Below are 47,487 nucleotides of genomic sequence, written 5' to 3'. Positions count from 1 at the left end.
TGAGCATATGGACTTCGATATTGTCAGCCATAACGGGGGCCACCATCATCAGGCTAAGGGCCGCTGCGGCGAAGGAAATAGCACATTTACGCATTCTGTTGATCTCCAAAGCTGGCTTGGGCAGTTTCGGAAAGATGCCATTCACCAGTGCGAAGAAAATTTAGAATGCCTTTCGGTCGCGCTCTTTGATTGGGATCAAACAGATTTCAATAGTGGAGAGAAAAGATCAGAAATCGCTGGTCGCTATGTGTTTCAGCCGCTTGAGATCGCGCACAATAAGCGATTTTCTACCGCCTTCAACCAAGCCTTTGCCTTGCCACTGGCTAATAATGCGTGAGACCGTGTGCAAAGTGGTGCCTGTCAGCTCCGCAATATCTTGCCTTGAGACAGGAAAATCAATTCGGATACCGCTATCTTCTTTCACACCCGCTTCATCAGCAAGCCGGATGATCGCATGAGCCACACGTTGTTCGACTTCCTGCGTAGAAATTTCGCGAATACGCGAATGAGCCGCATCCAGACGACTGCCGATCATTTGCATTGTTTTGACGGCCAGTGTTGGATGGCGTGCCATGAACTCGCTCATCAGGTCCATTGGCCATGCAAGAACTCTGCTATCGACCAAAGCAAACGGAGTTCCGGGGTAGTCCTTGCGACCCAGAGCAAGCGCAAATCCAAACAGATCGCCGGGGTTGACCACGCGCACAATCAGCTGTTGTCCGTCAGCTGTCACCTGCGTCACTTTCAGACGTCCATGGACCAGGATGTAAAAAAGTTTGGCCTCTTCGCCCTGCTGAAAAACAGTATGCCCTTGTGGAACTGTTCTATGGGTCGATTGGTCGAGAAGCTTTTCAAAAGCGGGCGCATCCATGCCTGAAAAGACGGGCATTTCGCGCACCAGTATTTTCAAGGGTGTGTCGGTGGCCATTTCCTACTCCGGTCACCCGCAAATTTATGCGAATAGCAAACATTGGGGCAGGGAACTGGCTATCAGACACAACGCATGAATGAAATAGCGTTATGCCCCCTTTTGCATATTCAATGCAGATAAGGGGGCATTGGATGACTTAATATTTGGCTTTTAGGCCAACAAAAAACCCGCGTCCGTCACCGGGAAGGAACGCTGCCTGATCGGCCCTTGCCTGATCAACAATGAGAGTTGAGCTTGCGTATTTTTCGTCAAAGACATTGGCGACTTCGCCGAAGAACAGTAGATTTTCACTGATTTTCAACTCCGTGCGCAGATCAACCACGGCATAGGGATCAGAATAAAGCGTATTCATGTTATCGACAGGCGTTTTCTCTGGCACCCATTGAACAGCCCCCTGCAAAGTCCAGCGTTCGTTCACTTCATAATTGAGTACGGTGTTGATGATCTGGCGCGGCGCACCGGCAAGCTGGTTGTCACCGCGAAGTGGATCATCATGGAAGCGGAAGTCCTGATAGGTATAAGCAATGCGTCCCGTTATATGGTCTGTAATCCGTGCTGCAAGTCCAAGCTCGATACCAAAATGCCGTGTATCATCAGCATTGATCGCGCCAAGTGACGCGCCGGTAACATCGCGTAAGCTCAGCAGTTCATTATTGACCCATGAATAATAAGTTGTCACATCCCAAGCAAACTGACCCATTTCGGAGCGCCAGCCCGCTTCAATGGTTGTTGCGCTCTGCGCATCAAGGTCGGGTATGCGGAAAGCATCGGCAACCGCAAAAGGCGCTCCGGGTGTTGGTCGTCCGGCACTGCTGTTAGGTGTGCCATTGATGGTTGCCAGAAGATCGTCATGTGTGGGCGGTTCAAAGCTACGGCTGACGGCTGCAAAGAACGTGTTGATATCGTCCGGCTTGTAGCTCACGCCAAGGCTTGGGCTCCAGCCCTGATAATTGCGGTCGTAGCTGTTATTGTTCGCTGGCACTGCGCCGTTAGGCAAACGCACCGTAGGATTAGCCGGGTTGTAGGCAATGGTTGGCCGCGTCGAAAGGCTGTAAGTGTCGTCGTTCTTGCGCGTTGCATTGGCGTAGGAAAGCGCAGGCGAGACAGTGATTGTGTCGTTAACGGGCACGTTGAACCCTGCATGAAGCGAAAGTGTGCTGGCATCGAGATCGTTTTCACCGAACTGCGCGCCCTGCGTACCGGACTGATTGAGGTAATAATTACGGTCTGCCGAACCGATGGAATATTGTGCTGTCGTCTCAAAGAGGGGCAAGGGTGCTGCATCGTCGAGGGTATAGGCATAACGCACGACGCCGGTGAAATCGCCACCTTTGGTTTCACGGGTCCCTGCGGAAATCGGGAAGCGGAATGTGTCGTCCGTGTAGGTGTAACCCATGGCGACATCAAAGAGATGAGAGTCCAATTCCGCTGTGGTGCGAGAACCGATCAGGAGTTGTTTTGCATCGCGGCGTGGCCTGTCACGCAGAACATTGGGACCGGGATTAATTGCGCCGCCCGGCGTAATCGTCGGGCCTGTATGTACCTGACGGGGATCGGATTCGAGCTGGCTTTTGGTGAGTGGCCCCGACACATCAAAGCCCAGATCGGTATAGCCCCAGAAGAAACGGGTTTTGATGTTGTCCGTGACCTCGAAGCCAACATTGCCGCCTACGCTCACGCGTTCGGATTCGTTATAATCGCGGAAACCGTCGCGGCGTGTGTAGTCTGCCTGAAACAGCCCATCCATCGTGCCGGTCTGGAAGCTTGCTTTGCCAGAAACGCCAACCTGTCCGAATGAACCGCCGCTGACTGTTCCCTGTACTCCCTGATATTGCGCGCCTGTCGGTGATGCAAAATTAAGCGCTCCACCCAGTACGGTCGCGCCGAGCCGATTGGCCATATAGCCGCGATAGACTTCTATCGTTTCTGCAAGGCTGGGATTTGCAAATCCGACCGCGTAGGAGCCGTCAGCGCGATTGAGCGGTAATCCGTCCTGAAGCATCAGAATGCCACGCTCGACCGGGTTTTGTTGCAGGCCAGAACCACGGATCTGAATGCGGGGTTGGTCGTTGCCGCCAAAGAAGTTTTGCACAACCACACCAGGAACAGAACGCAATACACGCGATACGGTCTCGTTTGCGGTCACGACCCGATCACTCTGTTCGACAAGTGCCACACCGCCCGGCATCGCATCGAAGCGCTTTTTTAGCGCCGCATTGTCGTCGGCACCAATGACGATCGGATCGAGCACAATCGTTGATCCGGGCAATGCTGATTGTGCCAGAGCAAAGCCGCACGCGCTGATCAATATCAATCCGGTCGATGTCAGAAGTTGCAGCATTCGCTTTTGATGAAAGACCTCTGGCTTAGGCGCTCTCTGTTTGATGAGCATGCATATTCCCCTGCAATTGCGAGCGCCCCGCGCTCAGAGTGACAGACGGTAAATAAACATGAGGGAAATTCTCTTCTTTGATCTAAATCAAAGAGGGGCGCTAACCACAACTATAATAGTGGGAAAGATCTGAACCCCATTGGAGTGGACAATGAGTGAAACGCTGAGAGCTGTGGTGGCCGCGCCCTTGAACAGACGTGCTTTGCTTGCTGGCCTTGCCGCCATTCCGACAGGCTTACTGGCATCTCAACTAATGGGCGGCTTAGGCTCAGCACGCGCTGACACACTCGAGGAGCTGGTGATCTATGGGCCGCCCGCCGGGCCGTCGATCATTCTGGCTGAGGCGCTGGCATCAGGTGAACTCAATGGCCTTGCTAACAAGATCAGTTTCAAAGTCTGGCGCAGCCCTGATGAAATGCGCGCAGGTCTGACCTCTGGCACAATGTTGGCGGTTGTTCTGTCGGTTCAGGTCGCGGCAAATCTCTATAATCGCGGTATGAAGCTCAAGCTTCTCAACACGATGACCGATGGCCTGATTTACATTGTTTCAGACGATACAGAGCTTAACTCAATTCCTGCCCTTAAGGGCAAGCGGCTGGCTGTGCCATTCAGAAATGACATGCCTGACCTTGTTTTCAAGCGCTTGCTTGCTCATTACGGATTAGCGCCTGAGAAAGATATTCCCCTTGAGAATACGTCGTCGCCGATTGAGGCGATGCAGATGCTTCTGACAGGCAAGGTCGATGCAGTTCTTGCGCCTGAGCCAGCAATTTCTGCTGCTATAATGCTAGGCGAAGCCGCGGGCAAAGATATCAGCCGCACCATCGACGTGCAAAAACTCTGGGGAGAGGTGACGGGGAAGGCTCCTACTCTACCGCAAGCAGGATTGGTGTTGACAGATAAGCTCCTGATAGAACATCCAGATTTGGCTGATCGTTTGCAGAGCGCTCTTGAAGCCGCTTCGCAGCGCGTGAATGCTGATGCTGCCAAGGCTGCCAGCATTGCAGCGCAATCGCTCGATTTTCCCGAACCGGTTCTTGCCGCATCCATCGCAACGTCGCGTCTTATGGCAACGCGTGCCAGCAAGGCACGGCCCGCAATTGAAACGATGCTTGAAACGCTTGCATCAAATGATCCTGCGATTATCGCCGGAAAATTGCCGGATGACGGGTTCTATCTTTAATTGGAAACACAATGACAAGCTGGGCTGAAAGGGTAGGGAGGACAGGACGCTTTCTCTGGTCCGCATGGTCGGGCCTCGCAGCTTTGATGTTGTTGGCAGCACTTTGGCAGTTCGGACATGAGACCTATGGCGATTTTATCCTGCCATCGCCCTTAGCGACGTTTCACGCTGCAATCGCATTGCTGGGCGATCATAATGCATGGGAACTCACGTTCCTCACGACACGCCGCGCGCTGAAAGGTTTTGCTTTTGCAGCTGCTTTTGGTGCAGGTCTTGGTCTCATGGCGGGTTATTTTCCGGCAGTTCTGCGTTTGGCTAGACCGCTTGTCACAGTATTGCTTGGGGTTCCGCCCATCGCATGGATCGTGCTTGCAATGATCTGGTTTGGTTCAACAGATGGTACTGTTGCTATGACCATTCTCGTATCGTCATCGCCACTGATTTTCGTATCTGTGGCCGAAGGCATCATGACCCGTGATCGTGAGCTTGATGATATGGCGTGCGCCTTTGGTGCAAGTGGCTTAAAGCGTCTGACGACACTTAGTCTGCGCCATGTTTCGGCCTATCTGTTTCCTGCGCTCGCGGTATCGCTCGGCTCGGCCTTCAAAGTGGCGGTCATGGCAGAACTACTGGCCAATGTCGGCGGCATTGGCGGTGAACTGGCGCGCAGTCGTGCCAATCTCGATATTGCCGGTTCGCTTGCCTGGGTGCTGATCGCGGTAACCGCGCTGATCGTGATCGAATACGGGCTGATCCATCCAGTGCGTGCAGAATTCGAACGCTGGCGTGTTGCAGCCCAACCATGGGGCGTTAAGCGTTGAGTTGGTTGTCATGACAGTGCTGGAACTTGATCGTATCGGACATGCTTATTTCGGGCGCACGGTGCTCGATCATATCAGTCTCGATGTAGAAGCGGCTGAAATAGTCGCGCTGGTGGGGCCGTCAGGCTGCGGTAAAAGCACACTGATCCATATCGCCGCTGGCATTGTCGATCAGCGCCGTGGGCGCATCAGCCGCAATTACAGCCAGCATGGCATGATTTTCCAGGAGCCGCGGTTGCTGCCTTGGGCAACTGCGAATGATAATATTGGCTATCCTCTGCGCATTGCAGGCATGAAGCGTCGGGACCGTGATGAGGCTGTGAAACGTGCAGCAAATCGTGTTGCTTTCGAGTTAGCTGATCTTGATAAATATCCGTCTGAACTTTCGGGCGGAATGCAGCAGCGTGTCGCCATTGCGCGTGCGCTGGTCATTGAACCGGACTTCCTGTTCTGCGACGAACCCTTTACCGCGCTCGATGTCGCTCTCAAACGCCGGATGCAAGACATCATCATTGATGCCGGGCGAACAACGCGCTTCGGTTCAATATTCGTCACTCATGATCTCATGGAAGCGGCCCGTATCGCGCATCGCATTGTTGTGCTCAACAGTGATGGCAACGGTATTACGGGCGAACGTAGGCTACCGCTGTTGCCGGGCCAACGCTCTGATGAAGACGTGTTTGTGTTTGTGCAGGATTTTCTCAAATACGATCCAATTTTCCGTCATATTGATGATGTCGATGAGCGGAGACGACCATGACTGCCATCACGGAGCGGCCCGCACAGCCATTATTGGCTATATTGACGGATGAAGGCTTTCGGCTTTTCTTCCCGCTCGCAGCACTTTATGCAGCTATCTGGCCTTTTCAGTGGGTGCTGGTTTTTGGTCTCGATCTACCGCTTGTGCGCTCCACGCCGCCTGCGCTTTGGCATGCGCATGAAATGATTTTCGGTTCCTTTGGTGCGGCACTTCTCGGCTTTATCACCACGGCAGTGCCTGAATGGACCGACACGAAGCGCCTTCAGGGCAGACCGCTTTTGGTACTCGCAACACTATGGTTGACCGGCCGCCTGGTCGGTTTTCTGGGTGCCGACAGCCTTGGACTTATTGGCGCATTAGCCGACCTTGCATGGCTTGGCTTTCTTATTGCCTACATGCTCAAACTCACGTCTGTGCGACGAACAGACCGGCTACTGGTATTCGTCGGCTGGATTGTGGCGCTGACACTCTGCGAGGCGCTGGTGCGATATGGTTTCTTTGTTGAGAATATTGAGCTTGCAAGCCAGATGCTGCGCATCGCGGGACTGGTGTTTCTCGGGCTTCTTGGCATTGCACTGGCGCGTATTACGGTGCCGATTACCAATCTGGTGCTGGACCCATCACGAAGCACGGCGCCTTTTCGTCCGCATCCCGGCAGACTCAATCTGGCGCCGGGGCTGATCGTTATTGCAGTTGTGGTCGATATGTTTGGCTTCTCGCCTGAGACATGTGGCTATGTGATGATTGCGGCGGGTGCCGCTTTTATGGACCGCGTGGGCGAAGCCTATATCGGCAAAGAGGCTTTGCGCGCTGAAATCATAGCGCTTGCTGGTTCTTCAGCCTTGGCGGGTATCGGATTATTATTAAGCGGTGCGGCCAAACTCGGCGCACCTATTCCCGAGCTTGCAGGTGTGCACGTGGCGCTGATGGGTGGTCTGGGACTTGGTGTTCTCGCAGTCTTCTGTATCGCGGGTCTGCTGCACACGCATCAGACGCTTGGTCTACCGCGCGTCGCAAAATTTGCGATTTTCCTTCTTGTTGCAGCCGTTATTTGCCGTATTTTGCCCGATACGGGTTTTTTACCGGAGCTGCCGGGCTCGCCTTATGCGCTGGCGGCAGTTTTATGGGCATCGGCATTTTTGCTGTGGCTCAAAAGCTATTGGCCCGCGATACGGGTGTTGCAGAGTGGTGATAATCAGTTTGGCTGAGAGGATGTGGCGACTATAGTTTTGCATCCCGGTGCTGTGACATGGTTTGAAGTAGGCCCGTGTCGAGCCCACTAAGTTTTTGACAGGACCAGAAGGCGGGCTCTCCATGATTACTCATCATTTGTTGAATATTTGAAAATATGCGGTCCAGTGTTGTCGTGTTTGATTAATGTCAAAGACGGCGAACCAATTCGATATTCAAACTTGACGCATGAGAAATGCTTCTGTTTTGCCGCCGAATTATGTCTGCTTGCAAAGCTTCATGCGTGAGCTGGAAAAGCGCGGCGATCTGGTTTGTATCAAGCGTCCGGTTTCGTTGGTTCACGAGATAACGGAAATCCATAAACGCGTGCTGCACGCGGACGGCCCGGCGCTGCTTTTCGAAAAACCGGTCGATGCTAATGGTTATGTTCAAGCGATACCACTGCTGGCCAATCTGTTCGGCGCCGAGCGGCGGATTGCCTGGGGGCTTGGCCGGGAAGTCGAAGAACTGCCAGCGCTGGCTGAGATGCTCGCAGAATTGCGTGCGCCAAAGCCACCGCGTTCGGCAAAAGAAATTTGGAGTAAACTTCCGCTTGCCCGTGCAGCGCTCGCGATGCGTCCACGCCGGATAAGCCGTGCACCGGTTCATGAAACGGTTCTTCTGGACGATGAAATTGATCTTGGTAAGCTGCCGATCCAATGGTGCTGGCCGGGTGAGCCTGCGCCGCTTGTGACATGGCCGCTGGTAATCACATGTGCGCCCGACGATCCGTCAGACGTGAACGTCGGAATTTACCGGATGCAGAAATTAGGACCAGACCGCATGATTATGCGTTGGCTCGCGCATCGCGGTGGAGCGCGTCACCATCGCATGTGGCAGCAGCGTGGGCTTGATATGCCCGTCGCTGTTGCCATCGGTGTTGACCCTGCGAGCATATTAGCGGCCGTCATGCCGCTGCCCGAAGGTATGAGCGAACTCGCGTTCTCAGGCCTCCTGTCACGCCGCAGACCTGTTATCACCGACGCATGCACAGTTCCGCTGAGTGTGCCTGCTCATGCAGAAATTATTCTCGAAGGCCATGTGTCAGCATCACATACGGCACCTGAAGGGCCGTATGGCGATCATACCGGCTATTATAACAGTGTCGAAGAATTCCCCGTAATGCAGCTCAGCGCGATCACTATGCGTAAAAAGCCTGTCTATTTATCGACCTATACGGGACGACCGCCAGATGAACCGTCGAAGCTTGGCGAAGTAATGAACCAGCTTTTTGTGCCGGTTGTGCATGCGCAGTTTCCGGAAATCGTTGACCTTTGGTTGCCTCCCGCTGCTTGCTCTTATCGTGCTATGGTGGTTTCGATCGACAAACGGTATCCGGGGCAGGCGCGGCGCGTGATGATGGGGCTATGGTCGATGCTTCCACAGTTCAGCTATACCAAACTTATCATCGCAGTTGATCCCGACATTAATGTGCGCAACCGGGATGATGTGCTGTGGGCTTTGTCTACAAGGTTCGATGCAAGCCGCGATCTCGTCACGCTTGATAATACGCCAGTCGATTATCTCGATTTTGCATCGCCGCGCTCTGGTCTCGGGGGCAAATTGGGGCTTGATGCCACTAATAAGATCGGGCCGGAAACCGATCGGGAATGGGGCGAGGTGCTGACCATGAACGACAGCACAATCGCGCGGGTCGATGCTATATGGGATGAACTTGGTCTAAGCGGAGTACCAAGAACATGAAGCGGATTGTTATCGGTGTCTCCGGTGCATCAGGCTCTATTATCCCTGTCAAAATCCTCGAAAAGCTGGCAAAGCTAGAAGATGTAGAAGCACATCTCGTCGTCTCGGAGGCCGCCGAACGAACCTTGCGCTACGAGCTTGGCCCCAATGGCTATTCAATGCTGCATCAGCTTGCAGACAAAACCTATTCCATTGAAGATGTGGGTGCGACAATCGCCAGTGGTTCGGTGCCAACCGCAGGCATGATTGTGGCGCCGTGTTCGATGCGCACACTTGCATCTATTGCACATGGCTTCAGCGACAGCTTGTTAACGCGCGCTGCTGATGTGCATCTCAAAGAACGGCGCCGCCTGGTTTTGCTAACCCGCGAAACGCCATTGCATCTGGTTCATTTGCGCAACATGTGCACGGTTACAGAAATGGGCGCAATCGTGATGCCGCCGGTTCCGGCTTTTTATCTAAATCCTCAAAGTGTGGAAGAAATCGTGGATCATATTGCAGCGCGTGCCATTGATCTTGTCGGCGCAGGCATTCCACAGGCGCAAAGCTGGAACCCAGATAGTTTTGCGAGCGGATACGCCATTTCTGATTAAGTGGAGCTCTTGCCTTCACTAGAGTCAAACTCATCTATATGATCGGTAAATAACATGCTGTTTTTGCAGGTTAGAAAACATGCTTCCTCAACGGGCGTTTCGAAGCACTTTCAGCGTAAACGCGTCCAAATTTAAGCCGTGCTCCCTTCAAAATAAACGTTAGCAACCCACGAAGCTATCCTCTACTTGCTCTGCAACAAAGAACACGGCGCATAGATCACTATTCATCAGCGTAAACGGCTGCCTTCCCCCAAAAAGGCGACCAGCTAGGTTGAAGTGAATATGTTGACTACGGACTCCAAAGTTTTCGATTATGTGATCCGACAATCTCAGAGCGTCGGGCAGTTGGCTTGCAGAACGTTCTTCAATCGCTCTTTAAATTTTCTTTGTGCAGTTTTGATTGCGCTGACCGCGCTAAGTATTTTTACGTCTCCTTCAAATTCTGCCGACCTGCAAAAATATATTCCCGCTTTGGACGTCACGCAGGTCTTCCCCGGCGCAAACAATGTTGGCCAACCTGTTGGTGAACCACCGATTGCGCCTGTGACGAAGGGCGGGGAACTGCTCGGCTATGTATATCTCAATTCCGATTTCACCAGTTCGATCGGATATTCCGGTAAGCCGATCCGTATCCTTGTTGGAATAGATACCAAAGGTGTCATTCGAGGCATCAAACTGGTGGACCACAAAGAGCCAATAGTCCTCATTGGCATTCCTGAAGCCAAGGTTGTCGCAGCACTTAATTCCCTTGTGAATAGCGATCTGGCTGCGGTCTCAGCAGGTCAGGCGAAACCGCCACAGGTCGAGATTGTCAGCGGTGCAACCGTCACGGTTCTTGTGATGGGTGACAGTATTGTGCGCTCGGCGGTGGGTCTTATTCGCAGCGGTCGTTTGGGAAATACACCTGTGTTTGCCGCAAGCGCTGATGCTCCGCGCGCGATCAATATGGAACTGCGCGAGCCGCAGGATTGGCAGACGCTTATCGGTGATGGATCGGTTCGCAGCCTTAAACTCAATGTTGGCGAGGTCAGCCAAGCCTTTCGCGACGCTCAGCATGAACAGGCCGCAAATAACGTAGAGACTTCCAACCCTGAAGATAACTTTATCGAACTTTATGCCGCTCCTGTTTCCGTGCCCGGCATTGGGATTAGTCTGCTTGGTAAAGACGGTTATGAACGGCTGGAAAAACAACTTAAACCCGGTGAACAGGCAATTCTGGTTGCCGGTGACGGCGCTTATTCCTTTAAGGGATCAGGCTATGTACGCGGCGGGATTTTTGATCGCATCGAGCTTTTGCAGGACGGACAGGGCGTTCGCTTTCGCGATAAAAATCATACGCGCCTCGGTGACATTGAGGCCGATGGCGCGCCGCAATTGCGCGAAATTGCGCTCTTCCGCGTGCCATCTGGTTTCGCCTTCGATGTAACAAAGCCATGGGATTTGCAGCTTCTCGTGCAGCGTGGATTTGGTGCGCGTGACAAGGCTAATCTGAGCTATGATTTGGGCTATAGCCTGCCAGAACGCCATCTGCTCGTAAAGCAGGTTCCCGCACCCGTGCAGCCAGCATCTGCTTCCGAGGCACCACGTCAACCGCAGCCGGTGGGAGAAGCAACGGCATCCGACATTTTCGGCGACAATAACCCGCTTTGGGTAAAAATGTGGGAGATGAACCGCGTCAATGTAGTGATTGCGGGGCTCGCAATCTTCATTCTCGTCGGCATTTTCTTTTTCCAGAATTCTCTTGTCGCGCGTCCGCGCATTTTTGTCTGGGTCAGACGCAGCTATCTGCTTTTCATTCTGCTCTGGCTTGGATTTTACAACAATGCGCAATTGTCGGTGGTCAATGTTGTGACCTTTACCAATTCGCTGATTACCGGCTTTAACTGGGAATTTTTCCTCACGTCGCCGTTGATCTTCATTCTGTGGGCATCAGTGGCTGCGGGACTGTTATTCTGGGGCCGCGGACCATTTTGTGGCTGGCTCTGCCCGTTCGGTGCCTTGCAGGAGCTCAGTAACAATGTCGCGCAATGGCTAAAAATACCACAGGTCAAACTGCCATGGGGACTGCATGAGCGCCTATGGCCCGTCAAATACATCATATTTCTGGGGCTGTTTGGACTGTCACTCTACTCGGTGGCACTGGCAGAGGTCTTCGCTGAAGTCGAGCCGTTCAAAACCTCCATCATTCTCAAGTTCTCACGCGAATGGCCGTTTGTGATCTATGCACTAACGCTGCTTTCAGCTGGCCTTTTCATTGAACGCTTTTACTGCCGCTACATGTGCCCACTCGGAGCTGCCCTTGCGATCCCCGGACGCATCCGCATGTTTGAATGGCTCAAACGCTGGCCCGAATGCGGCTCGCCCTGCCAGCGCTGTGCCAAGGAATGCCCGGTCGAAGCCATTCATCCCGAAGGCAAAATCAATGTGAATGAGTGCATCTACTGCATGCATTGTCAGGAGCTTTATCAGGACGACCAGCGCTGCCCACATATGATTCAGGTGCGCGTGAAACGGGAAAAATTCGCAGCACGCAACGCACCGCTGTCTGCAGCTTCTGAACGCGGCGGCGGTCCTGCCAAGCCCGTGATTTCCATCAAAGGTCAACCGTTGGATGCCCAAATGGGCTCCGGTTCGCCAACGTAATTTCTTAAGGAGAGAAATATGACTGAAGAAATCTCAAAATCCCGTTTCAACAGGCGGCAATTGCTGGGTACATCAGCATTCGTAGCAGCCGCAGGCGCGAGTGGCATCGGTGGTGCTCTTCTTGCCGGAACAAGCACACCAGCACTTGCAGCTGGCAGCGGACACGCAGCCCGCGTTGAGGTCAAGCCCGGTGAGCTTGACGAATATTACGTCTTCTTCTCCAGCGGCCAGACGGGCGAAGTGCGTATCATCGGGCTGCCTTCGATGCGCGAACTGATGCGTATCCCGGTCTTCAATCGTGACAGTGCGACGGGCTGGGGACAGACCAATGAAAGTCTGAAGATCATCCGTGACGGTATGTTGCCGGAAGACCGCGAATTCATGAAGGACCGCGGCGGCGTGTTCCAGAATGGCGATTTGCATCACCCGCATCTGTCCTTCACTGATGGCACTTATGATGGCCGTTATCTCTATGCCAATGACAAAGCCAACACGCGCGTCTGTCGCATTCGTCTGGATGTGATGAAATGCGATAAGATTATCCAGTTGCCAAACCAGCATACGGTTCATGGCTTGCGTGTGCAAAAATACCCGCGCACAGGTTATGTGTTCTGTAACGGTGAAGACCGTGTGCCAATTCCAAACAACGGGACCAATCTCACAGATACCAAACAATATCATGCGATTTTCACCGCCGTTGATGGTGATACGATGAAGGTTGCGTGGCAGGTGATGGTTGACGGCAATCTTGACAATGTCGATTGCGATTATCAGGGCAAATATGCTTTCGCGACCTGCTATAACTCAGAAGAGGGCGTTACGCTTGCCGAGATGATGAGCAGCGAGCAGGATTGGCTTGTTGTCTTTGACTTGAAGCGCATTGAAGACGCTGTCGCAAAGGGCGAATTCAAGGAAATGAATGGCGTGCCCGTTGTGGACGGTCGGCATGGCTCCCGCTTTACCCGTTACATCCCGGTACCAAACAGCCCGCATGGTATCAATACGGCTCCTGACGGCATTCATATTGTCGCCAATGGCAAATTGTCGCCAACCGTTACAGTGTTCGACGTCAGAAAGTTCGATGATCTCTTCAACGACAAAATCGAGCCTCGCGCTGCGGTTGTCGCAGAACCTGAACTTGGCCTTGGGCCATTGCATACCGCATATGATGGCAAGGGCAATGCCTATACAACGCTGTTCATCGACAGCCAGATCTGCAAGTGGAACATCGAAGATGCAAAGCGCGCCTTTACCGGCGAGAAGGTCGATCCGATCCGCCAGAAGCTCGATGTTCATTATCAGCCCGGCCACAACCACACATCAATGGGACAGACGAAGGATGCCGATGGCCAATGGCTGATTTCGCTCAATAAATTCTCGAAAGATCGCTATCTCAATGTCGGCCCACTCAAGCCCGAAAACGATCAGCTGATCGATATTTCCGGTGAAACCATGGAGATTGTCCATGATGGTCCAAGCTTCGCAGAACCGCATGATGCAACGATTGTTCATCGCTCCAAGATCAACCCAGTCAACCTCTGGAGCCGAGAGGATCCATTTTTTGCCGATGCGGTTAAACAGGCGGAGGCCGACGGCGTCGATTTGATGATCGATTCCGAAGTGATCCGGGATGGCAACAAGGTTCGTGTTTACATGACCTCTGCCGCTCCAGCTTTCGGGCTGGAGGAATTCACCGTCCAGCAGGGCGATGAAGTCACCGTCTACATCACCAACATCGATGAAATCGACGATCTGACACACGGCTTTTCCATCATCAATTACGGCATCAACATGGAAGTGGCACCACAGGCCACCGCCTCCGTTACCTTCGTGGCCAATAAGCCGGGTGTCTGGTGGTACTACTGCTCGTGGTTCTGCCATGCCATGCACATGGAAATGAAGGGCCGTATGCTCGTCGAACCGAAGAAGAGCTAAACACCATGACGATCCCCCGTTTGCCGCTTTCTTTATGTATGACAACCATCCTGTCACTTGGGTTTTGTTCTACCGTCATGGCGGCAAAAGTCGATGTGGCCGCAGGAGAAAGTGTGCAGGCGGCCATCAATAAGGCTGAGCCGGGCGATGTCGTCCGGCTTGGCAAAGGCACCCACAAAGGTGCTGTCGTGATCGATCAGCATATCGAGCTAATCGGCGAGCCGGGTGCTGTCATAGACGGACAAGGCACAGGAAATGCGATCCTTGTGAATGCGCCGGATGTTGTTGTGCGCGGCATTGAGGTGCGCGGTTCGGGCCGCAATATGTCAGAGCTGAATTCCGGCATTTTCGTTGCCCGTACTGCAACGGGCGCGCGCGTTGAAAACAATCGTCTGATCGACAATCTTTACGGCATATATCTGCATGGAGCCGCCAACTCCATCGCTCAGGATAATGAAGTCATTGGGCAACGCGGCGTGCGCATGAGCCAGACCGGAAGCGGTATTTCCATCTGGAATGCACCGGGCGCAAAGATTATCGGCAATACGATCCGTTATGGCCGGGACGGTATTTACACAAATGCCAGCAAGAACAATGTCTTCCAGAATAATCTCATGGAAGACGTGCGCTTTGCCGTGCATTACATGTACACCGACCGCAGCGAAGTCATCGGCAACATCTCGCGCAATAATTCGGTTGGTTTTGCCATCATGTACACCAATCGCCTCAAGGTGATGAATAACATCTCTGACGGTGATCGTGATCATGGGTTGCTGCTCAACTATGCCAATAGTTCGGCGGTTTCCGGCAATCAGGTGATTGGGCGGATGCAGGCTATTGATCGTTGGCTTGATGCCGGCGTGCAGAAAGCCGAGCACGGTCTTCCTAACGAAGACCAGCAAGTAGCGCGAGCAGGCGAAACCATGCGCCTTGGACCGGAAAAATGCGTGTTCATCTATAACGCAAACAAAAACAAATTCACCGACAACAGTTTTGAAAATTGCAGCATCGGCATTCACTTCACTGCCGGTTCTGAAGGCAATACCATGACTGGCAATGCCTTCATCAACAACCGTAATCAGGTCAAATATGTAGGCACACGCAATCTCGACTGGTCACATGAAGGGCGTGGCAATTATTGGAGCGACAATCCCGCATTTGATCTCAATGGCGACGGCATTGCCGATAATCCTTATCGCCCGAATGATCTGATCGACCAGGTATTATGGACCTCACCTCAGGCCAAGATTCTGATCAACAGCCCTGCTGTGCAAACTATTCGCTGGGCACAGACACAGTTTCCTGCGCTCCTGCCGGGCGGTGTTGTGGATAACCATCCCCTTATGAAGCCACCCTTTATCGAAGCCAATAGTGACGGAAGGAAACCACAATGACAGAGACCGTCATTCTTGATCGTGTCACGAAAACCTATGGCAATTTCGACGCCATAAGCAATGCGAGTTTCCAGCTCAGTGCGGGCGAGACTATCGCACTGGTTGGCCATAACGGCGCTGGCAAAACCACAATGATCAAACTGATGCTTGGTCTTATTCGCCCGACAAAAGGCAGCATCCGGGTTTTGGGTGACGATCCCGCAGCCGGAGCTTTTGCGGCTCGCTTGAAGCTTGGCTATCTCCCCGAACATGTCTCCTTCAATATGGCGCTGACGGGCGCCGAGACACTCAAATTTTACGCAAGGCTCAAAAATGTAACAGGAAGCCAGATTTCCGGATTGCTTGATCGCGTAGGTCTGGCGGATGCATCCAAACGACGGGTCGCGACGTATTCCAAGGGGATGCGTCAGCGATTGGGATTGGCTCAGGCACTTTTAGGCCAACCATCGGTGCTGCTGCTTGATGAACCAACAACCGGACTAGACCCGGCATTACGCCAGAGCTTTTACGACATTCTCGAATATTTGCGGCAGGAAGGCACAACGATCCTGATGTCATCGCATGCGCTCACCGAACTCGAAAGCAAAGTCGGGCGTGTGATCATTGCCAATAAGGGCAATATCATCGCCGATGGATCGATCGAAGCATTGCGCAGGATCTCGCAGCTCCCTCTGCGTATCCGGGTGCAGGCAGAGGATACACCACAGCTTCCCGACAGATGCAGACAAATTGAACTCAAGTGGCATCAACTCAATAGAGGGGTTTTTGAAGCCGAAGCACCTGCAGAAGGCAAGATGGAGCTTGTTCGACATATTATCGCAAACAATAACGATCTGACAGAACTCGATGTGGTCCCGCCCACACTTGATGAGCTTTATGCGCATTTTCTGAATGCAGGTGATGCGTCGGCAAAGGAGGCGGCAGAATGAACAACATCGCCATCATCGCATACAAGGAAATACAGGAAGGGCTTCGCAATCGCTGGGTATTGGCGACCACGCTTCTTTTGGCAGCTTTGGCACTCAGCATGACATTTCTGGGCAGCGCACCAACAGGAAGCTCCGTCGGTGCGAGCCAGATGGATGTGGTTATTGTCAGCCTATCCAGTCTGACGATCTTTCTCATTCCGCTTATTGCATTGCTCATTTCACATGATGCGATCGTAGGTGAGATGGAGCGGGGAACGATGCTGCTTTTGCTAAGTTATCCTTTGAGCCGTGCGCAGGTGGTTCTGGGTAAGTTCTGCGGGCAACTCGCCATTCTCGCCTTCGCGACTTTCTTTGGTTATGGCATTGCTGCACTTGCTTTGTTTGCTGGCGGCTCGGCAACCAATGCCGAAAGCTGGCTAGCTTTTGCAACCCTCATCGGATCATCAATACTGCTCGGTGCCGTTTTCATCGCTATTGGTTTTCTGGCAAGTACACTTGTACGCGAGCGCAGCACCGCAGCCGGTATTGCCATTGGCGTCTGGCTTTTCTTTGTGCTGATCTACGATGCAGCTTTGCTCGCACTTCTGGTTTTCGATCAGGGAAAGATGATTGGAACGGGCATCCTCAACACGCTTCTCGTCATTAATCCGGCTGACTCTTATCGTCTGCTGAATTTTGGTTCAGGTCAGGCCGGTGCACTGACAGGCATGGGCGGTGTGGCCGGCAATGCAACGCTTGGACCGCTCATTATGACGTTGACACTCGGATTGTGGACCGTGCTGCCACTCGTATTTTCAATGCTGATTTTCTCAAGGAAAGAGCTATGAAAAAGTCTCTGCTTCTGATCCCCGCCGCATTTTTCATGGTCCTTGCGGGTTGCTCGCAAGAGAAAACGGCAGAAATTATACCGCCCTTCGCCCTAACGGATTCAGCCATGGGTCGCTATTGTGGCATGAATGTTCTTGAGCATCCCGGGCCAAAAGGTCAGATCATTCTTTCACCAGCCAACGAGCCAGTGTGGTTTTCGTCCGCGCGTGACACCATTGCCTTCACCATGCTGCCAGAAGAACCCAAAAGCATCGGCGCGATTTATGTTTCCGACATGGCCAAAGCTCCAAACTGGGAAGAACCCGGCGCGGAAAACTGGGTGAATGCGCGTGAAGCTTTCTATGTCATTGAAAGTAAAGCCGTGGGCGGCATGGGCGCACACGAAGCGGTTCCATTTTCAACACAGGAGGCTGCGGATAAATTCGTCGTAGAACAAGGTGGTCGGATCGTCCGCTTCGCTGAAATGCCTCAAGCCTATGTGCTGGGCGATCAGACGGCTCTCAATATAGACGCTGATACAACTCATGCGCATTGAAGGGAGTTGGCCATGACTATTACGCGTCGTCATCTGCTCGTCGGTGGGATTGCTGTCACGGCGCTCCGCGCTCTTCCGTGTTTGGCTCTAGCTTCTACTTCGATGACCCCAGTGACATGGCAGGGGCAGGCATTGGGTGCACCTGCAAAAATCATGGTCTATCATCCAGACCGCAATACGGCAGAACGGTTGGTTCGCGCCAGCGCTTACGAGGCTGCGCGCCTTGAGGATATTTTCAGTCTCTATCGACCTGACAGTGAGCTTTCACGTCTTAATCGCGCTGGTGCGCTGGCATCGCCTTCGCCAGAACTTATCGAACTTCTCAAAATTTGCCGTGAGTGTTGGCAACAAAGTGGCGGGCTTTTTGATCCAACAGTACAACCGCTTTGGAATTGCCTGAAGAAACATTTCTCCCAACCTGATCCCGAACCCGGCGGGCCATCGCGTGGAGATTGGGATGATGCACTGACGAAAGTTGGTTTTGATCATGTTCGGTTCGACGACAACCGGATCGCCTTTACAAAATCATCGATGGCATTAACGCTCAACGGAATTGCGCAGGGCTATATCACCGACCGTATTACAACTTTGCTCAAGGCAGGTGGTGTCGAACATGCTCTTGTGGATATGGGAGAATATCGCGTCATTGGTCATCAACCTGACGGAAAGCCTTGGCAAATTGGTATTTCGCAGCTCGAAGCGGGATCAAAAATAGAAGCCTCTATCGATATTGCCGATCAGGGGCTTGCGACGTCGAGTTTTTCGGGTTTCCAGTTTGACGATACTGGAAAGTTCAACCATCTTCTCAATCCAAAAACAGGCTATTCAGCCTCGCTCTATCAATATTTAACAGTTGTGAGCAATGACGCGGCGCGAGCGGATGCCTGGGCGACAGCATTCAACCTCATGAACGAGCAGGACATCAAGACCACGCTTTTTAATCAACCTGATATGTGGGTTTTCGCCCGACGACAAAATGGCGAATATTTTACATTGAATGCACCAAGTATTTCTTCGGTAACATTTCTATAATTCGTCAGTTAAACATCTGTCTTTCTTGACCAACCAGCTTAAGCCCGCCAGAGCGTTCTCAGCGTAGATTAAAACGCTGGAGATGCTCTGGTTTGCCGTCTTACGCACATCTTGCTCCAAAAGCCTATGCTACATTCGCGGATTTGAAACAAACACGGTTATTCGAAGACATTCTAAAACTTCACGCGTGCGCTTATGTCGATGCTGCGACCCACTCCGGGGAGCTCGCCAAATGTCGGGCGGTATTCCTTGTTGAAAATATTGTTGACATTCACAGCGAATGTAAGCCGCTCGTTTTCACCAAAGCTGCCGCCGAAAGCAAAATTCAATGTCGCCCATGATGGAAGATTTTCAGTCACGAGTCCGCTCGTATCCAGATAAGTCTGCTTGTTAGACGTAGCGCCACGCATATAAAGATCAGTCCAGAACGGATGCTTCTGCACTTCTCCCTCATAACGTACGCCTAAGCGACCGGAGAGCGGTGGGGTGTCGCTGTTGTAAGTCGAAAACGTTGCGTATTCCAGTTCACGCCGCATCCAGCTTCCGCCGAAATAAGGCGTAAATCCAGTGGCTGCCAGTTCGTATGATGCAAGAAACTCAAGACCATATGACGAAGCCCGGTCAGCATTGATGTATACAGACGATGTTCCGGTGTTCAGGCAATAATCTGTAACGGTGAGGCAGGGCGTCGTGGTGATGTAATCCTTCGACTTTGTATAGAAAGCCCCCAAATCAAATGTCAGACCGCGGTCTTCGTAACGCGCCCCGATCTCGAAATTACGCGCGGTCTCCGATTCAAGTTCAGGATTGCCAAAGATTGTACCCTGACCGCCAGCCGTCGTTGAGCTGAATAATTGCAGCAATGTAGGCGTAATGTAACCTTCAGAATAGCTGGCGCGCACCGTGACGGGGTCTAGTCCGGCCCAGGTCACACCGAAGGACGACAACAATCGCGTGTCATTCTGGGGCTTAAATTCCGCCCGTATCATATCTGAGCTGTCATCAAGTGCAGTACGGATATGACTGAGACGTAATCCCGAAATAAACTTCAGATCTTCTGTCACATCCCATGCGTCTTGTGCATAGGCAGAGAACGTTTCGATATGCGCCTTATCCCGCGACGCTGAATTCGTTCTGATAGGAAATGGTCCAAATCCGGTCATGACAGTGGCGGAGGTCTTATCCGTCACAAGATTGTCTGAAAGATACTGCAAACCAAAAATAGTCTGATGATCTGTCCAGAGATCAAGATCGATTTGGGCATTCATGCCGTAATCAATAATACGATCATCAGATGTTGACGTCACATCAACTGTGCGCCGCGGCATTGGAGAAACTGTCACCTCATTTCTGAACAGCCGATCAATGGTCTGATAATAAGCATCGACGTGAATCTTGCGGATCGTATCGTTGATGTCCTCGCCATCGTAATAAATGCCGACTTTGCGAAGATCACGCTTTGGCAAATCAATCTTGAAGCGCTGGATGGGCGGCGCGACAATACCGGTCCAGCCCTCACTTTCAAGGCGATGCTGCTCCAGTTTAAGCGCTAAGTAATGATTGTCACTCTCACCAAACCGATAGCCAAGGTGGGCATAAAGATCACGATTATTATAAGACGTATCGTCAAGTGTTCCGGTCGATGAGTAAATGCCTTCCGGGACAATGCGATTTCCGTGCTTATCGGTAGATGCAGACAGCCGGTAATCAAATCCACTCTTGCTTCCAGATATAGCAGCCCAGCTTTGCCAGCCTTTGCTGCCAGAAAAATAGCTGCCACCGGCTTCAAACTGGATGGGCTTGTCTGCTCCCTTTTTGGTTGTGATATTCACCACACCGCCGATTGCTTTCGCGCCATAAAGAACCGAAGACGGCCCTTTGACGACCTCGATACGCTCAATCGTGTATGGATCGACCAGAATAGGCGTTCCGTAAGTGCTGTGGTCGGTAATTTCCTGCCCATCGACAAGAATTGTCACGCGGCGTGAGCTCTCGCCACGAATACGCAAACGCTTCATGCCCGCAACGGATTCATCGCTGACCTCAACGCCCGGTATATCGCGCAGAAGTTCTGCAACACTGTCAGTCGGATGTCGTTCAATTTCTTTTTCATCAATGACCGCGACAGAACGTGGATTATCCTTGATTGCAAGTTCGGTTCGCGTGCCAACCAAAGTGATTGTATCAAGCCAGGTCATCGGCGCAGTTTCCTGCGCATGTACTTGTACCGATCCGACGCCTACAAAAGACGCCGAAACCAGCAAGGCTGTTACAAATTTGCAATGCGTTAACGCCGTTGGTTTCAGTCCCGTCCCACCGGAAATCTGTGTCATATACCCTCTCCGTTTATGGCAGTACGCGGATAGATTTCACCCGCCTTGAACAATCAAATCTTGTGTTGATGTGGTGCAATACTTCTTCTGTCCGGCAGTTGCCCTGGGCAAAAGTTCAAGAGATGTCTGGCAATCTGCAGCACTCTTATGCTTCCGGATAAGGGCGTGATCGCCATCGATTTTCACCAGAAAACTGTAGCGTGGCGCGTCTTGCGGCATCGAATGATCAAAATCATCAAACTGCGCAGAACTATCGAAGCAGCCAGCCTCTTCAAGCTTTATTTCTCCGCTTTCCAGCACAGGACGAATGCGTGCCAGTCTTTCATTACACTCGGCACGCGTGTCGACATTGACGAAGGTTGAAGAAACCTCGCCCCCAGAAAGCAGGGTCAATATAATCATGACAACGCCGGCATCCATTTTGATGGCTCCTGAAGCTTCTGATCTTTTGAAAAAGCCGTCAGTCAGAGCGCTGCTAACGGGAATGGTAAAATGGGATTGCTGCATTGCATTCGCGCCGCGTCCACAGCTGCAAATGTGCGACCAGCGGTTGCTGGATCACGCAAAATTCGTAACGCAAGGAATGCGACGTCCTCCCGATGAACAAAACCATGAATCTCAGGATCATCGGACAGAAGTGCCTTATTGGTCGCAGGTTCTGAAACAAGCCCTCCAGGCCGAACAATTGTCCAGATCAGGTTCGACTTTCGCAAATAAGCTTCCGCGTTCGTTTTTGCGTCAACCGCCGCACCGAAGGCCGCGATTGCGCGTTCTGAACGATAAGGAGCCATGTTCCCGCAGCCGATTGACGTTACCAACACAAATCGCCGCGTTATCCCTCCTGCAACTGCCGCGGCAATCACATTGATATTGGCTTCATCATCTGCGCGGCGACCGTCTTCCCCACGCCCACCCAATGTGGAAATCACATCAATTTCTTCGCCGGATTGTGCAAATGCGCGCGCAACATCTTCAATGCTAAAGGCATCGCCACGAATAATTTGCGCGCCGGTTTTTGCCAGTGCCGTTGCGTCTGAAGCTTCTCGCACCAATGCTCTCACTTGGCGATCGTTGGCGCGCGCGTGACGCGCTAATTCCAGTCCAACGCCACGGCTTGCACCAAAAATCAGAAGTCTCGACATATCAGGCATTTCCCGCGCCTGAGGCAAAGCGCGTTGCGAGCTGATTGAAGCATTCGACCTGATCCTGCTTCAGTTGACGCTTTTCATCACGGCCAACGTAGATTTTGAAAATTGTCTCGCCATCGGCGTTGAAAAACTGAACAGACAAAGTATCAACACCCATGAAGGGGCGGCGAACGAGAAAAATGGTTTTGCAATTTTCATGGCGAAGGTGACCGGAAAGTCCGCTTGAGCCGCCTTGCAAATTATACATGCCATGGCCGATTTTGCCGTGAGGTACCGGCCCGCAAAACTCCACAATCGCATCTTTAGAATGGCAGATGAATGTGATGTCACCCCAGTCCGCAATATCGCTCATCACGTCGACAAACAGGCTGCCATCAATACGCGTGACCCCACCTGCCGGAACGCACTCGAGAACGGTCTGGATCGGCACATTGTATTCAGTGGCGAGGCTTTCCAGGATACCATCGGGCTTTTCAGCAATATTCTGACGGATACGTTCAATTTTTTCCGCATAGCTCACTGATTGCATATCTGTTCTCCATAATTGCTGTGGTTGGGATCAGGCGGCGTTGCTTGTGGGCAATAACCGGCCTTGAAGAATGTCTTGAAACGCTGAAATGAGATTGGCGTACCAGAAACGTCCGGCGACGCTGAGCTCGATAATATTGCCATTGAAGGTAAGAAGGCCCGAGCGCTGCCATTGCTGCACAAGCGGAACAAAATCACCATAGGAAAGCCGGTGATCGGCAAGCTGCAACAATTGCGCAAGATCGAGAAAGCCTACTTCAAAACTTGCGGTGATGAAGTTGCGCAGATGCTGATTGCCGTCAGATCTGTTCAACATACCAAGCGGTTTAAAGCCCGAGCTCACACTCTCGGAATAACTGCTAAGATCGCTTTTTAATCCATAACTATACGGCCCGATTGAGCCGCCAGCACCTGAGCCAAAGGCCAGGCAAGCTGCGCCTTCTTTAATGAGAATATTGTAGAGATTGCGTTCGCGGGTAGTTCGCCCCCAATGATTATTGGTCAGTTGGCGCCAGTTTCTGCGCCGGAAAAATTCAACGCCTGTCTGATAGAGAGCACCGATGTCACTCAACCCGGCTGTTGCTGGAAATTTACCCGCAGAAATCGCAGTAAAAAGTGGCGTACCCGGAATGAGATTAAGGCCATAAAGGTCGATGCCATCAGGACAAAGCTCTGCCGCAGTTTCCAAATCGCGCTGCCAGACATCTAGCGTTTGACCAGGCAGACCATAGATCAGATCAATAATCAGCGCTGCGCGATCACGATCCCTTATACCCTCCAGAAATCGAATGGCATCCTCACGACTGGCTTTTCGTCCCTGTCTTCGTCGCACGTCCGTATCAAAGCTTTGAACACCGATTGAAAAGCGGTTGGCTCCCGCCTCAAGACATGCATCAATCTTGTCATCCGTAAAATGGATGATCCGCCCCTCGACTGTGATTTCGCAATCAGGAGCAAGCGGTAGCTCCTCACGGACCGTCGTTAGAAGCCGCGATAACTCATCAGCCGAAAGCGCTGTAGGCGTACCGCCGCCGAGATAAATCGCATGAATAGGGTTATTGCGCAGCGCCAAACGGGAGGCGTCGCGACATATTTCGTCAATGATCAGATCAACATAGCCCGCACCAATTTGTGGAACATACGCATTGCGGTAGAAGCCACAAAACAAACAGTGATTGGCACAAAATGGAACGTGAATATACGCAAGGCGCTTGCTGCGTTCAGACGGCTGAGACAGAATATCAATCCATGCCGATTGCAAATCATCACATTCAAGCTTTGATGTACCGCGAAACGGCATGACTGCGCGGCGTTTCGAAAACGCATCTTTTAAAGGATCAGCACCGTTTTCATTGGCATAAAAGCTTTGAACATCAAATTTGGACGGCATGCAAAACGGGCCCCATACGCAGTCTTTCGTGGGGCAAAGCAGTAAAGCAAATTAAACATGACTTACTTGCTCCAGAACAAATAAGTTGACTATTTGACGCTAGTTTTATGATCCTTCTGGAGTGATGGCTCTATGTATTGCAGCACGTGACATTATCAGACTTAACGCGCTGCACTTATCGGAAGAATTGCCGTTCGTCCTGATGCAGAGTGGATGATTTCACTGTCTATGCGATAAACGTCACGCAGGCTTCTCTCAGTTATAACTGAGTTAAACTTACCTTGTCCTACTATGCTTCCTTTGCCCAGCAACAGCACTGTCTGAGTATGCCGGGCGGCAAGATTGAGATCGTGGATGGCGATGATGACGAGCGCATTGGTTTTTTCAACGTAGCTTTGCAATTGATCGAAGACCCGCATCTGATGGCGAATATCGAGCGCGCTTGTAGCTTCATCCAGCAATAATAAATCGGGCCTTCGAATTAGACGCTGCGCCAGAATAACAAGCTGTTGCTGCCCACCTGAAAGGCTTTGCATAGAACGTTTATAAAGATGTGCGATGCCGAATTCTTCGAGGATATTGATAGCCTGATCCAGAAAATCGGACGATATACGAAGCCCAAGGCGTTCATGCATTCCCAGCAGTACTGTTTCGATCACCGTTAGATCGGCGCGCACCTGACAGTATTGCGGCATGAAACCAACAGTCTTCATATCCACCTTCTTTTCCTGCCAGCTAATTTGACCGGTGTAAGCAACCAGTCCCGCGACTGTGTTGATGAATGTCGATTTGCCGGTACCATTGGGCCCCACAAGGCCCACGATTTGCCCCGGGGAAAGCTCACAATCCAGATTGTTTAAGACGGGTGAATTTCCGTGTTTTACACACACATTTTGCATCTTAAGTGTCATTTAAAGCTTCCCGCCCTTACCACGTCTCAGAATGATACCGAACAGCATTGGCACACCTGCGACTGCTGTAATAATGCCCACTGGAATAACTGCCGCCGGTGAGATCAACTTTCCGAAGACCGACGCTCCAAGAATGATAATGCCACCAGTTAATGCAGAGATCGGCAGGGAGTAACGATGATCTTCTCCAACCATGGTCCTTGCCATGGGTGGCGCAATCAATCCGACAAAGCCAATTGTTCCCACAAAAGAGACAGCTGCAGCCGTCAATAAGGCGACGAGCAGGAAGGTTCGCCGACGAATAGCCTCGATGGGTAAACCAAGACTAAGCGCGTTGGCATCGCCAAGGCGTAATGTTGTTAAGGCCCAACTGTCTCGCATGACGAAGGGAAGGCAGACGGCCAAAATTGCGCCGGTGACACAGACACTTGTCCAGGTCGACTTTAGCAAGCTTCCAAATAGCCAGAAAACGATCTGCTGCAGCACTTCGGGCGAAGCCATGAATTGTAACAAGGATTGTATGGACTGAAAAAAGAACAGAACAGCTATTCCGCCTAAAATCAAAACTTCGGGTGCAGAACTTCTGACCCTTGCGATGAGGTAGATCATACCGCAGGCGCTTAACGTCATGGCAAATGCAGCGATTGGCGTGACGATATAAGCGGGCATAGCCAACATCCCGCCAAACATGATAGCGAGTGCCGCTCCAAAACCTGCTGCAGCTGAGAAGCCAAGCGTAAAAGGGCTCGCAAGTGGATTGCCCAGAATAGTTTGCATTTGCAGACCAGCCAAGCCCAGACAAGCACCAACAAGCACACCCATCAGAGTTTGCGGCATGCGCAGCTGCCAGAGAATAGTCGCAACGGCCTTATCCGCGCCAGATGGTCCGTCACGAAGGCCATTTATGACATCGCTGAACGACATGCCCGATGGTCCGGTTGTCATGTCGAGTATCATGAGCAATGCGAGGATTGATGTGCTGATTACAACAGCGGCCAATCGCCGACCAGCTACGCGGCGATAATCGCCGCGTATTGTCTGCGCATTAATTTGCACAATGGCCATGGCATTTAGTCCTGATAGCCGCTTACAAACACGCCGTCCGCTTTAACCGGCAACCATTTATCATAATAGTCGCGCAGATTTTGCGCTGGATCGACATCTTTAAACGCCTCAGGATACAGTTGCTTTGCGATATACTGCGCGTAAACGAAATCAGACAGCGTACGTGCGCCGCCATGATAAATCGCATGGACATTCAGGTTTGCCACAGCAGGTAAATCAGCCCAGCCGGCACGCTTCAAGTAAGCGCCTATGCGTTCATGAAGAACGTCCTCTTTAGCACCAAAGCCGACAGTCACCGTCTGCGGCTTGTTTAACCACTCAGAGCCCGCCAAAAAAATCAGATCAGGTTGTTGTGCAATGACATATTCAGGGCTTAACGGTCCCCAGTTGCCAATCTGACCTTTTGCGATGTTCGTTCCGCCGAGTTCCGTTACGAGTGCGCCCCACATCGTATCACCATAGGAGTTTCCTACGGTGTCGGGGCCGTTTTGTGCCAGTTCGACGTAGACTTTTTTATTGGATTTCGGCTGTTTTTCGATGCGGGAATGAATGTCATCCATAGCATTCTTATATGTATCGGCCAGTTGCCCGGCGCGATCTTCGGTGCCCATCAGTTTGCCAAGCGCCAAGGTAGACGCAACGTGCTTTTCAACTGTCTGACTGTTGTAATCGAGTGTTACGATCGGAATTCCAGCAGCTTCTATCTGCTTTATACCGTCACCGAGCGTATCGTAACTCCACGCCGCCAGAATGAGCAGATCGGGTTTTGCTGCAATGACCTTTTCGATTGAAAATGTGCCGTCTTCTGTGTTGCCGATGTCAGCTATTGTCGAAAGTTTTGGGAGAGCAGCTTCGTAGGCCTTAAACTGATTGGGCCGCCAATCTTTCCAGGTTGAGAGCGAGAGTCCCACAACTTTGTCCAATGCACGACTGCCGGCTATTGCCAGGTAGTCTTCGTAGTAGAAGCCCAGCACCACACGTTCTGGCACTTTAGGAATCGTGACCGTTCGGCCTTTGACATCTGTCGTTTGAATATCGGCCAGCACTGGCATCGACGTGACTGCAAGAAACGCTGCAACACCTGCGGCGAATTTAAGGAGTGAATGTCTCATTACGAGCTTTCAATATACGGAAAGGCTGCACGTTTAGCGCGCGCCAGAGGACTATCATTCCAGGAAACGTCGTTCAGAAAGAAATCACGCTTTGGAACGGGGACAACAGAGTGCCCCGGCTATCGAACCTTTTGCAGAAGGAGAGTGCCGCATTTTGAACGAAAGCGCCGGGGTTTAAACCTGGCCCGACAATGGTGGCGCTCGCGGTAAGGAAATACCAAATAAAATTGGTCCCGGGGAAAAAACATTTAAATCAACAAAATAGCGAAGAGGGCTTGATTGAATGCGAGGGGATGCACCGCTGGCCAGAATACGGGCTTCAAGCGATGCCGCAAACATCCCACAACCAAGATTACAGCAATCTGGAATATGTTTTTGGCTATCTGAGGTGTCATCTGGCGCATGGCCGCCGCCAAAGCAGATTACATTTCCATAATAATCGAGATTATCAGGCGCTGCTTGTGCGGCAGTGACGTAGGAGCCCAAGAAGGCTTGAACAACAACGAAAAAGGCGACGAGAAGGGTCGTCCATTGTTCGTTATGTGTTCGTTTATAGCTGCGCAACGTCAGACATCCGATGAAAGAACTACCCCTCCCTAGCATTTGGGAGACTTATCGCAAAGCTGAAATCTGTATTCAGCTTTGCGATAGCGAAATTCATAGCAGGTTTCTTTTCGGATAACGTTGTCTGAAATCAAAGAGAGTTATTTTTCTCGCAGAATGCGCGTACTTGCTCTGAATGCGTGCAGAGATTTTATAAGCGCGCCTTTAGTTGTAGCGTGATATTCCTCGGCGCTCCGTAGTAATGATACATCCCAGAGTTACCCAGGCGCTCGTAATATTTTTTATCGAGAATGTTTGAGGCTTTTATCGCAAGATCTAAGTTCGGATTAATTTTATAGTGAAGAGCTGCATCCAGTGTTACATAACCCTCGGCTTTCAGACCGTTGTCGTAATCTTGAAAACGACTGACAGCCGTTAACCCGCTGCCAATCTGCAGATCTTTAAGACGCTCATTCTGGAACTGATGATTGAGCCATATATTGAATTTATGGCGCGGCGAATTACTTGCCACTTTTCCAATTCGGTTCGCATCTTTTGAATCAGTGACTTCATTGAGCATAAAGGTGTAACCGGTAAATAGCTTCCAGGCGTGGTTCAATTTACCCGATACTTCCAGCTCGACACCTTTGCTTTGTGTTTCACCATCCGCTTCATAAATTTGCTCAGCCCATCGTCCAACAATATGAGCCTGGTTTTTTCTTGTGATGTGAAATACGGCGGCGGAAGCGTTCAATCCGCTATCAAATAGCTCAGTTTTTACGCCAGCTTCATATTGTGTCCCCGTTAACGGAGGCAGTGCTTGTCTGTCTTTATCACGCTGAAACTGAGGTTCGTAAATATCGGAGTAGCTTGCGTATAGCGATGTAGACGGGTTGACGTCATAGACGAGGCCGAGAAGGGGGGTGAAAAATGCGTTCTCCCTGTAATCCTGGACAACTGTTCCGGTGATATCAGATGACATTTGCGCCCAGTTGATGCGTCCACCTGCAATGGCAGCCAATTGAGATGTTATCTTATAATTGAGCTGTCCATAGATACCGAACTGTCTGTAATCTCTGTCTTGTCTGATGCCTCCATCTGCTTGATCGGGTAACGGCAGGTCATGCTTAGGATTTGATATTTCTACCGGGAAGCCATCATAGCCCCAGCGCTCATCCACCTTCAAATTCGAATGAATGATACTCGCACCTACAACGAACTTGTGCTCCTTGTCCTGCAGGTTGAAGTCGCCGCTGAGCGAGGTGTCGATGTTATACCCTCGTTCGCGATCCTGATTCACGTTTAAACCCAGATCGACATAGGTCTTACCGTCCGTTGTGTATGCAGGTCCAACCGTCATGAGATCAAACTCATCAATCTTTTGATCGAAATAGTTCGCAATGATTTTCCCGGTCCAGCCATTATCAAACTGATGGGTCAGGTCTCCGGAATACATGGTATAGTCGGTATCAAACCGACCATAAGTCGATCCAAGGAACGTGGAGCGGTCAATATCGAGTAGATAACCATCTTCGTGAGATGGAACGCCCCAAAACGGCGTGCGCTTATCTTTTTGATGTACAGCTGACAATCGCAGCGTTGTGCTATCTGTTAAGTCGGCCTCGATCGTGCCAAGCAAGGCTAAGCGCTGCTGATCCGCGACATCGTAGAAGAAACCTCTGTCAGTAAAAGCACCCGCAATTCTCGCGCGAACAGATCCATCTTTATTCAATGGCCCGCCCATCTCGAGCTCTGTTCGCTTGAATTGATTGCTTCCATAAGCAATCGACCCGCTTGTCGAGAAAGAACTATTTGGGCGTTTGAGCTGACGATTGACAACTCCGCCTGGTTGACCCGCCCCCTCCAGCAGACCTGCTGGGCCCCGCATGATCTCAATGCTGTCCAATAAGAACGCATCTAAGACAGGGGCAAAATTGCTGTCCTCACTTTGCATCCGGAGGCCGTCAACATTGCTAAGTGTTGCAAAGCCGCGTGAACTGATACCGGAAGCGTAAGGCGCACCCTCTACGTACATACCACTCATCCGAGAGATGGCTTCCATGTCGTCGTAGATCAGTTCGTCATCCAGATGCTGGCGGGTGATAGTGCTCACGGAGAGCGGAATTTCTTTAACTGCCATCGGCAATCGGCTTGCGACGCTCGAACTGCTTGCTGAGTAAGAGTTATTGTCACCGCTAAGCACCGTGATTGTGTCGAGTGTGATTTCAGGTTGGGAACTGCTATCTTCGGCAAATCCAACGATGGTCATCCCTAATGTGAAAGACAACGTTGACATCAATGATGATGGACCAGCTATTCTGATTAATCGGCGAAAACCCGATTTGCTTCTGGATGACGTCTGCATATGAAAGCCCCGATTAAAAATTTCGAACTGTTACGTAATGGTATTACGTAACACAAGCAAGCCACGAAATTTAAACAGGTCAGCTGAATGATAAAAGATATGGAAACGGTGTTGAAATGGAACAGCTGAAGGCAATGGTAATCACCTGATTTCCTGAGCTATTGCGTCAAACCGGCCAACGGAAATGATGATAAACATTTATTTTGCTTCGAGAGGCATCAGCTGGCGATTGAACAGGCTCAAATTATATCGGGTGACCGACTACTAACCAGATAAGCTCAGTTCCCCTCACACTCACGATGAGCGAAAGAAGTGTGGCCCATCCAAATCTGACAGCCGATAATCTTTAGCAACATTGATGAAAACGTCATTCCGATGTGGGCTGTGTAGCATTCACGATTCCATCTGGGCACCAAGTGAGCAAATAATTAGAGACAAAAAAAACGGGTTGCCTTGACGTAAAGGAGTGCATAAACGTAATAACGTTACATTTCGCTTCGTATGCTGAGGTTATCATTTTTTATGTCAAACGCCTGCTTAATATTTGACGACCTGACGCTTGGTTATAACAACAATGCAGCGGTTCAAAATCTAAATGGTACTGTTGATAAGGGAAGCTTGATCGCAGTCGTTGGGGGGAATGGATCCGGAAAATCAACGTTGATGAAGGGTGTCAGTGGATTATTAACACCAATTTCGGGTTCATGCATTGTGGATGCATCAGTGCGGGTCGCTTATCTGCCTCAACGTTCTGAATTAGATAACACATTCCCTGCTCGCGTGCTGGACCTTTTAACGCTTGGGCTCTGGCCTCGCCGAGGACTTCTGGGTCGATATACCAGTGAAGATCGCAAAGTCGTGCGCACCGCGCTCTCCTCCGTTGGGTTGGATGGCTTTGAGAATGTTTCAATTGACGCTCTTTCGGGGGGACAGCTACAGCGTGCACTTTTTGCTCGAGTGATTATTCAAAACGCAGATCTAATTCTACTGGATGAACCATTCAACGCTGTGGACGAACAGACAATTTGCGATCTGCTTGCTCTGATCAAAGGATGGCATCGAGAAGGTCGAACGATTATGGTAGTCATTCACGATCTCCAATTAGTACGAGATCATTTTCCAGAAGTACTGCTGCTCGCTAACCATCCTGTCGCTTGGGGTGAGGCCAAAAAAACCTTGAGCTTAAAAAACCTCCGTCAAGCGCGAGAATATAGTCTTTCTATGCTTGAAACAGGCACTGCTGCACAAAGCCAACGTGCATATGCAAGTCACTCAGCTGGAAAAATGAATACAGTTCAATGATATATATAACTGTGATTATTGAACCTTTTGTCGAGTTCGCTTTCATGCAGAGAGCCTTGTTGGGCGCTATGATGTTATCAATTAGTGCGTGTCCGGTTGGGGTTTTTCTGACGCTAAGGCGTATGAGCCTGACGGGTGATGCCATGTCTCATGCGATCCTCCCAGGTGCTGCCGCTGGTTTTCTATTGTACGGGCTAAAGATCATACCAATGACGATTGGTGGCTTAATCGCCGGCATGTTTGTGGCTCTGGGTGCAGGTGCAGTTGCGCGACTTACTATTCAGAAAGAAGACGCCTCTATGGCTGCATTCTATCTGATTTCCTTGTCTCTTGGAGTGCTGTTGGTTTCATTGCGGGGGTCGAGCGTGGATCTCATGCACGTACTTTTTGGGACGGTGCTCGCCTTGAATAATGACGCTCTGCTGCTGATTGCATTGGTCTCAATAATAACCACCATCCTGTTATGGGTTTTCTGGCGCGCTCTTGTTGCAGAATGTATGGATCCACTTTTTCTGCGGTCAGTGTCGCGTCTGGGAATGCCCGTACACTTTATCTTTCTGGGGCTTGTCGTGATCAATCTGGTTGCGGGATTTCAGGCTCTGGGAACTCTTCTTTCCGTTGGTCTGATGATCCTGCCTGCAGCAGCAGCCCGCTTCTGGACGCAGCGCGTATTCACTATGTGCATGTTTGCAACATGTATAGGACTTGCGTCTTCGGTGAGCGGCCTTCTGATGTCATATCATTTAGCACTACCTTCAGGTCCATCCATAATTTTGGCAGCAGGAGTATTCTACTTCGTCTCAGTCGTTGTCAGCCCACGCGGCTTGCTTTTTTCACGACTGTATTTGCGCAACTATCGACGCGCGTAATCTCTAAATCCACAGGAAATACCATGAATAGATTAACGGCACTTTTTGGCGGGATTCTCGCAATGTCGTTTAGTACATTCGATCAGTCTGCATTTGCACAGCAGGAGAAGCTGGATGTCGTGGCCAGTTTCTCCATCATCGGTGATTTTGCTGAAAAGGTTGGCGGAGATCGTATTAATCTGCGAACGCTTGTCGGTGCTGACAGCGACGCACACGTTTATGAACCCCGGCCTTCTGACGCATTAGCGTTGGCGAAGGCTGATGTTATTCTGGTCAACGGTTTGCTTTTGGAAGGCTTCATGGAGCGTCTGATTGAGGCCAGTCAGTCAGATGCCCCGGTTACAGTTGTAACGGATGGTACTGCCATTTTGAACGATCCCAAAGGTGGGCATTACCACTTTATCGATGGCAAGGCGATATTTCACGCGACACCGAATGACCCACATGCCTGGCAGTCGGTATCAAATGCTAAAATCTACGTGCAAAATATTGAAAAGGCCTTTTGTGCCGCGGATGCCGACGGATGCGCTACATATAAAAACAATGCTGATGATTATCTGAAAGAGCTGACTTCGCTTGATACGGATATTAAGGCGGCAATTCAAACGATCCCGCAAGATCGCCGAGTTGCAGTCGTGGCGCACAATGCATTTCGCTATTTCGAGCGAGATTATGGCATTTCATTCTTTTCTCCTCAGGGCGTATCAACTGAATCTGAGGCATCGGCGGCAGATGTCGCGTCTCTCATCAGGGAAATTAAGGCTAAGCGTGCTGCTGCCGTCTTCGCTGAAAATATCTCAGATGCACGTCTGGTAGAGCAGATAGCGTCTGAAGCTGGCCTTCAGATGGGTGGAGTTTTGTATTCGGATGCTTTGTCGACAAAAGATGGTCCTGCGCCGACCTATATCGACATGATGAAGAGCAACGTCAAAACAATCGTTTCAGCCATTAATGAAGGCTGAAACCTCATCATATCGGCAAAAAATTTGCCTGTTAATGTTATGTAATATCATAAAGGAGCGTTCGATATGAAACGATGGGTTTTGGGCGCATCAGCCCTTGCTATCTCTGTTAGTCTTATAGGATCTGGAGCTTTAGCTCACGATGATGAAGATGTGACGCTATACCGTGTTTTCGTCGGCGATCACACAGACGGAAAGGTAACAGCCTTTGATCTCAGCAAACCAGAGAACCGTTGGGAATTTGAAACAACTGGTCAAAATAAACTCTACAGCGTCAACGATGGTGCATCGATTGCTGCCGTAGAGTCAGACAACGACACAGTTCACTTTATCAACAGCGGTATTTCGCTACATTCACATGGCGATCATTCCGACATTGATATCAGTGAACCAAAAGCCGTCGAAACACCTCTTAAGGGACCGCGGCCATTTCATGTGATCGATCATGATGGGAAAATTGTCGTCAACTTCGATAAGGGCGGTTACGCAGAAATTCTGAATGCTTATGAGCTTTCTCAAGGTGAGCTGAAAGGTAGCCAGTTAAAGCAGGCCAGAGCGCATCATGGCTTCGCTGCACCGGTCGGAAAAAATTGGGTCACGACAGTAGCGTCAGAAGAACCTGTTGAGGGCGACAAAGCTCCAACACGTGTCGGTCTTCAAGCCGTAAAAGCTGACGGCACTCCGATTGGAGACGTTGCGACATGCACCGGTATTCACGGAGAAGCTTTTTCCGGCGTTTATCTGGCGGCTGGCTGTAAAGAAGGCATTTTGACAGTAACTGCCGGCCAGGATGGACCACAGACAAAAATGCTGACCTATCCAGCAGACTTGCCGGGCGGTCAAACAACTGGCACGCTGCTTGGTGCAAAAAGTATGCAGGTATTCCTCGGAAACTATGGGCCTAAGGGTCTCGTTGTTGTGGATCCGGTTGATGAACCGAACTTCCGCTACATCGAACTTCCATTCCGCCGCATTGATTTTGCACTTGATCCGGCAAATGCCCGTTTCGGATATGTGCTGACAGAAGATGGCACGCTGCATCAGATTGATGTTCTGGAAGGCAAACTTGGCAAGAGTGCTAAGGTAACAGAACCTTATTCAATGGATGGTCATTGGAATGATGCACGCCCACGCATTGCTATGGCTGGCGATGAAGTCGTTATGAGTGACCCTAATGCGGGTGTCGTTCGCCGCATTTCCAAAACTGATCTGAAAGAGCTTGGTACAATCAAGGTCGAAGGCAAGCCGTACAATATTGCGGTTGCTGGCGGCAGTGGTAAAGTTCATGAGCATGGCCATGCTCATAGCCATGGAGATCCTCAGATTAATAAGGGTATCTTTGAAGATAGCCAGATCAAGGATCGCCCTCTTTCCGACTACGAAGGCGACTGGCAGTCAGTTTATCCATATCTTCAGGACGGAAGCCTCGATCCTGTCTGGAAACATAAAGCAGAAGGCAGCGATAGAACGGCTGAACAGATTCGGACAGAATATGACGCTGGCTATAAAACGAATGTAGAACGCATCACCATTGAAGGCGATAAGGTCTCCTTTTACGAGGATGGCAAGCCAGCCGCAGGTCATTATACCTACGACGGTTACGAAGTTCTGACCTATAAGAAGGGTAATCGTGGCGTTCGCTTCATCTTTAAAAAGACAGATGGCGATGCAGAAGCTCCGCAATTTATCCAATTTAGCGATCATGGGATTTATCCTGCGAAGGCACACCACTATCACCTTTTCTGGGGCAATGACCGCACTGCCCTGCTCGATGAAGTTGTCAATTGGCCGACATATTATCCATCGGCTTTGAACTCGAAGCAGATCGTTGAAGAGCTGATCGCTCACTAATTTACTGCAAGTTTTTTGCGGCGCCCGTCTTCAAATGGGGTGCCGCAAATTGCAAAAGATAATATGAGCAATCCATTATCTTCAGCAGCCGTGTCCCACCAGTACCTATAGAAATCCAACTATGTTTTCAGCATAGTTGAATAGCGCGACGTTCATTTGGTAAGAGCTCTGGCGTGACTTTTGCTTAGCTGGCTCGATCAAGCCCAATCAGCCATAGTTTTTCCTTGAGAGTACGTTGGTGCTTTCAAAGCTGCAAGTAAGTAATCTCGAGTTCTCTCCAGCATGGCTAAGCCGGTTCAAACGACGTTGTCCTGAGGCATGAAAGACAATGGCGTTCAGGAATTGGTCGATAAACGATAAGTTGAAGCGCACTTGACCGGAGAGTTGTGCTTGAAAATGAGGTGTTAAAGGCTCATCAATATCAAATGCATCATTAAAGACGACAGACCGCTCAAATGCTATTGACTGGTGATCAGCATCGATAGGTTTGCGCACAACGCGAGGGGGGCTGATGTTAAATTGACAAACTTTTCCAATCTGTGAATATGGCTTGCACAGACAGGAGAGTTTGATGGCAACGATGAATGTATCGCTCCCCCACCCTATGAAAGAATGGGTTGAGGCTCAGGCCAAAACAGGACGCTATTCGAACGCGAGTGATTATGTGCGCGACTTGATCCGTAAGGATCAGATGTGTGGCGATAAGATCGCAACAATACAGCAATTTGTCGATGAGGGTCTACAAAGTGGAAAAGGAACTCGTTCGCGGGATGATCTCTTTGCCATGGCAATTGCTAACACCGAACAATCTCTGAAACGCAACTGATGGAATTAAATCTCTCGCTTCAGGCGGAGGAAGATATCATTCAGACTTGGTTAACACGTTGGATCTGATTGCCAAAAATCCTTAAATGGCACGCGAATGGGTTGAAATCTCTCCACCTGTTCGTATTCATCCGTTTAATGCTTATCTGCTTATTTATCAAATTGGACAGAGCGGAGCCGCATTTGTGATTAGTGTGCAGAATGCATTGGAAGATTGGATTAGCGAACCTTTCTAACGCTTGTTTGTGAAATTCAGCCGGAATTGGACCCGGTTGTGTGTTTGATGCTGACCAGACCCAGCACTTTTATTCTACCGAAACCTTTGTCTGATTCCGTAATTGTGTGGGTTAATCCGAGATGGAAACGTGGCTAAAAATCAGCAAAACTCGAAAGCCTCAGGCGAAATAGTGCCGCCGCTGCCAATGGACGCACCAGGTTGGCTTATAAGTTGGCCAAGACGTTGTTTTTGCTGTTGCGCGAGTGATGTGCTTGACTGGAAATGAAAAGAGTTGTTACTCGCTTAGGGCAACGATTTGGTTCGGTCTAAAATTTACGTCAAAATAATGTAGATATATCACACACATATCTTGTAAGAGTGTTTCTGATTTCAATCTTTAATTAAGAGGCAGTTGTTGGTGAACCGAATTTCGTTGCGCGAGCGTAAAAAGCACGAAACACGAGAAAACCTAATACGAGCCGCGATTAGTCTCGCGGTTGAACGCGGCGTTGCGAAAGTTCGCGTTGAAGATATTGCAGCCATGGCTAACGTATCGCCTCGAACCTTTAATAATTATTTTTCCTCGAAAGAAGCTGCGATTTTGGATGTCGCTTTCCAACTAGGTGTGCGTATTAGCCACTCTATCGCTCATGCAGCGCCGGAATTAAATACAGATGAAGTTTTTCGCTCAGCGATTATTTCGGAATTTCCCGAAGTACCACGTAAAGATTGGCTGTCGCAACTTGTCTTAATGTATAATGATCCTGACCTCATAGTGGAGCGGCGCCGCATTGATGGACAAATTGAACTTATGGCAGCCAGAGCCATCGCGCAGAGAGAGAATATCGATGAAATGCGTGATATTTATCCGCGTCTGGCTGCCGCAGCTATGATAGCTACTGTTCATGTGGCAATTCAACATTGGCTGACTTCAGAGGCAGAAACCGGGTTCAGGGAGACGCTACAGGACGTGCTGGATCTTGTGAAAGTGGCGCGTCCGTAGTTTCAGATCCACTGTCAGTTAGAACATTTTCTCCACGGTTTCATCTACCACATCTTAGGATGTGGTATGGGCGCCTTGGCAATGATCTGCATATTTTATTAGTTGTTGATCGCAGCGCATCTCCGGCTGGCTTTGTCGTATTTACTCCAACGCAGTGATTATCTGGTTGTGCTTTCAGCCTGATATGCTCAAACGATTATTGCGATTAAATTGCGCAATCAGAAAAATTGCGCTGCACGCAATAATTTATCTTGATAACGATTGTCATATTATATAGTGATGCCGCCTAAGAGTTTTGGAACACAGGATCGCGTTCGAAATGGTTTCCGACAAGTCAGCACATCGCAGATTAGCAACATGCATCGTAACATGTTATTTGATTAGCCCCGTTATGATTATCGCTCGAGCTGAGGCTCAGGATGCGATCAAGCTTGATCCAGTTGTAGTTCAGGGTAAAAACACTTCCAAAGGAGAAGGATTGGGTGGGGGGCTTCAATCTGAGGGTTATGTCGCGAAAGAAACCTCAATAGCCACTAAAACTGATACGGATATTCGTCGGGTTCCTCAGTCTGTCGGCACTGTATCTCGGAAAGAACTTGAAGATCGAAATGTGCAGTCACTCGTTGAAGCAGCTCGATATACAGCAGGCGTGCGAGTGGGGCAGTTTGGATTCGATCCACGTTTTGATACGATATTTATGCGTGGTTTCAATGTTACAGATACCGGCTTCTATCGAGATGGGCTTAGAAGCCTAGGGGGGCCGTTCTCGGTTTTCCGCCATGAACCATATACTCTGCAAGGGGTGACTTTCCTCAAGGGTCCAAGTTCGGGCGTTTACGGATCAGGTGCGCCAGGCGGAATTGTTAATGTTATCTCAAAACGCCCCACAGAAGAGCCGTTTCATGAAATCGAAACGCAGTTCGGAAGCCACCATCGCGCGCAATTAAATGTTGATACGTCAGGGCCCGTGGGTGGAAACGATAATTTTTTGTATCGTTTGACTGGAGTTTGGCGCTCTGCTGATACTCAGTTTATTGCTGCGAGAGATGACAAAATATCAATAGCGCCAGCTTTTACATTCCGTTCGGATGATAGAAAAACACAGCTCACGGTACTTGGTGAATATACCGACTTCACAAGCGGCGGTGCTGCTGGTTGGTATACACGGCCACCGGGGATAATCACGGACTACGAACAAGGTGATCGCCGGTATAAGGACTATGATGGTCGCCAGTACAGGATCGGCTATGAGTTCGAACACGAAATCAATGATAACTTAGCCTTTAAGCAAAACTTGAGATACCAAAACATCAATACCGATATGAGGTACGTTGGTATCGCGCTTATCTTGGGTGATACAATAATCCGTGCACCTGAGCGCCTTCGTGACGAAGCGCGGGGCGTCGTCGTCGATAATCAGTTGATTTGGAATTTTGCGACAGGTGGGCTGGACCATAAGCTCATCACGGGTCTCGATTATAGTTATGTTGATTATCGTTGGCGCTATGGCCGCGGATCATTGATGTTTGAACAGATTGGTGACCCTCTTGCATTTGGCGACATGCCACTTGAGCCACCAACAGCTCTTGATCTTTTTGACCAAAGGACAAAGCAGCGCCAGACTGGCTTATATGTTCAGGATCAGATCGATTATAATCAATGGTCTTTTACTGTTGGCGGAAGGTACGATTGGTTAGATACGAAAACCATAGATATGCTTGAAAGCACGGAGACCAGTCGACGCCAAAATGACAGTAAGCTAACAGGTCGCGTAGGGCTGTCCTACCTCTTTGAAAACGGTATTTCTCCCTATGCTAGCTACTCTACATCCTTTGCGCCGACAATCGGTGTATCCGCAGAAGGAAATACTCTGAAGCCCACTGAGGGCAAACAGATGGAGCTTGGTATAAGATATACCCCCGAAGAGCTCAATATGTCTGTTAGTGCGGCGGTGTTTGATATCAAGCAATCTAATATGCTCATCAGACGAGGTAATAGCTCAATCTTCCAGGACCAAACAGGTGAAGTCAGCTCAAGAGGCTTTGAAATTCAGGCTACGTCCAGCATCACAGATTCTCTGAGTATCAACGCTGCCTACACCTATCTCAGAATGAAATATCACGAGGGTGAGTTTGCTGGGAATTTCCCTGCCGGTATCCCGGATCAGCAGTTCTCTATTTGGAGCCAGTATAATGTACTTTCGGGGCCACTAGACGGTGTCGGTGCAGGGGCAGGTATTCGCTTTTTAAATTCAAGCTATGCAAACGACGCGAATACTATGAGAAATCCATCGCGAACCCTCGTTGATGCGAGTTTGTCTTACGACTTTGGTAAATTGAAACCAAAACTTGAGGGGTTAAGTGCACAGGTATCCGCCAAAAACATTTTGGATAATCGCGCAGTTACGTGCACCAATCTGAATTGTTACCGAGAAGAAGGGCGTAGCATAATTGGATCTCTGAAGTTCAGATTTTGATCCCATCTTATGAACGCGGCATTGTGGATGGGCCTTGTGCCTGTCCACTTAGCATTGTCTGAGAGTTCAGAAGGCTTAAATTTAATGACGACATTCTGTTCTGAGGCAATTGTGAAGGCCGATAATCTGGCCACGATTCTGCCAGCATTGCTTGAGCACATGAAAGAACATGCAACGGTGAACTATACTGCCAATGGCGCAACGATTGTTAGTCCGTTCGGTAGCGTGGAAATCATTCGGCATTTAGAAGAGCTGCTTTTGGAAGTGAGATCTTTCACGCCCGAAGTGTTATCATTGGTGAAGATGTTTATCGCTGAGCATGTTTTCGAGTTTGCAGGGGACACGGCTTCGATTGTGTGGTCGGACGAAGCTGAACTGGAACAAGCTCCTGATCATTTTCAGGAACTAATAGTGACAGATGTCTTCGCTATAACTCCACTTATGCGCCGCGTAACCTTTTCATGCGAGAGAATATCGGCATTCTTAGGTGAGGCAGGTTACCACGTTAGGCTTTTGCTAGCGCCATCTGATACGAATCCCGTGTGGCCGACACAAACCGCTGACGGGCGCCTTAAATGGCCATCGGGTGAAAACACGCTTATCAGCAGAGTTTACACCATAAGCAATGTCGACGTACTGAATAGTCGCGTGGCGATTGATTTTGTTCTCCATACGCATGCTGGTCCTGCGTCATTATGGGCATCGCAAGCATGCAAAGGCAAAAAAGTTGGTATACTGGGCCCAAGTGGTGGAAAGCCAGGCATTACAGATAGCTATTTTATATTTGGCGATGAAACTGCAATCCCGGCGATTTCACGCTTATTAAGTGAGCTTCCCGCAGATGCGCGCGGTATGGTTTGCATTGAAGTACAGAATGCGGAGGAAGTTCAGCAAATAAGTCATCCGGCTCGTATTGAAGTTCGATGGTTGTTTAGAGAAACTGCGGCTGCCGGAACGACGACACTTCTGCAAGACGCCGTTATGGCCTTGCCAAAACCGGCCCTTAACGAAGCCTGTTATGTATGGGTTTCATGTGAATTATCGTCATGTCGTGTTATTCGGGCTCATCTTCGCGATAATTGGAAAGCGCATAAGAGTGAATACTTGGTGACAACTTATTGGCGTCGCGGCAAAGCCGGAATTGAGGTTCGCGATGAACATTGAGTGGAACAATAGCCTGCCCAAGGTGTCAGTGCAGCGTCTCATTATTGGGTTGGGTGGGCTTTATGTTGCCCAAAGCATCATTGGATCAATGATTTTTGCGGGCCTCCCGGCGGTCATGCGCCAGTCAGGTGCATCTCTCAACGAGATAGCGTTTACTTTGCTTGCAGTTTTGCCATGGTCGCTGAAGTTTCTTTGGGCCCCTGCGGTTGAACGTTTTCGCGCGCCGCATGGCGGTCATCGACGTTCCAGACTGACGGTTTGCATAGTTGGAATTTTTTCTGTTGGAGCCGTAGTCGCTCTTGCATTAACGGGTCCAACAACAATAGGCGCATTGGCGGTTGCCATGATGATTGCCTCATCCGCCTCTGCAACAATCGATATTGCGTGCGATGGACACGCCGTAGAAAGCTTTTCAGAAGAAAACCGTGGCTGGGGAAATGCAGCCCAGATAGGCGGTGCATACCTAGGCGCTGCTCTTGGTGGCGGTATCTTCTTAATTATGCTTGATCATTGGAGCTGGCGAACCTCAAGTCTTGCTATGGCGGGATTGTTAGTCTTGCTGGCTCTTCCATTCTTGCTCACGCCTGACGGGGCGCTCGCACCGCGCAGTGACCGACCATCCCCATCGCTCAAAAATGCATTTAAAAGAGCTGAAATTCGATCGGGTCTTATACTGGTAGCAGTTTATGTGTTTGGTCAAAAATGGGCAATGACTATGATAGGCCCATTCCTGATCGATACAGGTATGAGTCTCACGACGCTTGGAACCCTTAATGGGATAGGCATCACAGTCCTTGGCCTTGTGGGGGCAGTTGGAGGAGGATATTTGGTGCGACGCTTCGGTGCCTATCCGGTAATGTTCTGGACTCTGCCTGCTCAGGCCTTAGCAATGTTCTCGTTGGCAATGATTGCTTATTGGCATATAGGTTCATTACCACTATTGATGTTCACTCTGCTTATTTCAGCCACAATGTTTGCTCTTGGTTTTGTGGCGCTTTATTCAGAACTTATGGGTCGCGCGTCTCTTGATCAGGCAGGGGTAGATTTTACGCTGTTTCAAAGTGCAGACGCGATTGTGAGCTTAATTGGCTGGCAACTGGCAGCGACTGCTGGTGAGGTCTTTGGTTACGCATTTTGTTTTGCTTCGGCAAGCGCTTTTGGTTTGATTACCTTGATCCTTTTGCCGCGGCTTCGCGAAAAGCATTGAGTTTTGATCGAGTTAAATGAGCTCGTAAAGCGATGTGATCCCGCGACATTGTTTCATTAAAGTAATCTTAGCAACAATTAGTTTTCAGAGAAGTGACGAAGTCATACTTTACCCGTATTAACCGACAGCAATCATAGGTCACAAAACAATTCAGGTATGCTTTCCAAATTAAATGGCTTACCATTTATCTGCAAATTAAGCTGTTTCATGTAAGTGATTGCATCGTTGGCGGATGAGTAATGATTAACTTTAACGCCATAAAAAGCAGAATATTGTGAGGAAAATACATATGCGAGATGAGGCGGTGTGATGATTATCAATCCCAGTAAAAGATCTCGTAACTGATGCTTATTTTCGCAAACCCATTTTTCACGATCGCTACAGCCAATGTCCAATTCTTCCAGCGAGATGGGATCAAGAAATCGAAGCACTGCCCAAAATCTTTTGTCCCTATTTAGCCAAGAGTTCCAGTTTTCGCGATGCCAAGCATATGAATATGCGGAATTGCGCCCGGCGCACAAGGTTAAGTGAACAGGCCCTTTAACAAAACTTTGTAACATCGGCAGCCTTTCGAGGTGAGTGATTGAATTGTGGCGGGTTATTCATCGTGCGATGAATACTCATTTGTCGAATTCTTCAACCGATACAGTGGCCGTTCGGCCTGCAATAAGCCTTATGTTCTCTGGGTTATTATCAATTTCTATCCTGACGGGAATTCTTTGCGCCAAACGGACCCATGAGAATGTAGGGGCTACGCTGGCGAGCGAGCCAGCAGTGTCGCTACGCTCATGGTCTTCAATGCCCGCAGCGATACTAGCAACATGGCCGGTAATTGAGAACGGTTCGCCCATAATGTCGATCTTAACCCGATCATTGATATGAAGCCGCCGCAGTTTAGTCTCCTCAAAATAGCCAACCACGTAAATGGCTTCCTTTTCAACGAGTACACCGATTGGACTTCCTGCGGTGACATAGTTTCCGCGACGTAGGGTGAAGTTGGTGAGTTTTCCTGATGCAGGAGCAATCACTGTCGTACGTTCCAGATCCAGTTGTGCTCTGGCATATGCTGCTAATGCTGATTGATATCTGGCTTGCGCTTGATGCATTGCACTTTCGGCCTGTTGGGACTGTTTGAGGCTTGCCGCCTCTTTGGATATAAGCATCTGATATCGCTTGAAATCATCGCCTGCGAGGTTTGCTGCAGCACTCGTGCTTTTAACGGCAGATGCTGCTTCACGTAATGCAATCTGAAAGCGAGTTGGCTCGATACGAAAGAGCGGCATGCCTTCGGTGATTTGCTCATTGTCCGTTACAAAAACTTCTTCTACGGAACCAGAAACGTCTGGGGCGAGGCGAATGACATCTGCACGAATGCGAGCATCACGCGTCCATGGAGTTTCCATATAGAAAAACCATAGCTGCTGACCAATCACAATTGCACTTCCAACCATGGCCAGCGTCAATAGGATCTGTCCAAACTTCATAGTGATCCATTTCATATTAATACCAGTGGAGTATGGTGGATAGACCGCCGAGGATTGTGATATAAAGTGCGAAGTTGAAGAGAGAGGGATGCCAGACTAGTTGGTAGAAGCCAGAGCGGCTTAATATTGATAGGACGATGCGGAATGTGCAAAACGCCACTAAGCCGAGCGCAGCGATTGAAGGGATAAAGACACCGTAAACATCTAATTCCGCGTTCAAATTTCAGCCCTCCCAAATGTCGATAACTTAGAAACGGGAGGCTCTGCGTTGGGCGCGAGAGAAATACGTAGGGCAACTGCTTGCACTAAAAGCTCGTCTTCTTCAGCAATCCTGATCTTACTTAGTCCATGATGGATGAGTTCATCCAAAACGGCTAAAATCTTTTCCCGGCACTCACTATGATGTAAAGCTGCGCCATCTTTGAAAGACCTCATCATCTTAAGAACCGCATCTGTTTTCTTAAGCATATCTGTCGGTAAATACCCGCAGAGCTCTTGTAGGGCTATTAACGTGAGAGCCAGACGCAGGCTGCGAATGAGGTCGGTATCGGCCGCATAGGACGAAGGTGGTAGTTTGGCTGCTCTTGATGTAAAAAGGCTTGCGACATCAATCACGTGGTGATGCGTCAAATTAGCATCTTTGTGTTCGCCAGATGCTATCCTTCTGAAGTGCTTTTTTATGACGGACAATAACCGCCTTGCGTTGGTTTCTGCCTTCACAGAACGAAATATACTGCAAACCAAGATCGTCCAGACCATTGCAAGCATTGTCGAGATTCCAGTATTCGTGAACGCTAGAAAGTCACTTTGTTGCTTTGCTTGAATTGTGAGAAGGAGTGGGAAATTAATGCACAGTCCCATACCTAAGATTGCGAGTGATGGAACCGCAAGGCATACACTCGCCGGTAATAGAAACAATGCCAGTACCGCCACAAGCGGGATAAAGCCATCAATCATTGGCAGGATTGCGAACCCGTAAATAAATGCGGCGAGCATAGAGCCAATAGAGACATATACAAATTTGCGCATAGCAGGAACGGGATCATCCATCGCCGCCAATAGACAACAAAGAACACCGGATATTTGAGCGAATGTCATTCCATCTGGCCAGCCACTCGCAATCCATAAAAAGGTTGACGATGCAAGGCAGATAGCAACAGCAAAAGCGGACAAGGTCGCCATGCCGATATCACGGTGTAGCGCTGGATACTTAACTTGATGAGTGTTGTTTCGGCGCTTTGTCTTAATAGTGTTTTCTTCGTTAATAGATGTGCGCTGTTGGCTGCATTCGTTCGACAAGTCTGTAATATTTACGAGGTTTCGAGATGCATTAATAAGAACGAGTTGTTCATAAGAGCAGCGAGCGTCTCTCAAACCATTCAGATTTATCAGGGTTACGTCATTTTTAGGTTCCCTTTTCGAAGGATGGGCCCACTCTGAGATTGATTGTAGAGCTTGTTTGGCTCGGTTCGTGCCCAGTGTGGAAATCGCCCGGTGTAAATCTTCGAGTTCACCAAGCAAAGGTATCAACGCGACCATTCTGTGTTGTAAAAACTTCATCTGTTCGATGAGATGTCGATATCGGGAGCCATCAAACTCCAGATGGACGGTGAGCAATCGAATATCCATTGCCTCCGTCGCGAGTTGATGTCGTGCCATTTTATGGTCATGCACTTTCACTGCTTCATTCACCGTCTCTCTCAACAGATTCTGTGCTTTTGCCAGCCAGCTATCAATTCTGCTGATAAGCACCGTTCCAACGTGGGCAGGAAAAATGATATGGCTGATCAGAGATGAGCATATAATCGCTATTCCTATTTCTTCGACACGAGATACTATGGTGTCGAACGTATTCTCAGGCACTGAGACCAAAGGAAGTCCTGCAAGAAGTACCGTATATCCAGCAAGCATCGGAACATATCCACGAGGCGTTCTGTCCAGTAGACTGATGAAGGTACACGCAGATACCCATAAGATGATCGCCCCGGATAGTAATATTGGTTCGTTGACAAGGTTTGGTACCATGATCAGTGTAGCGGCAGCGCCTATGACTGTACCTGCCAGTCGGTACGCTGCTTTTGAGGATACAGCGCCAGACAGCGGATGGGCGATAATATACACCGTCGCGACGGCCCAGAACGGTCTGGCAACGTCGAACCTGATTGCTATGAAATAAGCAAGCATTGCTGCCAGAAAGGTCTTTATTGAAAAGATCACATTGGCAGTGCTGAAGATATTCAGCGCGCTCATTGCTTGACCCACGGAGAGGTTTCTTTTCTTAAAATCGCTCCATAAATATCTGGAGAAACATAAAAGAAAAATGGTGCGATGGTACATGCATGTAAATATGCGTCCGCAGCCTGGTGCTCTGAGGCGCAACTGTCACTCGTTTTACACGCAGTCCATCCGGTAAATGGTTCGCCGACTATGTGTCGGATTTTATTGCGAAAGTAGAGAGAACATTTTGCATGCGACATGGCGTTGAATTGCCTTCTTAAACAATGGTCAGGCAAGGAAGGGTTGCGTGCCGATGATATTTTCGGCTTACCATTGCCATTTTTAAAGTGATGCTTTGAGCTCGACACTATCGACAAAATGGAAGAATGAATTTAGATATTGTCTCAAATGATGACGAAATCCCACCAAAATACTTTGTCTCTAACGGCCGCTGGGGACAATTTTGACCTTGATACATCGACCGTAAGAGCAGCGGCTGTAAGGATCGATGTCTCGCAGAATGAGCTTGAAGCACCCGAGCATCATCATCGTAATGGACAGCTTGTGATGGCTTTGAGAGGAGGGGTTACATGTCGAGTTCCGCACGGAATGTGGATGGTACCACCTCACTGTGGGGTCTGGGTTCCAGCTGGTATGGTTCACAGCAATGTAGCAACCGCCAATGCTCGCTTGTTTTTTCTATTTATTGAGCCTGGGACGGCTGAACTCCCTGATCGCTGCTGCACGCTTTCTTTGACGCCGCTAGTGAGAGAACTCATCATTGAAATGGCTGATCATTCCGAGGTCGCAAGATCTGACCGCGAATTGGTGACAGACCTGCTTCTGGCTGGATTGCAAAAAATGCTGATCGAAGATTTACATCTGCCAATGACAGATGAACCCCGCCTTAACCGCATTGCAATGGCATTGACAGCTAATCCTGCTGACCGCAGTACAATTACGAATTGGGCAGGCCGCATGGCGATGAGTGAAAATTCTCTTGCTCGGCTTGTTCAGCAAGAAACGGGCCTCACCTTTGGGCGCTGGCGGCAACAGTTTCAGATAATCGTTGCCATTCGAAGCCTCTCTTCTGGCTCTACCGTGCAGCAGGTATCTCACGAACTCGGATACGAGTCAGTATCGGCGTTCATTACAATGTTTAAAAAGGCGCTTGGATCATCACCCGCGAGATATTTTAGGAAACTCAGCCAAAAATCTTGACTGGCAATCAGTATGCAGCACTTAAGCTTTTTAATTGGTTCAGTTGAGCCGTTAAAACGGCTCAGATGGTTATTTTAAGCTCTAAATATCGGCGCGCACGTTCTGCTTCTGCGTGCCTAGACCTTCGATGCCAAGCTCGACAACATCGCCAGCCTTGAGATAGCGCGGTGGCTTCATGCCCATGCCAACGCCCGGAGGCGTACCGGTGGAAATGATATCGCCCGGCTGCAACGACATGAACTGCGACAGGTATGAAACCAGATGACGCACGCCATAGACCATAGTCTTGGTCGAGCCGTCCTGCATGGTTTCGCCGTTGACCTTGAGCCACATGCCAAGGTTCTGCGGGTCAGCAACTTCGTCCTTCGTCACAAGCCAAGGGCC

At 50.0% G+C, this 47,487-nt stretch carries 40 protein-coding genes; 23 read left to right on the top strand and 17 right to left on the bottom strand.

The features are described from left to right. Positions 1-226 precede the first annotated feature (226 nt). Both J2782_RS22305 and J2782_RS22300 read right to left on the bottom strand, forming a co-directional pair. The gene (locus tag J2782_RS22305) at positions 227-928 is read right to left on the bottom strand and encodes a Crp/Fnr family transcriptional regulator (protein ID WP_310016294.1); all 702 of its coding nucleotides are present in this window, start codon (positions 926-928) and stop codon (positions 227-229) included. A gap of 139 nt (positions 929-1,067) precedes the next feature. After that, positions 1,068-3,323 (bottom strand): TonB-dependent receptor family protein, encoded by a 2,256-nt coding sequence (locus J2782_RS22300; protein ID WP_310016292.1) that lies wholly within the window; start codon positions 3,321-3,323, stop codon positions 1,068-1,070. Positions 3,324-3,474: 151 nt separating this feature from the next. On the opposite strand from J2782_RS22300, the gene J2782_RS22295 reads away from it, so the two are divergent. The 13 genes from J2782_RS22295 to J2782_RS22235 all read left to right on the top strand — a co-directional run bounded on the left by J2782_RS22295 (position 3,475) and on the right by J2782_RS22235 (position 18,910). Further along, positions 3,475-4,506 (top strand): ABC transporter substrate-binding protein, encoded by a 1,032-nt coding sequence (locus tag J2782_RS22295; protein WP_310016290.1) that lies wholly within the window; start codon positions 3,475-3,477, stop codon positions 4,504-4,506. A gap of 11 nt (positions 4,507-4,517) precedes the next feature. Next, the gene (locus tag J2782_RS22290; RefSeq protein ID WP_310016288.1) at positions 4,518-5,327 is read left to right on the top strand and encodes an ABC transporter permease; all 810 of its coding nucleotides are present in this window, start codon (positions 4,518-4,520) and stop codon (positions 5,325-5,327) included. Positions 5,328-5,337: 10 nt separating this feature from the next. Continuing rightward, positions 5,338-6,087, top strand: a complete 750-nt coding sequence (locus tag J2782_RS22285) for an ABC transporter ATP-binding protein (RefSeq protein WP_310016286.1) — start codon at positions 5,338-5,340, stop codon at positions 6,085-6,087. Then, on the top strand, positions 6,084-7,295 hold the full coding sequence (locus tag J2782_RS22280; RefSeq protein WP_310016284.1) for an NnrS family protein: 1,212 nt from the start codon (positions 6,084-6,086) through the stop codon (positions 7,293-7,295). Before J2782_RS22285 ends, J2782_RS22280 begins: the two co-directional genes overlap by 4 nt. A gap of 211 nt (positions 7,296-7,506) precedes the next feature. Beyond that, complete coding sequence (locus tag J2782_RS22275) at positions 7,507-9,021, top strand: UbiD family decarboxylase (RefSeq protein ID WP_310016282.1); 1,515 nt, start codon at positions 7,507-7,509, stop codon at positions 9,019-9,021. Beyond that, entirely contained in the window at positions 9,018-9,614 is a 597-nt protein-coding gene (locus J2782_RS22270) for a UbiX family flavin prenyltransferase (protein WP_310016280.1), read from the top strand. The genes J2782_RS22275 and J2782_RS22270 overlap by 4 nt, the downstream gene beginning before the upstream one ends. A gap of 282 nt (positions 9,615-9,896) precedes the next feature. Further along, positions 9,897-12,257, top strand: coding sequence for a 4Fe-4S binding protein (locus J2782_RS22265; RefSeq protein ID WP_310016278.1), 2,361 nt, complete (start codon positions 9,897-9,899; stop codon positions 12,255-12,257). Positions 12,258-12,275: 18 nt separating this feature from the next. Next, entirely contained in the window at positions 12,276-14,192 is a 1,917-nt protein-coding gene (nosZ, locus tag J2782_RS22260; protein WP_310016276.1) for a TAT-dependent nitrous-oxide reductase, read from the top strand. Between the two features lie 5 nt (positions 14,193-14,197). Further along, positions 14,198-15,586 carry a nitrous oxide reductase family maturation protein NosD gene (locus J2782_RS22255; RefSeq protein ID WP_404989701.1) on the top strand — a complete coding sequence of 463 codons (1,389 nt, stop codon included), beginning with the start codon at positions 14,198-14,200 and terminating at the stop codon, positions 15,584-15,586. Next, positions 15,583-16,515 (top strand): ABC transporter ATP-binding protein, encoded by a 933-nt coding sequence (locus J2782_RS22250; protein WP_310016274.1) that lies wholly within the window; start codon positions 15,583-15,585, stop codon positions 16,513-16,515. The genes J2782_RS22255 and J2782_RS22250 overlap by 4 nt, the downstream gene beginning before the upstream one ends. Beyond that, positions 16,512-17,342, top strand: a complete 831-nt coding sequence (locus J2782_RS22245) for an ABC transporter permease subunit (RefSeq protein ID WP_310016272.1) — start codon at positions 16,512-16,514, stop codon at positions 17,340-17,342. Before J2782_RS22250 ends, J2782_RS22245 begins: the two co-directional genes overlap by 4 nt. Further along, on the top strand, positions 17,339-17,878 hold the full coding sequence (locus J2782_RS22240) for a nitrous oxide reductase accessory protein NosL (RefSeq protein ID WP_310016270.1): 540 nt from the start codon (positions 17,339-17,341) through the stop codon (positions 17,876-17,878). Before J2782_RS22245 ends, J2782_RS22240 begins: the two co-directional genes overlap by 4 nt. A gap of 12 nt (positions 17,879-17,890) precedes the next feature. Further along, on the top strand, positions 17,891-18,910 hold the full coding sequence (locus tag J2782_RS22235) for an FAD:protein FMN transferase (RefSeq protein WP_310016269.1): 1,020 nt from the start codon (positions 17,891-17,893) through the stop codon (positions 18,908-18,910). A gap of 173 nt (positions 18,911-19,083) precedes the next feature. On the opposite strand, the gene J2782_RS22230 is transcribed toward J2782_RS22235, so the two are convergent. The 10 genes from J2782_RS22230 to J2782_RS22185 form a co-directional block, all read right to left on the bottom strand. After that, positions 19,084-21,243 carry a TonB-dependent receptor plug domain-containing protein gene (locus tag J2782_RS22230; protein ID WP_310016267.1) on the bottom strand — a complete coding sequence of 720 codons (2,160 nt, stop codon included), beginning with the start codon at positions 21,241-21,243 and terminating at the stop codon, positions 19,084-19,086. 36 nt (positions 21,244-21,279) lie between these two features. Then, positions 21,280-21,663: a hypothetical protein gene (locus J2782_RS22225; RefSeq protein WP_310016265.1), complete on the bottom strand. Its 384-nt coding sequence runs from the start codon at positions 21,661-21,663 to the stop codon at positions 21,280-21,282. Positions 21,664-21,707: 44 nt separating this feature from the next. After that, positions 21,708-22,385, bottom strand: a complete 678-nt coding sequence (locus tag J2782_RS22220; protein ID WP_310016263.1) for an SDR family oxidoreductase — start codon at positions 22,383-22,385, stop codon at positions 21,708-21,710. A 1-nt stretch (position 22,386) separates the two neighbouring features. Beyond that, a complete protein-coding gene (hutX, locus tag J2782_RS22215; RefSeq protein ID WP_310016261.1) occupies positions 22,387-22,920 on the bottom strand; it encodes a heme utilization cystosolic carrier protein HutX in 534 nt (177 codons plus the stop codon). Between the two features lie 30 nt (positions 22,921-22,950). Then, positions 22,951-24,309: a heme anaerobic degradation radical SAM methyltransferase ChuW/HutW gene (hutW, locus tag J2782_RS22210; protein WP_310016259.1), complete on the bottom strand. Its 1,359-nt coding sequence runs from the start codon at positions 24,307-24,309 to the stop codon at positions 22,951-22,953. 161 nt (positions 24,310-24,470) lie between these two features. After that, entirely contained in the window at positions 24,471-25,220 is a 750-nt protein-coding gene (locus J2782_RS22205; protein WP_310016257.1) for an ABC transporter ATP-binding protein, read from the bottom strand. Next, a complete protein-coding gene (locus J2782_RS22200; RefSeq protein ID WP_310016255.1) occupies positions 25,221-26,285 on the bottom strand; it encodes a FecCD family ABC transporter permease in 1,065 nt (354 codons plus the stop codon). It abuts the gene before it with no gap. Between the two features lie 5 nt (positions 26,286-26,290). Then, on the bottom strand, positions 26,291-27,397 hold the full coding sequence (locus tag J2782_RS22195) for an ABC transporter substrate-binding protein (RefSeq protein WP_310016253.1): 1,107 nt from the start codon (positions 27,395-27,397) through the stop codon (positions 26,291-26,293). A gap of 174 nt (positions 27,398-27,571) precedes the next feature. After that, positions 27,572-27,961 carry a DUF2946 family protein gene (locus J2782_RS22190; RefSeq protein ID WP_310016251.1) on the bottom strand — a complete coding sequence of 130 codons (390 nt, stop codon included), beginning with the start codon at positions 27,959-27,961 and terminating at the stop codon, positions 27,572-27,574. 190 nt (positions 27,962-28,151) lie between these two features. Next, entirely contained in the window at positions 28,152-30,305 is a 2,154-nt protein-coding gene (locus J2782_RS22185) for a TonB-dependent siderophore receptor (RefSeq protein ID WP_310016249.1), read from the bottom strand. Between the two features lie 522 nt (positions 30,306-30,827). Between J2782_RS22185 and aztA the strand changes: the two genes are divergently transcribed. From aztA to J2782_RS22140, 9 genes are all read left to right on the top strand, one after another. Continuing rightward, complete coding sequence (gene aztA / locus J2782_RS22180; RefSeq protein WP_310016247.1) at positions 30,828-31,607, top strand: zinc ABC transporter ATP-binding protein AztA; 780 nt, start codon at positions 30,828-30,830, stop codon at positions 31,605-31,607. After that, positions 31,604-32,476, top strand: coding sequence for a zinc ABC transporter permease AztB (gene aztB, locus J2782_RS22175; protein ID WP_310016245.1), 873 nt, complete (start codon positions 31,604-31,606; stop codon positions 32,474-32,476). The genes aztA and aztB overlap by 4 nt, the downstream gene beginning before the upstream one ends. A gap of 23 nt (positions 32,477-32,499) precedes the next feature. After that, complete coding sequence (aztC, locus tag J2782_RS22170) at positions 32,500-33,438, top strand: zinc ABC transporter substrate-binding protein AztC (protein ID WP_310016243.1); 939 nt, start codon at positions 32,500-32,502, stop codon at positions 33,436-33,438. 1,161 nt (positions 33,439-34,599) lie between these two features. Next, the gene (locus J2782_RS22165) at positions 34,600-35,289 is read left to right on the top strand and encodes a ZinT family metal-binding protein (protein WP_404989702.1); all 690 of its coding nucleotides are present in this window, start codon (positions 34,600-34,602) and stop codon (positions 35,287-35,289) included. Between the two features lie 571 nt (positions 35,290-35,860). After that, entirely contained in the window at positions 35,861-36,115 is a 255-nt protein-coding gene (locus J2782_RS22160) for a type II toxin-antitoxin system ParD family antitoxin (protein WP_310016241.1), read from the top strand. A 634-nt stretch (positions 36,116-36,749) separates the two neighbouring features. Next, positions 36,750-37,334 (top strand): TetR/AcrR family transcriptional regulator, encoded by a 585-nt coding sequence (locus J2782_RS22155; RefSeq protein ID WP_310016239.1) that lies wholly within the window; start codon positions 36,750-36,752, stop codon positions 37,332-37,334. A gap of 319 nt (positions 37,335-37,653) precedes the next feature. Next, complete coding sequence (locus J2782_RS22150; protein ID WP_310016237.1) at positions 37,654-39,810, top strand: TonB-dependent siderophore receptor; 2,157 nt, start codon at positions 37,654-37,656, stop codon at positions 39,808-39,810. A 9-nt stretch (positions 39,811-39,819) separates the two neighbouring features. Next, entirely contained in the window at positions 39,820-40,974 is a 1,155-nt protein-coding gene (locus tag J2782_RS22145; protein WP_310016236.1) for a DUF2218 domain-containing protein, read from the top strand. Further along, the gene (locus J2782_RS22140) at positions 40,964-42,181 is read left to right on the top strand and encodes an MFS transporter (RefSeq protein WP_310016235.1); all 1,218 of its coding nucleotides are present in this window, start codon (positions 40,964-40,966) and stop codon (positions 42,179-42,181) included. Before J2782_RS22145 ends, J2782_RS22140 begins: the two co-directional genes overlap by 11 nt. Positions 42,182-42,312: 131 nt before the next feature. On the opposite strand, the gene J2782_RS22135 is transcribed toward J2782_RS22140, so the two are convergent. The 4 genes from J2782_RS22135 to J2782_RS22120 are packed head-to-tail and all read right to left on the bottom strand — an operon-like array spanning position 42,313 to position 46,002. Further along, positions 42,313-42,741 (bottom strand): hypothetical protein, encoded by a 429-nt coding sequence (locus tag J2782_RS22135; RefSeq protein ID WP_310016234.1) that lies wholly within the window; start codon positions 42,739-42,741, stop codon positions 42,313-42,315. A gap of 60 nt (positions 42,742-42,801) precedes the next feature. Further along, complete coding sequence (locus tag J2782_RS22130; RefSeq protein ID WP_310016233.1) at positions 42,802-43,680, bottom strand: efflux RND transporter periplasmic adaptor subunit; 879 nt, start codon at positions 43,678-43,680, stop codon at positions 42,802-42,804. A 1-nt stretch (position 43,681) separates the two neighbouring features. Beyond that, a complete protein-coding gene (locus J2782_RS22125; protein WP_310016232.1) occupies positions 43,682-43,885 on the bottom strand; it encodes a DUF1656 domain-containing protein in 204 nt (67 codons plus the stop codon). Beyond that, positions 43,882-46,002, bottom strand: coding sequence for an FUSC family protein (locus tag J2782_RS22120; RefSeq protein WP_310016230.1), 2,121 nt, complete (start codon positions 46,000-46,002; stop codon positions 43,882-43,884). The genes J2782_RS22125 and J2782_RS22120 overlap by 4 nt, the downstream gene beginning before the upstream one ends. 288 nt (positions 46,003-46,290) lie before the next feature. Between J2782_RS22120 and J2782_RS22115 the strand changes: the two genes are divergently transcribed. Continuing rightward, on the top strand, positions 46,291-47,103 hold the full coding sequence (locus tag J2782_RS22115) for an AraC family transcriptional regulator (protein WP_310016228.1): 813 nt from the start codon (positions 46,291-46,293) through the stop codon (positions 47,101-47,103). Between the two features lie 81 nt (positions 47,104-47,184). Here the strand turns inward: J2782_RS22115 and J2782_RS22110 are convergent. After that, positions 47,185-47,487: fumarylacetoacetate hydrolase family protein (locus J2782_RS22110; RefSeq protein WP_310011013.1), on the bottom strand; the 303-nt coding region annotated here is incomplete at its 5' end.

It is taken from the genome of Brucella pseudogrignonensis, assembly GCF_031454375.1.
Taxonomy (GTDB): Bacteria; Pseudomonadota; Alphaproteobacteria; order Rhizobiales; family Rhizobiaceae; genus Brucella; species Brucella pseudogrignonensis_A.
This window is presented reverse-complemented; position numbering and strand designations above follow the sequence as displayed.

Bases quoted from the DNA above. Each gene is read 5' to 3' on its own strand.
- J2782_RS22305 (WP_310016294.1), bottom strand. From the start codon at position 928: ATGGCCACCGACACACCCTTGAAAATACTGGTGCGCGAAATGCCCGTC.
- J2782_RS22300 (WP_310016292.1), bottom strand. From the start codon at position 3,323: ATGCTCATCAAACAGAGAGCGCCTAAGCCAGAGGTCTTTCATCAAAAG.
- J2782_RS22295 (WP_310016290.1), top strand. From the start codon at position 3,475: ATGAGTGAAACGCTGAGAGCTGTGGTGGCCGCGCCCTTGAACAGACGT.
- J2782_RS22290 (WP_310016288.1), top strand. From the start codon at position 4,518: ATGACAAGCTGGGCTGAAAGGGTAGGGAGGACAGGACGCTTTCTCTGG.
- J2782_RS22285 (WP_310016286.1), top strand. From the start codon at position 5,338: ATGACAGTGCTGGAACTTGATCGTATCGGACATGCTTATTTCGGGCGC.
- J2782_RS22280 (WP_310016284.1), top strand. From the start codon at position 6,084: ATGACTGCCATCACGGAGCGGCCCGCACAGCCATTATTGGCTATATTG.
- J2782_RS22275 (WP_310016282.1), top strand. From the start codon at position 7,507: ATGAGAAATGCTTCTGTTTTGCCGCCGAATTATGTCTGCTTGCAAAGC.
- J2782_RS22270 (WP_310016280.1), top strand. From the start codon at position 9,018: ATGAAGCGGATTGTTATCGGTGTCTCCGGTGCATCAGGCTCTATTATC.
- J2782_RS22265 (WP_310016278.1), top strand. From the start codon at position 9,897: ATGTTGACTACGGACTCCAAAGTTTTCGATTATGTGATCCGACAATCT.
- nosZ (WP_310016276.1), top strand. From the start codon at position 12,276: ATGACTGAAGAAATCTCAAAATCCCGTTTCAACAGGCGGCAATTGCTG.
- J2782_RS22255 (WP_404989701.1), top strand. From the start codon at position 14,198: ATGACGATCCCCCGTTTGCCGCTTTCTTTATGTATGACAACCATCCTG.
- J2782_RS22250 (WP_310016274.1), top strand. From the start codon at position 15,583: ATGACAGAGACCGTCATTCTTGATCGTGTCACGAAAACCTATGGCAAT.
- J2782_RS22245 (WP_310016272.1), top strand. From the start codon at position 16,512: ATGAACAACATCGCCATCATCGCATACAAGGAAATACAGGAAGGGCTT.
- J2782_RS22240 (WP_310016270.1), top strand. From the start codon at position 17,339: ATGAAAAAGTCTCTGCTTCTGATCCCCGCCGCATTTTTCATGGTCCTT.
- J2782_RS22235 (WP_310016269.1), top strand. From the start codon at position 17,891: ATGACTATTACGCGTCGTCATCTGCTCGTCGGTGGGATTGCTGTCACG.
- J2782_RS22230 (WP_310016267.1), bottom strand. From the start codon at position 21,243: ATGACACAGATTTCCGGTGGGACGGGACTGAAACCAACGGCGTTAACG.
- J2782_RS22225 (WP_310016265.1), bottom strand. From the start codon at position 21,663: ATGGATGCCGGCGTTGTCATGATTATATTGACCCTGCTTTCTGGGGGC.
- J2782_RS22220 (WP_310016263.1), bottom strand. From the start codon at position 22,385: ATGTCGAGACTTCTGATTTTTGGTGCAAGCCGTGGCGTTGGACTGGAA.
- hutX (WP_310016261.1), bottom strand. From the start codon at position 22,920: ATGCAATCAGTGAGCTATGCGGAAAAAATTGAACGTATCCGTCAGAAT.
- hutW (WP_310016259.1), bottom strand. From the start codon at position 24,309: ATGCCGTCCAAATTTGATGTTCAAAGCTTTTATGCCAATGAAAACGGT.
- J2782_RS22205 (WP_310016257.1), bottom strand. From the start codon at position 25,220: ATGACACTTAAGATGCAAAATGTGTGTGTAAAACACGGAAATTCACCC.
- J2782_RS22200 (WP_310016255.1), bottom strand. From the start codon at position 26,285: ATGGCCATTGTGCAAATTAATGCGCAGACAATACGCGGCGATTATCGC.
- J2782_RS22195 (WP_310016253.1), bottom strand. From the start codon at position 27,397: ATGAGACATTCACTCCTTAAATTCGCCGCAGGTGTTGCAGCGTTTCTT.
- J2782_RS22185 (WP_310016249.1), bottom strand. From the start codon at position 30,305: ATGCAGACGTCATCCAGAAGCAAATCGGGTTTTCGCCGATTAATCAGA.
- aztA (WP_310016247.1), top strand. From the start codon at position 30,828: ATGTCAAACGCCTGCTTAATATTTGACGACCTGACGCTTGGTTATAAC.
- aztB (WP_310016245.1), top strand. From the start codon at position 31,604: ATGATATATATAACTGTGATTATTGAACCTTTTGTCGAGTTCGCTTTC.
- aztC (WP_310016243.1), top strand. From the start codon at position 32,500: ATGAATAGATTAACGGCACTTTTTGGCGGGATTCTCGCAATGTCGTTT.
- J2782_RS22165 (WP_404989702.1), top strand. From the start codon at position 34,600: ATGAGTGACCCTAATGCGGGTGTCGTTCGCCGCATTTCCAAAACTGAT.
- J2782_RS22160 (WP_310016241.1), top strand. From the start codon at position 35,861: ATGGCAACGATGAATGTATCGCTCCCCCACCCTATGAAAGAATGGGTT.
- J2782_RS22150 (WP_310016237.1), top strand. From the start codon at position 37,654: ATGGTTTCCGACAAGTCAGCACATCGCAGATTAGCAACATGCATCGTA.
- J2782_RS22145 (WP_310016236.1), top strand. From the start codon at position 39,820: ATGAACGCGGCATTGTGGATGGGCCTTGTGCCTGTCCACTTAGCATTG.
- J2782_RS22140 (WP_310016235.1), top strand. From the start codon at position 40,964: ATGAACATTGAGTGGAACAATAGCCTGCCCAAGGTGTCAGTGCAGCGT.
- J2782_RS22135 (WP_310016234.1), bottom strand. From the start codon at position 42,741: ATGTTACAAAGTTTTGTTAAAGGGCCTGTTCACTTAACCTTGTGCGCC.
- J2782_RS22130 (WP_310016233.1), bottom strand. From the start codon at position 43,680: ATGAAATGGATCACTATGAAGTTTGGACAGATCCTATTGACGCTGGCC.
- J2782_RS22120 (WP_310016230.1), bottom strand. From the start codon at position 46,002: ATGTACCATCGCACCATTTTTCTTTTATGTTTCTCCAGATATTTATGG.
- J2782_RS22115 (WP_310016228.1), top strand. From the start codon at position 46,291: ATGATGACGAAATCCCACCAAAATACTTTGTCTCTAACGGCCGCTGGG.